Genomic DNA, 47697 nt, shown 5'->3' with positions numbered 1-47697 from the left:
GGTTACATTCCGAACCCGGAAGTTAAGCTTCTCTGCGCCGATGGTACTGCACTCGGGAGGGTGTGGGAGAGTAGGTCACCGCCGGACAATCTTTGGGGAGGGCCTCGACGTTTAGCGTCGGGGCCCTTCTGCATTTCCGGGTTGTGTGTCGGCCCAGGACATGGGTGCGGAAGTCCAGGCCATACGGGTTGTCGTGGAGCCAGTCGCTGATCGTCTACCACTGATTGGCCATGTGCCTGTCCCAACTGTCCAAGTCGGTCGTGACGCTGTCTCCAGCGGCTCGAAACCGCCCCTCAATGAGGGACAGGAGGCACGCCCAGCTGTGTGTACCGTTAGCGGGAAAGCGGCTCGCCCTTGCCGCAGGCGAGATGCGGATGGCGGGCTTGTCGCCGGTCAGCAGGCTCAGAATGCGGTGTCGGGCCTGGGCTGTTTCGTGGAAAAGCAGGGACATGCGGAGGGTCTTACGTCCCGTGTGTTCGTGGCCGAGCTGTTTACGTGCTTGAGCCGGGCTCGTGGACGTACTCCGGCTTGCTAGGCTGGAGGGAGGGGGCCACCCCCACGGGTGGCCTTCGTCGCGTAAGGCCCGAGGGCGGGCGGCGACCAGCCACGGTGGACCGTTGTTGTGAGTCCGCTGGGTGAGCCCAACGAAATGGACCAGAAGTGAACAGAGATAACGGATCGGACGGCGGACAGCGCGGGCGCGGCGACTATACGGACAGGCCCGGCGGGAGCGGCGGGAGCGGCGGATACGCCTCTCGCGGGCGAGACTCCGGCGGCGACCGTCCGTTCCGTTCCGATGACAGGGGACGCTCCTCCGACAGAGGGCGCTCCTACAGCCGAGAAGACCGCGAGCCGCGACGGGACGACGGCTACCGCGAAGAGCGAGGCCCCCGTCGTGAGGGCTCGGGTTACGGCTCCAGGCGGGAAGGTGGCTACGGCGATCGGGGTCCGCGCCGTGAGGGCGGTGGGTTCCGTGACGATCGCGGGCCGCGCCGCGAGGGCGGTGACCGCGGGCCACGCAGTGATGACCGCGGGCCACGCAGTGACGATCGCGGGCCACGCAGTGACGATCGCGGGCCACGTGGTGACGATCGCCGGACGTACCGGGATCGGGACGACCGTGGCTGGCGTCGTGAGGGCGGCGAGGAGCGGCGGACGTACCGCGATCGGGACGATCGCGGGCCGCGCCGTGAGGGCTCGGGCTACGGCCCCAGGCGGGAAGGTGGCTACGGCGATCGGGGTCCGCGCCGTGAGGGCGGTGGGTTCCGTGACGATCGCGGACCGCGCCGCGAGGGCGACGACCGCGGGCCGCGCCGTGAGGGCGACGACCGCGGGCCGCGCCGTGAGGGCGACGATCGGCGGACGTACCGGGATCGGGATGACCGTGGGCCGCGCCGCACCGGAGGCTACGGCCAGAGCAGTGGCGGTCGCGGGGATTACGGCGACCGACGCGAAGGCGGCTACGGTGATCGTGGTCCGCGCCGTGAGGGCGGTGGGTTCCGTGACGACCGGGGCCCGCGCCGCGAGGGCCGCGAGGGCGGCGGCGGGTACGCGCCGCGCCGTGAGGGCGGATATGGCGATCGCGGTCCTCGGAGCGAGGGCGGCGGGTTCCGTGACGACCGCGGGCCGCGCCGCGAAGGCGGTTACGGCGATCGCGGGCCGCGTCGCGAAGGCGGCTACGGTGATCGTGGTCCGCGTCGCGAGGGCGGTGGATTCCGTGACGATCGGGGTCCGCGTCGCGAAGGCGGCTACGGTGATCGTGGTCCGCGCCGTGAGGGCGGCGGGTTCCGTGACGATCGCGGGCCGCGCCGTGAGGGGCCCGGCTACGGGACCCGCCGCGAGGGCGGTTATCAGGATGACCGGGGTCCGCGGCGCGAGGGCGGATATGGCGATCGGGGTCCGCGCCGTGAGGGCGGCGGGTTCCGTGACGATCGGGGTCCGCGTCGCGAAGGTGGTTACGGTGATCGTGGTCCGCGTCGCGAGGGCGGCGGGTTCCGTGATGACCGGGGTCCGCGCCGTGAGGGTGGTGGCTTCCGCGACGATCGTGGGCCGCGCCGTGAAGGTGGCCGGGGCCCCAGGCCGTTCTCGCGGGACGACCGCGCCGGCGGCGAGGATCAAGGCGCCGGCACCCGCTCCAGGTACGGCCGGCCCGACCGCGAGTCCGGATCCGCGCAGCGCGAGCAGCTGCCCGAGATCGCACCGGACATCACCGCGGACGAGCTGGACAAGGAGGTCCTTGACGAGCTGCGTTCCCTGCCCAACGACCTCGCCGACCTCGTCGGCCGGCATCTGGTCGCCGCCGAGCGGGCGCTGGAGGACGACGATCCCGAGCGGGCGCACGAGCACACGAAAGTGGCGCGCCGGTTCGCGGCCCGCATCGGGGTGGTGCGGGAGGCGGCCGGGATCGTCGCGTACCGCGCGGGGCATTTCTCCGAGGCGCTGAGTGATCTGCGGGCCGCGCGGAGGTTGACGGGGTCGGAGGCGTACCTGCCGGTCATGGCTGACTGCGAGCGCGGGCTGGGCCGTCCCGAGCGGGCCATCGACCTGGTGCGCTCCCCCGAGGCCGAGCGTCTCGACCGGGCCGGGCGCATCGAGCTGACTATCGTCGAGTCGGGTGCCCGCCGGGACCTGGGCCAGCACGACGCGGCCGTGATCACCCTGCAGCGTCTGCCCGAGCTGCGTGACCCGCAGCCCAGGCCGTGGTCGGCGCGGCTGGCGTTCGCGTACGCCGACGCTCTGGCCGACGCCGGGCAGACGGAGGCGGCGACCGAGTGGTTCGGACGGGCCATGGCGTTCGACGAGAACGGCGAGACGGACGCGGCCGAGCGGTACGCCGAGCTGACCGGTGCCGTCATCGAGGACGTCGAGGAGGACGCCGACTACGAGGACGACTTCGACGACGCCGGCGTGGCGGAGAGCGGGGAGACGGCCGCCGTGGACGAGGAGCCGGACGAAGCCGCCGCCCTCGCCGAGGCGAAGGACCTGCTTGAGGAGGAGGAGTCCGAGCCCGCGGGCGCGCCGGACGACGAGGCCGACGTCCGGAACCAGGAGGACGATGAGCTTCCTGACGACGGCGAGCTTCCGGACGACGAGCTTCTGAACGGCGAGGAGCTTCCGGACGATGACGAGCTTCTGGACGATGACGAGCTTCCGGACGATGAGGAGCCCGCGCGGGCGTCCGAGCGTCCGGACGAAGGCCAGGAGCACGAGCTTCCGGACGGCCCGGAGCCGGATGACGAGGACAACGACGCCGAGGCGGGCTCTTCCCCCGCGGATCAGGACGCTCCTGGCGCCGCCTCCGCTCGAACGGAGACTCCGGGCATCACCCCGGCGTTCATCGAGCCCAACTTCGGGGACGTTCTGGACGAAGACCACGAACCCACTCGTAAGCAGCCGAAGTCGGATGACTGACGGCCTCAGCTGAGGGCTGAACCACGGCTCCGCCGTACCGCGACACTGCGGGTACGGCGGAGCCGTGCGTTTTGAGGGCTCAGTCGCCGACCTGTCCGGCCGGCTCCGGGCCGCCGAGCCCGGAGAGCAGCTCGCGCAGCAGATCGGCGAGCTGCGCGCGGCGTTCGGGCGTGAGATGGCCGACGAGACGGTCCTCGGTCGTGAGCAGATCGGCGACGACGCGGTCGAGCAGGGCGTTGCCGGCCCCGGTGAGGGTGACCGCGCGCGCGTGGTAGCCCGATCCGGCGGTGCTCCGTTCGACCAGGCCGGCTCTGACCGCCCGCTCCACCCGCTGGGTGATCGCGCCGCGCGTCACCATGCACGCCTCGGCCAGCTCGCCCGGGCTCATCCGGTACGGCGGGCCGGAACGCCGCAGCGTGGACAGCAGATCCAGCGTCGCGACGTCCACGCCGAGGCGGGTGAGGAGCCGGCGGCGCTCGTCACCGAAGACCTTGGCGGCCCACCAGATCCGGGTGATGATCCCGATCGACTCCACCGGGACGCCGGGCAGCTCCCGCCGCCAGGCGTCCTGGATGGCGTCGGCTCTGTCGCGTGGCTGGTCAGCGGCCACGTTCGGCGCCGCCGTTCACCTGGATGATCTGCGCGGTGACGTGGCCGCCGCCGGGGGAGGCGAGCCAGTGCGCGGTCTCGGCGATGTCGTGGGGCGTCCCGGCGCGGCCGGTGTGGGTCTGCGCGACGAGTGCGGCGTGGCGTTCGTCGTCCAGGGTGCCGCCGAAGAACTCGGTGTCCTCGATGAAGCCCGGGGCGATCACGTTGACCGTGATGCCGCGCGGGCCGAGGGCGGCGGCCAGATCGAACGCATAAGGGTGCAAAGCCGCCTTCATCGGACCGTAGGAGGTGCCGCCCGAGCCGCGCAGAGCCGCGATCGAGGTGATGAACACGACCCGCCCGGACGGGCCCAGCAGGTCGCGGAATGCCTCGGTCGGCAGCACCGATGTCAGGACGTTGGCCCGGAAATTGGCCGTCCAGCGCGCCGCGACGTCGCCACCGGGCCCGCCGTGGCCACCGGGGCCGCTCTGCCCCTCGGCGTTGCCGCCCGCGTTGTTGACCAGCACGTCGATCGTGCCGAAGCGCTCGGCCAGCTCGGTGCGTACGCGCTCGACCTGCTCCGGATCGCTCAGGTCGGCAGGCAGCGCGGTGACGCCGCCGATCTCCTTGGCCGTTCGCTCCAGCACGTCGGCGCGGCGGCCGATGATCACCACCTGATCCCCGTCGGACGCGAAGCGGGCGGCCACCGCCTTGCCGATGCCAGTGCCGCCGCCGGTGACCACGATCGTGCGAGACATATCCATCCTCCCATGACTTTAGGTCTAAAGTCAGCTTAGCAAGAGGAGGAGGGCGACGGTGACGCCGTGGTGCGCTCCGCGCGGTGGCCGGAGGTGGTAGGGCTGGTCGGACTCGCGGTGATGACAGGTCCGGACGGGCTCGGTGCGCGGGGCCGCGATGATGGGCAGGCCGGCGCAGGCGGGGCTTGCCGGACGGCCGGATCGTGCCGGCGACGGCTTCATGGCGCGTGGCGCCCGGTTCGCTTCCTGGCGCGTGGCGCGCGGTTCAGGCGTGGGTGAGTGCTCGGGTCGAGGCTTCGAGGATGTCGCCCAGAGCCGTGCGGGCCTGGGTGAGGCTGGCTATGCGGGAGTCCAGCTCGGCGTACTGGGCGCGGAGGTGGTCGAGAACGCAGGCCTGGAGCCGGGTGCCGTCGTCGGCGAAGCAGGGCATGAGCTCGCGGATGACCTTGGTGGGGAGCCCGGCGGCGAGCAGCGTGCGGATGCGGCCGACGGTGACGGGGGCCTCGGGATCGTAATGGCGGTGGCCGCCTTCGCTGCGGTGGGAGGTGAGCAACCCCTGGGCCTCGTAGTAGCGGAGGAGGCGTACGGGCACGCCCGTCCGGCGGGACAGCTCTCCGATCTTCATGTGACCCACCTCATAGTGCAACGGCTTGAATCTCCCACCGATGTCACATTCTAACGTTGATCGCATGACGACGACTTCTGACGCACCAGCTCCCGTTTCGCTCTACGGATTCCTGACCCCCAAGCCTGGACACGCCGACGAACTCAGGAAACTCCTGATGGACCTCGTCGAGCCGTCCCGGGGGCACGAGGGCAGCCTTCAGTACCACCTCCACGAGCAGGAGGACGGCCGGTTCTTTCTCTATGAGGTCTGGCGTTCGCAGGAGGACCTCGACCGGCACAACGCGACCCCGCTGCTGCGCGCCTTCATGGAGGCGGTGTTCGAGCACCTCGAAGGAGCGCCCGAGGCATACTCCGGCGTGATGAGGAGTCCCTATCCGCCGGCCACCGTGGCCTGACCGGGGTTGCGGCAGAACCGATCCGTACTCGCCGTGGCCGTACCCGCCGGCAGGCCGCCCGGGAATCGGAGCCCGGCTCCGGGCGGGACCTTCCGGTCATCCAGGTGCATACGGCCGGGACGGCGGCTCGCCGGGCGCGGCCACCGGCAAGGGGCCGATCCGCGCCCGCGACCCGTCGGGAATCCTCATGGCGAGACGCGGTCGAGCCAGTGGAGGATGCCGGCCACGTTGGAGGGGGCGCCGCTCAGCAGCTCGAACTGCTCGGCGGTCGCCTCGTCCGCCTTCAGCGCCGTGTAGCGCTCCTTGGTGCGGTCCCTGACCATGGCGACCGCGTGGTCCAGGTCCATGCCCTCGGAGTGGGCCTGGCGCGTCAGGTCGACCCAGACGCGAAGCTCCTCGGCGGAGCGGTCGAGGGTCTCCTCAACCGCTCCCACCGGGCCGTAGTGGCTGAAAAGCAGGCGTTGCGGACCGAGGGCCTTGAACAGGGCGATCGAGTCGAGGGCGGTGCGCAGGTCGAAATCCGGCGGAGGGGTGGCGGGACGCAGGTCGCCGGTCTGGGGAAGGTACACGCCCGCGGCGTCGCCGACGTACAGGTCGCCGGTGGCGGAGTCGACGAGGCCCACGTGGTGTTTCGCGTGTCCTGGCGAGTAGTGGCTGCTCAGCGTGCGTCCGTTGCCCAGGTCGATGGCGCCGGTGTCGCCCAGGGCGACGATGCGGTCGGCCTCGGTGGGGGACAGCTCGCCGAAGAGCGTGTCGAGCCGGTCGCCCCACACCATCCTGGCGCTCGCCATCAGCCGCGCGGGGTCGGCCAGGTGTCGCGCGCCCTTCTCGTGCACGACGACCTGCGCGGACGGGAAGAACCTGGCGATGTCACCCACTCCGCCGGCGTGGTCGAGGTGGATGTGGGTCACGACGACGGTGGCCAGGTCCTCCGGCCCGACACCCAGGGACGCGAGCGCGTCGCGGACCACCGGGGCGGAGGTCGAGGTACCGGTCTCCACCAGGCACGGCCGGTCGCTCAGGATCAGATAGCCGGCCGTGATGCCCGAGTACCCCGCCATTCTCGTGTCGATCTCATAGACGTCGCCGCCCAGCGCGGTGATGTTGTCCACAGGCACTCCCGAACGTCCTCCGTTATCCCCAGAACGGCGCTCGGCCGCTCGGAGCTTCTCCTCATCGTAAAGAGTGATCTCGGCAAAGCACCGACAGGAGGACGAGGAATGGACCGGAACGAGGTCTTGCTGGTGGGGCGGCTCTCGGCGGCGCCCGAGGATCACACCATGCCGAGCGGTGACACCGCGACGAAGTGGCGCATCATCGTACGGCGCCGCCGGCGGCAGCGGCGCGGCGGCGGCACGCTGACGGACAGCGTCCCGTGCGTCACCTTCAACCCCGACACGGCGGCCGTGGTCCGCGCTCTCAAGCCGCGCGACTACCTGGAGGTGACGGGCTCCTTCCGGTGCCGCGTCTTCGGGCCGGCGGGGGGCAAGCTCTGGAAGTACGAGGTGGAAGTGGTGACGGCCAAGCCTGTCGAGGCGGTCGCGGCCGTGGAGGGTCCTTCGGATGAGGGCGACCTCGACGGGAAGCAGTCCGCGACGGCTCCGCCGTCGGCGCCGAGACGGGTGTTGCAACTGGCTCGGGCAAGCTGATCGCTCCCTTCGCTGAGGGTTCCTCGCTGGGCGTCGTCTTCGTCCGGACGTCACCGCTGAGCCGGTGGATGAGAGGTCTGGATGGACGGATGTGACGATCTCCCGGCGGGCGGACCGTTCGGAGGAGGGGGTGACGGGCGGCGGTGCCGGGGTGTCGGCGGGTGGTCTCGCCTATCCCGGTGCCGTCCGCCCCGCTGGGCGGTGGCAGGGGCCGGCTCTTGTGGCGTGACGCTTGCGGGGCGAAGCGTCAGCACACCTGAGCTCATCTGGCAGGAGGCAGGAGGCAGGAGGCAGGAGGCAGGCTCGCGGGAGGCGGGCTCGCGGGTGCGCCGCTTTCGGCTTGGGGCGTCGGCGGTGAGGGGTCCACCTGGGGCTGACCCGCCGGTGCATCCCCGTGGAACGTCTGCTCGGCTTTGCCGCGGCGCCCGTGCCGTCTGTACGTGCCCCGGCCCCGGCCTGTCCGGGGAACGAGGAGGGAGGGCCGGCTCAGTTGATGGCGAACGTGCGAAGGATCAGGCCCGTGCGGGGCTTGGGGCCGAAGGAGGTGGATTTGCGGGGGACGCGTTCGCCTCCAGCGGCGACGGCCAGGACGTCTTCGGTCGCCAGCGGCTTGAGGATCACGGCGGTGCCGCCGGTGCGGGTCGCGAGCTCGGCGGCGGCATGGACGTCGTGATGCACGATGCGGACGGCCTGCTCGTCGTCGCGCATGCCCCACACCCTGGGCAGGAGGAACTCGCTGAGGATGGAGGTGTTGAGGGAGTTCCAGCGGTCGGAGTGATCGGCGGGCATGGCGCGGGCCAGCTGGACGGGGTCGGGCTCGGTGAGCAGGTGTGCGCTGGTCTCGTCGGCCAGGAGGAAGGCCGGATCCTGGGCACGCTCGAAGGCCGCCAAGCCCTCTGCCAGAGTGCCGAATTCCTGGGCCCGCCAGGAGCCACGGGCCTTGGCGGCCGCCTCCGTCAGCGGCAGGCCGGGGATGACACGGTGGATGGCCTTGAGGTCGGGCGGGTACGCGGTGGAGTCCACCAGCAGGGCCAGGCCGAAGTCCCACGGGGCCACCAGAGTCGTGGAGGAGCGGTGGTACGGCACAGGGGATCGCGGGATCGGGCCCGGGTCTTGGGCGGTGATGAGGCTGTCGGGGGCTCGGGCGGGTTCCGGAGGGGGAGCAGGGGTGGAGGCGGGAGCGGGAGGGGAGGTGGGAGCGGGAGCGGGAGGGGAGGTGGGAGCGGGAGCGGGAGGGGAGGTGGGAGCGGGGATGGATGCGGGGGAGGGCTCGGTCGAGGGACGGGTGAGGCGTTCCTGGCGCTGGAGGACGCGGTAGGTCGCGTATCGGTGGTGGCCGTCGGCGATCAGGGCCTGCCGGTCCCGGAGGTCGGCGTTGACGGCGGCGATCTCGGAGGCGTCGGTGATCGCCCAGAGGCGGTGCGTGAGGCCGTCCTCGGTACGGGCCGACACCAGAGGGGGGCGTTCGGCGGCCACCTCGTCCACCAGGCGTGTCGCCGCGCTGCCGGCGCCGTCGTAGAGGAGGAAGATCGGCTCCAGGTTCGCCTGGGTGGTGCTCATGAGGGCCAGGCGGTCGGCGATGGGGCCCGGCATGACGTCCTCGTGCGGCAGGATGACGCGCTGCCCCGGGTCGGCCAGGGCGACGTCGCCGATCAGGCCGCGTTGCAAGATGTGTGGGCCGCGCTGCTCGTACACGTACAGGGCCGGGAGGTCGTCCGGCACCAGGATGCCCGCCTGGAGCCAGGCGCGCAGGGTGTCGCGGGCCTCCGCGTAGCGGGTCTCCGGCGGAGTCTCGCCGGCGGAGAGGCCAGGGGCAGTGCCGGGGCGGGAGGTGCGGGGAAGGATGAGACGGACGACGTTGTTCGGATGAAGTCGGAGGAGGGCGTCGACGTCCGCGTCGGAGATCAGATCGTAGGGCGGGGAGGTCACCTTGGCGGGATCTTCGACGGCGAACCGTACGCCTCGGAAGGGCCGTAGCACCAGTCCATCGGGCACTGGCAGTTCAGGAGTCCCCATACCGGGCATGCTCCCATAGATGGTTACGCCTTCCGGAAATCGCCCCTCGGTTCGCAAAACCGCGCCCCTTCCACGGCAGGGCAGGGTGAGTTCGTCGGCCGGCGATGAAGGGAGTCTCACCGGTGGTTGGAGAAGGAAACGGCCATGATGAGACCTCGGGCGCTCCCCGGGGCAGTGTTTACGACTGGTACCAGCGTGGGGTGAAGTTGTTGAAGGACGGCAGTCCGGCGGCCGCGGCCGCGTTGCTGGAACGGGCCGCCGAGGTGGAGCCCGAGTCGCGGAGCATCCGCGAGGCGCTGGCGCGGGCGCAGTTCAATTCGCGGCAGTACGCGGAGGCGGCAGCCAGTTTCCGGCAGATCGTCGAGGCCAATCCCGCCGAAGATTACGCGTATTTCGGGCTCGGTCTGGCGTTGTGGCGCACCGGCGACATCGAAGGGGCGCAGGAACCGCTGGCCATAGCGGTCGCCATGCGCCCCGACGAGAGGCATTACGTGTCAGCGTTGAAGAGCGTGCGCGCCACTCTGCGGGCCCGCCGGGAGATGTAGGAGGGCTTCACGCGTCGTGGCGGACGGCGTTGGCGTGGATGGCGGCCTGGAGGTAGCCGGCCAGGCCAGGGGCGACGCGGTCGATCGAGGCCGTGAACCGCGGGTCGGTGACGTACAGGTCGCCGAGACCGCGGTGGATCTCGAACGTGCACGTGTAGCACCAGCGGGTGAGGTGCGCCCGGTGCTCCTCGGCCAGGTCCATGGCCTGCTCGCCGTCCGCGGGGGCGCCCGCGCGCATCACGGCCGCCAGGCGGGCGGAGATGTCGGCCGCCTCCGCCAGGAAACGCCGCCAGTCCTGTTTCGACAGCGAGGACATGCGGCGCCGCGACTCCTCCCAGGCGGGGGAGGCGCCCCAACGGCGTTCCGCCTCGGCGGTGTGCTCCTCGGGATCGAAATCGCCGAACAGCTCGGCGTGTTCTGTCTCGGGGAGGGCCGCCTCGAAACCGGGCTTCAGGGACATGATCGCTCCTTCCGGGTCATCGGTACGGAGGCGACGCTAAAGTCTCACGCGGCGTGAGAGTCAAACGGGAAGAGGCGCTGTGCTGATCGACGGGTACGACACCCTGCTGCTCGACCTGGATGGCGTGGTCTACCTGGGCCCCCAGGCGGTACCGGGCGCGCCCGCCGCGCTGGAGCAGGCGCGAGGGCGGGGCGTCCGGCTGGCGTACGTCACCAACAACGCCTCGCGGACGCCCGCCGCCATCGCCGCCCACCTGCGCGAGCTGGGCGCGCCGGCCACGGCCGAGGACGTCGTGACGTCCGCGCAGGCGGCGGCGCGGCTCATCGCGGAGCGGGTGCCGCCGGGGTCGGCGGTGCTCGTGGTGGGCGGGTCCGGGCTGCGGATGGCGGTACGGGATCAGGGGTTGCGGCCGGTCTCGACCGCTTTCGAGGCGCCGGTCGCGGTGGTGCAGGGGATCGCGCCGGGGCTGTCGTACGGGCTGCTGTCGGAAGGAGCGCTGGCGGTGCGGCAGGGGGCGTGGTTCGTGGCGTCGAACAGGGACGGCACCATGCCCACCGGGCGCGGGGAGCTGCCGGGCAACGGGGCCATGGCACGGGTCATCGCGGCCGCGACGGGGGTCGAGCCGGTGTACGCGGGCAAGCCGGACCCTCCGCTGCACCGGGAGTCGATGATCAGGACGGGGGCGCGGCGGCCGCTCGTGGTCGGGGATCGGCTGGACACCGACATCGAAGGGGCGTCCAACGCCGGGGTGGAATCCCTGCTGGTCCTGACCGGGGTGGCCACGGCCGCCGACGTGCTGACGGCGGAGCCGCGGCACCGGCCGACGTACGTGGCCGAAGACCTGGGGGCGCTGCTGCTGGCCTACCCCGAGGTGCGGGACGGCGCGTGCGGCGGGTGGCGGGCCCGATGGCGGGACGGGACGCTGCACCTGGAAGGGGAGGGCAGCAGGATCGACGGGCTGCGGGCGGCCTGCGACGCGGCGTGGGCGAGGGCCGGGGAGGGACAGGTCGAGGAGGACGCGGTCAAACCGGCCCTGGAGCGGATCGCCGGCTGAGATCGGATCGCCGGCTGAGATCGGATCGCCGGCTGCGATCGGATCGCCGGTTGAGGTCGGATCGCCCGTTGTGATCGGATCGCCGGCTGAGCCGGTCCAGGCGGCTGGTGACGGTGCCGGGCGCGCGGGTCCGGGCAGCCGGAGGGCGCCGGTTGAGCGGGGCCTGGGAGGGGCCGGATTCGGGTGAGCGGCCGTGGTTGGGAGAAGGGCGGCCCGAGAGAAGCACGGGAGGGTGGCACGGGAGGGTGGCTGTGAGCCGCTGGGGAGCGGCTCCGCCTTCGACTGCTGAGGATCGACTCTTCGGCAGGTGGGGCATTCTCGGGTAATGAGGGCTCTGCGGCGGTGAGGACTTCGGGTGGTGAGGGCCCTGCGGGTGGTGAGGCGGCTGTGTTTCGTCCGCTCGTCGCCTGACGGCCGTCACAGGGCCTCGGAGGGCGGCGATCCGCCCCGAGCTCAGAGCAGCAGCCCCGGGCTCAGAGCAGCCGCCGCAGGCGCAGCAGGTCGCCGAAGCTGGCGTCGATCTTCACGCGGCCCCCGAGCAGCGCCCGAGCCAGGTCCAGCTCCCCGTCCACCAGCGCGACCAGATCGTCGCTGACGACCGTGAGCTTGACGTCGGCGGGCTTGCCGTCCGCCGGCGGCTGCTCCGTGAACGGGTCGAGCCCCCCGTGGTGCAGCCGCCCGTAGAAGGTGGCGTCGAGGTCGGAGATCCGGCAGCTGACCGTGCGTTCGACCACGTGCTTGGCACGGTCCTGCTCGTCGATCTCGTCGAACTGGGCGACGAGCTTGGCCAGTGCCGTCCGGCACTCCTCGACGCTTGCCATGATGGGCATCCTTTCCTCTCTTGGGCGGCCCTATGCGGACCGTAGCGTTCCACATGACTAGCACCCCCGTATGACCTTCAACGCGTGACACGCCTGCCAAGGTCCCGGGTGCTCGCGGGAGGCGTTACGGTCGAGTCATGAGTGAGCTGCCGCAGGAGACCGGCGACGCCCGGGTCGACGCCGTGGTGGCCGGCCTGGGCCGGCTGGGCGAGCTGCCCGTGGGCGCGCACCCGCAGGTCTTCGAAGAGGCGTTTTCCACGCTGGAGGCCACCCTGGACGCGGTGGACGAACCGGCCCACGCCGGGCCCGCCCACGCCGGGCTCGCGGGCGGTGGGGAGCGGGGGCCGGGATCGCCGGCGCGGGGAGAGCGGTGAGCCGGCGGATCCGTCTCGACAGCGAGCTGGTACGCCGCGGCCTGGCCAGGTCGCGCGAGCAGGCGGCCCAGCTCATCGGCGCCGGCCGGGTCACCGTCGGCGGCCAGACCGCCAGCAAGCCCGCCACCCAGGTCGACACCGCCTCCGCCATCGTCGTGGCGGCCTCTCCGGAGGGCCCCGACTACGTCTCGCGCGGGGCGCACAAGCTGCTGGGCGCGTTGCGGGCGTTCCCGGAGCTGGTGGTGGAGGGGCGCAGGTGTCTCGACGCGGGCGCCTCCACGGGCGGGTTCACCGACGTGCTGCTGCGCCGCGGCGCGGCCCACGTGCTGGCCGTGGACGTCGGCTACGGCCAGCTCGCCTGGTCGCTGCGCACCGACGAGCGGGTGACGGTCATGGAGCGGGTCAACGTCCGCGACCTGACCCCCGAGATGGTGGGGGAGCCGCCCACGCTGGTCGTGGGCGACCTGTCGTTCATCTCGCTGCGGCTGGTGCTGCCCGCGCTGGCCGCCGTCGCCGCGCCGCGGGCCGATTTCGTGATGCTGGTCAAACCGCAGTTCGAGGTGGGTAAGGACCTCGTGGGGGCGGGCGGCGTCGTCCGCGATCCCGAGCTGCGCGCGCGGGCCGTGCGCGACGCCGCCGCCAAGGCCCTGGAGCTGGGGCTGACCGTGCGCGGCGTGACCGCCAGCCCCCTGCCCGGGCCGTCGGGCAATGTGGAATATCTGCTCTGGATGGGCAAGGGGGAGGGCGAGCCGCCGGTCGCCGACCTCGAAGCCGAGATCCAGCGTGCCGTCGCGGAAGGGCCGCAATGAAACGGACCGTGCTGGTCGCCGTACACACCGGACGCTACGCCGCCGTCGAGAGCGCGCGCCTGGTCATCAACCGGCTGGTGGACGCGGGTATCGCCGTGCGGGTGCTGGAGTCCGAGCACGCCGACCTCGGCTGCCGCGGGGTCGAGGCCGTGCCGGGCGACGATCCGGGCGCCGCCAAGGACGCCGAGGTCATGATGGTGCTCGGCGGCGACGGGTCGCTGCTGCGCGCCGCCGAGCTGGCCAGGCCGGCCGGCACGCCGCTGCTGGGGGTCAACCTCGGGCACGTCGGCTTCCTCGCCGAGGCCGAGGTCGACGACCTGGCCGTGGCGGTCGACAGCGTCGTGGCCGGGCGTTACGACGTCGAGGAGCGCATGACGATCGATGTTCTCGCTCGGCAGAACGGCCGGATCCTGGCCGACACGTGGGCGCTCAACGAGGCCACCGTCGAGAAGCAGGAGCGCATGCTGGAGGTGATCGCCGAGATCGACGGGCGGCCGCTGTCGCGGTGGGGCTGCGACGGCGTGATCTGCGCCACGCCGACCGGCTCGACCGCCTATGCTTTCTCCGCGGGCGGGCCGGTCGTGTGGCCCGAGGTCGAGGCGCTGCTCATGGTGCCCATCAGCGCCCACGCCCTGTTCGCCAGGCCGCTGGTGGTCTCGCCGCGCTCCACGCTGGCCGTGGAGATCCTGCCGGAGACGCCCGGCGGGGTGTTGTGGTGCGACGGGCGGCGCCGCTTCGAGCTGCCGTCCGGCACGCGGGTGGAGGTGCGCAGGGGCGCCGAGCCCGTACGCCTGGCGCGGCTGCACGGCGTGGAGGACACCGGCGCGCCGTTCACCGACAGGCTGGTCGCCAAGTTCGAGCTACCCGTTCAGGGCTGGCGCGGAAGGGTGCGACCCTGAGTGAATGGAAGCAGGAGCGCGTAGGATCGCGTGGGCACACGCGTTCGGGGAACGGGCCGTGTGATCGGCAGGCACAGCAGTGACGGGAGTGGGCAGTGCGACCAAGGGTCGAGGAGGTCCGCATCCAGGGGCTCGGCGTCATCGACGAGGCCGTCCTAGAACTCAGCCCGGGCTTCAACGTGGTGACCGGCGAGACGGGCGCGGGCAAGACGATGGTCGTGACCGGGCTCGGGCTGCTGTTCGGCGGCCGGGCCGACCCCTCGCGGATCCGGCCGGGGGCCGACCGGGCGAGCGTGGAGGGCACGCTCGTCATCGAGCCGGGCGGGCGCGTGGCCCAGCAGGTCGAGGACATCGGCGGCGAGGTCGAGGACGGCCAGCTGATCATCTCGCGCACCGTCTCGGCGGAGGGCCGCTCCAGGGCCTGGCTGGGCGGGCGCACCGTGCCCGTCGGCACCCTGACCTACCTGGCCGACGACCTGGTGGCCGTGCACGGGCAGATGGACCAGCAGCGGCTGCTCCAGCCCGCCAGGCAGCGCGCCGCCCTCGACAGGTACGCCGGTGACGAGCTGGTCAAGCCGCTGCGGGCGTACACGCAGGCTTACAAGAGGCACAAGCAGATCGCCGCGCAGCTGGGGGAGCTGACCACCAGGGCCAGGGAGCGGACCCAGGAGGCCGACATGCTCCGCTTCGGCCTGCAGGAGATCGAGAAGGTCGATCCCAAGCCTGGCGAGGACGCCGAGCTGCGCGAGGAGGAGGAGCGGCTCTCGCACGCCGACGCCCTGCGCAGCGCCGCCACCACCGCGCACACCGCGCTGCTCGGCGACCCCATGGAGGCCGCCGGCGGCCCGCACGACGTGATCTCCCTGCTCGGCGAGGCCCGCGCGGCCATGGAGTCGGTGCGCGACTTCGACGCCCAGCTCGCCGGCGTCGCCGACCGGCTCGCCGAGGCCGGATATCTGATCTCCGACGTGGCCACCGACCTCGCCTCCTACGCCGAGTCGATCGAGGCCGACCCGGCCCGGCTGGGGGTCGTGCAGGAACGGCGCTCGGTGCTGTCCGGGCTGATCCGCAAGTACGGCGAGGAGTCCGCCGACAGCGCGGGCGTCCTGGCCTGGGCACGGCGCGCCGCCGCCCGCCTGACCGAGCTGGAGGGCGACGACGAGCGCATCGACGAGCTGACCCGCGAGTACGACGAGCTGACCGACAAGCTCACCGACCTCGCGGCCGAGCTCACCAGGGTGCGCGAGGCCGCCGCCGGGCGGTTCGGCGAGGCCGTCACCGCGGAGCTGACCGCGCTCGCCATGCCGCACGCCCAGGTCGTGGTGCAGCTCACGCGCAGCGCCGAGTTCGGCCCCGAGGGCGTGGACGAGGTCGAGCTGCGCATGGCCGCCCATCCGGCCGCGCCGCCGCTGCCGCTCACCAAGGGCGCCTCCGGCGGCGAGCTGAGCCGGGTGATGCTCGCCATCGAGGTGGTCTTCGCAGGCGCCGACCCGGTGCCGACGTTCGTCTTCGACGAGGTGGACGCAGGCGTCGGCGGCAAGGCGGCGGTCGAGATCGGGCGCCGGCTGGCCCGGCTGGCCCGTACCGCCCAGGTGATCGTCGTCACACACCTGCCGCAGGTGGCCGCCTTCGCCGACCAGCACCTGGTGGTGGAGAAGTCCAGCGACGGCAGTGTGGTGCGCAGCGGCGTCACCACGCTCGACCACGAGGGCCGGGTGCGCGAGCTGTCGCGCATGCTGGCCGGTCTGGAGGACTCCGAGCTCGGCCGGGCGCACGCCGAGGAGCTGCTGGGGCTCGCCGCTGCCGACAGGTGATTACGGGTGACATAGCGGACACGCCGCGTCATGCGTGGTCGGAGTGCCGTCCGGCTCTGGCAGGATGGTCTTGATGAAGGTTCCGGGGAGCAGATTGCCGGGCCTCCGCGGCAGGAAGGTCGGTGACCTTCCCGGCATCACGGCAGTGGCGAGGATCGACCGGCGCACCAAGAGGCTCACCAAACGCCTCGGGCCGGGAGAAATTGCGATTATCGACCATGTCGACGTGGACCGGGTCAGCGCGGAGGCACTGGTCGCATGCGGTGCCGCGGCCGTGGTCAACGTCGCCGCCGGCATCAGCGGCCGCTATCCCAACCTGGGCCCGCAGATCCTGATCGAGGCCGGCGTGCCGTTCGTCGACAGCGCCAGCCCCGAGCTGTTCGAGCGCGTCAAGGACGGCGACGTCATCCGGCTCTGCGACGGCGTCGTCTATCTGGACGAGGACGTCGTCGGCAAGGGCGAGCCGCAGACCCTGGAGGCGGTCGAGGCCGCCATGGCCGAGGCGCGGGCCGGGCTGGCCGTGCAGATCGAGGCGTTCGCGGTCAACACGATGGAGTACGTCCGGGGCGAGGGCAAGCTGCTCATCGACGGCGTCGGCGTGCCCGAGATCCGCACGAACATGGAGGGCAGGCACGTCCTCATCGTGGTGCGCGGCTACCACTACAAGGAGGACATCGCCACCCTCCGGCCCTACATCCGCGAGTACCGGCCCGTCCTCGTCGGCGTGGACGGCGGCGCCGACGCGCTGCTGGAGGCGGGCTACCTGCCCGACGTGATCGTCGGCGACTTCGACTCCGTCTCCACCAAGGCGCTGACCTGCGGCGCCGAGCTCGTCGTGCACGCCTACCGCGACGGCCGCGCCCCCGGCCTGGAGCGCGTCCACCAGCTCGGCCGCGAAGCGGTGATCTTCCCCGCCACCGGCACCAGCGAGGACATCGCGATGCTCCTGGCCGACGACAAGGGCGCCGAGCTGATCGTCGCCGTCGGCACCCACGGCACGCTGGAGGAGTTCCTCGACAAGGGGCGCTCCGGCATGGCCAGCACCTTCCTCACCCGGCTGATCATCGGCAGCAAGCTCATCGACGCCAAGGGCGTCAGCAGGCTCTACCGAAGCCGCATCTCCACCTCCCAGCTGCTGCTCCTCGTGCTCACGGCGCTGATCACGATGGGAGTCGCGCTGAGCTTCTCGCCGCTCGGCAAGACCTGGCTGAACGGCCTGCAAGACGTCTGGAACGCGTTCATCTTCTGGCTGGTCGGACTCTTCTCGTGATCGATTTCCGCTATCACCTCGTCTCCATCGTCGCGATCTTCCTGGCGCTGGCGGTGGGCATCGTGCTGGGCACCACGCTGCTCCAGGACCCGGCCCTCGACCTGGCCAAGAGGACCAGCGACGAGCTGACCAGCGCCAACAACGGCCTGCGCGCCGACCTCGACGCCCTGCGCGGCCGCGAGGCCGGCAACGACGCGTTCATCACCGCCCGCACCCCGCAGCTGGTGGCCGGCGAGCTGACCGGGCAGCGCGTGCTGCTCATCGAGGCGCCCGGCTCCAGCACCAGCGTGCGCGAGGCCGCCCAGCAGGTGCTCGAACAGGCGGGCGCGAAGGTCAGCGGGCGGCTCCTGCTGACCGAGAAGTTCTTCGACCCCGCGGGCAAGGGCGTCCTCGACGGGCTGGTCGACCAGCTCAAACCGGCCACCATGATCTTCCCCCCCACCGCCACCAGCTACGACCGGGCCGCCACGCTGCTCGCCGCCGCCCTCGTCACCAACGATCCCGCCCAGGCCGCCACGCCCAACACCGCCACCGCCGGCGTGCTCGACGCGTTCGAGACCGGCGGGCTGCTCAGCGTCGAGGACGACCCGGAGAAGCGGGCCACGCTCGCCGTCATGTTCGCGCCGGAGAAGCCGTACGAAGGGGAGACCGCCGAGTCCCAGGCCGGGGCGCTGGTCTCGGTCGCCGACGGGTTCGACGCGGCGGGCAAGGGCACCGTGATCGCCGGAGCCGCCGCCGACACCGCCGTGCCCGGCGACGCCATCACCGCGGTACGCGACGAGAGCGAGATCTCCAGGCGCGTGTCCACCGTCGATACCGCCGATATGCCGATGGGCCGCGTCGTGATCGTCTACTCTCTGACGGAGCAACTGGCCGGGCACGCCGGCCAGTACGGTATCGGCAAGGACGCCTCCGGCGGAGCCCTGCCCGCGATGACCACCGCCACCCCGACCCCGTCCGCCCAGTCCGGGAGCTGACATGGCCCGAGGCCTGCTCTACGCCTTCGCCGGCGCCGCCATCGGCGCCGCGGCGGCCCGCGCCGCCTACACCGCGTTCACCCGCAACCGCCGGCCCGACGACCTGACCGGCCGCTGGACCCGCAAGAACCACCGCGGCGAGCCCATCACCCTCCTGGAGGGCCCGGCGTTCGTGGCGGGGGCGGGCGCCGCGGCGGCGCTCACGCCCGGGCTGCCCGGCCGGCTGCGCCTGGCCGCCCTCGTCGCGGGCGGCGGCAGCGGCGCGCTCGGCGCCTACGACGACCTGTACGGCACCACCGCCTCCAAGGGCTTCAAGGGCCACCTGACCGCGCTGGCCCGCGGCGAGGTCACCAGCGGCGCGGTGAAGATCCTCGGCATCGGCGCCACCGGGCTCGCCGCCGCCGCGCTGGCCGGTGGCGGCCCGCTCGACGTCGCGGTCAACGGCGCGGCCATCGCCGGCGCCGCCAACCTCGCCAACCTCTTCGACCTGCGGCCCGGCCGCGCCATCAAGGTCGGCCTGCTGACCGGCGGGCCGCTGCTGGTCGCCGCGCTCCTGGGCGCCTCGCCCGCCGCCGCGGGGCTGGCCGCCGTCCCGCTCGGGGCCGCCGCCGCGCTGCTGCCCGACGACCTCGGCGAGCGCGCCATGCTCGGCGACGCCGGCGCCAACGCGCTGGGCGCGCTGCTCGGCCTGGCCGCGGTCACCCGGCTCGGCCGGCCCGGCCGCTACGTCCTGCTCGGCACCGTCGCGGCGCTCACCGCGGCCTCCGAGAAGGTCAGCTTCACCAAGGTCATCGCCGGCAACCCGGTGCTCAACCGCCTCGACATGCTCGGCCGCCGGCCCGTCGGGACGGCCTGACCCCGGCGGCCGCAACTGTCGGTGCGACCTGCCAGGATGATGTCCGCGCGGGAAGCCCGCGCCGGCGAGCGGGGAGGTCGGGTGGGTGTCGTGACGGCGCGGGGCGTGGCCGGCGGGGCCGTGCTCATCGGGGCCATCACCGTGCTCGCGCGCGTGGCGGGCTTCGCCAAGCAGTACGCCTTCGCGCAGACGGTGGGCACCAACTGCCTGGCCTCGGCCTACATGACGGCCAACCAGATCCCCAACATCGTCTTCGAGGTGGTCGTCGGCGGGGCGCTGGCCGGGATGGTCGTGCCCGTGCTGGCCGGCGGGGGCGGCGAGGGCGATCGGGAGCGGGCCGGGCGGATCGGCTCGGCGCTGCTGACGTGGGTGGTCGTGGTGCTGGTGCCGCTGGCGGTGCTCACCGCGGTGTTCGCCGGGCCGGTCGTCGGGCTGTTCTTCGGGCCGGCCATCGAGGGCTGCCCCGACGCCGGGGCGGTCACGGCCGTGGCGGCGCGCATGCTCGTCGTGTTCGCACCGCAGATCCCGCTGTACGGCGTCGCGGTCGTGCTCTACGGAGTGCTGCAGGCGCACTCCCGCTTCGCGGGGCCGGCGGTGGCGCCGCTGGTGTCGAGCATCGTGGTCATCGTGGCCTACCTGCTGTTCGTCCCGCTCAGCGGCGGAGACAGCGACCCGGCGACGGTTCCTGGGCCGGCCGAGCTGGCGTTGTCGGTGGGCACCAGCCTGGGGGTGCTGTCGCTGGTGCTCGCCGTGCTCGGGCCGGTCGCGCGGCTGGGGCTGCGGTGGCGGCCCGTGCTGCGCTTCCCCGACGGAGTGGCGGGCCAGGTGCGCAGGCTCGCGCTGGCGGGCGTCGCGGCGCTGCTGGCCCAGCAGGCGGCCATGATCGTGGCGCTGCTGCTGGCCAACAACGAGGTCGGCACCGGGGCCATCGCCGTCTACAACTACGCGTGGGCGATCTACCTGGTGCCGTACGCGGTGCTCGCCGTGCCCATCGCCACCAGCGCCTTTCCCCGGCTGTCCGCGCAGGCGGGGGAGCCGGAGGCGTTCGCGGGGCTGGCGGCGCGCACCACGCGGGCCGTGGTGCTGGTGTCCGGGCTGGCGGCCGGGGTGCTGGCGGCGGCCTCGGGGCCGGGGGCGGTGGTGTTCCTCGGGATGAAGAGCGACGTGCCGGCGGCCGAGCTGGCGCGGGCGGTGGCCCTGTTCGCGCCCGGGCTGGTGGGTTACGGGCTCATCGCGCAGCTCAGCCGGGTGCTGTACGCGGCGGGGCGCGGGCGGGCGGCGGCCGGGGGGACCGTCGCGGGGTGGGCCGTGACGATGGTCGCGCAGGTCGTGTTCGTGGTGGTGCTGCCCGAGGGGTGGAGGATCGGCGGGATGGCGCTGGGCATGAGCGTCGGCATGAGCGCGGGCGGGGCGCTGCTGCTGGCGGCCGTGGTGCGGGCGCGGGGGAGCAGGGCCGCGGCCGGGCTGGGGCGGGCCCTGGGCGCGGCGGCCGGGGGCGGGGTGCTCGGATACCTCGCCGGGGACGCCGTGGCGGGATGGCTCGGGGCGCACGGTGTGTGGGCGAACGCGGGCGCGGCGGTGCTGGCCGGGGCCGTGGCGCTGGGGGCAGGCGGTGTGGTCGTGGGCGTGGTGGACCGGGCGGACGCGAGAGCGGTGGCCGGGCTGCTGCGGCGGGGCCGGGGTTGAGGGAGGAGTGGGCGTGCGGGTGGCGTATGTACTGGGCACCACGTCCGGTGGCACGGGGCGGCATGTGCGGATGCTGGTGGAAGGGCTGGTGCGGCGGGGGCACCAGGTCGTCGTGGCCGGGCCGCCCAGCGTCGAGGAGCAGTTCGCGTTCGGCGCGGCGGGGGCGCGGTTCGTGGAGGTCGCCGTGTCGGACCGGCCCCACCCCGCCCGTGACCTGCGCGCGGTGCTGGCCGTCCGGCGGGTGACGCGGGAGGCCGACGTCGTGCACGCCCACGGTCTGCGCGCCGGGGCGCTGGCGGGGCTCGGGACGCGGGGGCGGCTGCTGGTGGTGACGCTGCACAACGCGCTGACCGCCGGGGGGTTCGTCGGGTTCGTGTACGGGGTGCTGGAGCGGATCGTGGCGCGGCGGGCCGACCGGGTGCTGGTGGTGTCGTCCGATCTCGGCGAGCGCATGACCCGGCTGGGGGCGCGGGACGTGCGGGCGGCCGTGGTGCCCGCGCCGTCGCTGCGGCCGGCCGGGCGGCCCGCCCGGGAGGTCGCGGACGAACTGGGCGCGGGAGAGCGGCCGATCCTGCTGACGATCGCGCGGCTGGCCCAGCAGAAGGGCCTGGAAACCCTCCTCGACGTCGCCGCCGGCCCCTGGCACGAGGGCCCGGGGGAGGGACACGGCCAGGACGGGGGCCCATGGGGAGCCGCCGGGCTACGGGAAGCAGCCGGGCCACAGGAAGTCGCCGGGGCGCGGGGAGCCGCCGGGTCGCGGAGGCGGCCGTTGTTCGTGATCGCCGGTGAGGGGCCGCTGCGGGGGGAGCTGGAGCGGCGGATCGCGGCGGAGGGGCTGCCGGTCAAGCTGCTGGGAAACCGGGACGACGTGCCCGACCTGCTCGGCGCGGCCACCGCCGTGGTGACGGCGGCCCGATGGGAAGGGCAACCGCTCAGCATCAGGGAGGCACTCATGGCCGGAAAGCCGGTGATTGCCACCGCTGTAGGGGGAATCCCAGAGATTGTGGGAGACGCCGGGATTCTCGTGCCCTACGGGGACGTCCACGCGCTGCGCGAAGCCGTACGGACGTTGCTGGACGAGCCCGGGACTGCGGAAAGGCTCGCGGCCGCGGCCGTGAGACGGGGACGCGAGATGCCGGACGGCGACGACGCCGTGGAGAGCGTCCTGGGCGTTTACGGAACAGCAAGATCCACGGGATGATTAGGTGGGGTTAAGGCGTTCTCGTATACTGCCTGGGTTAGGGAGGGGAGTATCCCTTCGCGACAGCCTCGTCATCACGGTGCAGCCCCGATCCATGGGGCCCCCGGGGCTGCCGGTCCGCGGTTTCGGCGGGCGGGAGAGACCTCCGGCAATGAGTCCTGCATGCCGGAGGGTAAAGAGACGTGATGGTACCCGCATGGGCCTGGATCGCCGTGATCGGCGGGCTGCTCCTCGTACTCGCCATCGACCTGTGGATCGTGGACCGGGGAGAAGCGCGAGAGTTCTCCATGCGGCAGGCGGGGTACTGGGTGACGTTCTATGTCATCCTCGCCATCGCGTTCGGGGTGCTGCTGTGGACCATGTTCGGCGGGGACAAGGCGGGAGAGTTCTTCGCCGGATATATCACTGAATACAGTTTGAGCGTCGACAACCTGTTCGTCTTCTTCATCATCATGAGCAGGTTCGCGGTGCCACGGGCTTACCAGCACAAGGTGCTGCTCGTCGGCATCCTGCTCGCGCTCGTCATGCGCGGCATCTTCATCGCGCTCGGCGCGGCGGCGCTGGAGCGGTTCAGCTGGTTGTTCTACGTGTTCGGCGCCTTCCTCGTCTACACGGCGGTCAACATCGTCCGCCAGCACGTCAAGGGCGAGGAAGAGGAGTTCAACGAGAACATCCTGCTGCGGTGGGTGCGCAAGGCCTTCCCCACCACCGAGGGCTACGCCGGCTCGAAGATCACGGTCAAGATCGACGGCCGGCGCATGGTCACCCCCATGCTCATCGTGATGATCGCCATCGGCACCACCGATCTGCTGTTCGCGCTCGACTCGATTCCCGCCATCTTCGGGCTCACCCAGGACCCCTTCATCGTCTTCTCGGCCAACGCGTTCGCCCTGATGGGACTGCGTCAGCTCTACTTCCTCCTGGGTGGTCTGCTGCAGCGGCTGGTCTACATCAGCTACGGTTTGGCGTTCATTCTCGGGTTCATCGGGGTTAAGCTGGTATTGGAGGCGTTGCACGCCAGCCATGTCTCCTGGGCGCCCGAAATTCCCATCTGGGTCTCGCTCACGGTCATCGGCGTGACCATGGTCATCACCACCGCGGCGAGCCTGATCAAAGCCCGCATCGACGCGCGCAAGGGCGAGGAACCGCATCCTGAGCAGGTCTAGCGGAATGGGCTTCGAGGCGCTTTGCTTTGTGTAGTCGCGCCGTGTAATAGTTGCGAGTTCTGTAACATCATGGCAAAGCGCCCAGTTCAGTCACCACCAAAGGTTGTACGTGTCAGACGATTCTGCTAAGCCGAGCCGTGTCCGGCTCGCACGCGGGGTCTCCCCGTGGCTTCTTCCTACGGCGGCCGCGGCGGCCGCCACCGCGCTGCTGACGCGCAAGAGCCGGCGATGGGCGTTCGCGGCGGTGCCGCTGAGCGCGCTCACCGGGGGGATGCTCTGGTTCTTCCGCGACCCCGACCGGGTTCCCGGCGACGGCCGCGTCCTGTCGCCCGCCGACGGCGTGGTGCAGAGCATCGATCCGTGGCCCGACGGCCGTACCCGGGTAGCGATCTTCATGAGCCCGCTGAACGTTCACGTCAACCGGGCCCCTCTTGCGGGAAATGTCGCCTCCGTGCAGCATGTGGCAGGTGGGTTCCTGCCGGCGTTCAACAAGGACAGCGACCAGAACGAACGCGTGGTGTGGCATTTCGAGACCACGCTGGGCGACATCGAGATGGTGCAGATCGCGGGCGCGGTCGCGCGCAGGATCGTGCCGTACCTGAGCGTCGGCGCCAAGGTCGCCCAGGGCGAGCGGATCGGGCTCATCCGGTTCGGCTCCCGGGTCGACATCTACCTTCCGGAAGGGATTTCGCCCGCGGTGTCCGTGGGGGAGAAGACGGTTGCGGGGGTGACCAGAATTGACCGCGGCTGACGCCGGCAGTTGGCAGGCGGAAGAGGAAGAACCACGGGGCCCGGTCGGCAAAGCCTTCCGCCTCTCCGCGGCCGACTCCCTCTCGCTCGGTAACGCGATCTGCGGCTTCCTCGCGGTGTGCGTGCTCGCGTACTCCGCCATCCAGCAGCTCCAGGTCGCGGGCGGGCGCTTCACGCCCGATCCGAGCTACTTCGCCACCGCGATCGTGCTGCTGCTCATCGGCGCGACGTGCGACCTGTTCGATGGCCTGGTGGCGCGGCGCTTCCGCGCCTCGGCCATGGGCGCCGAGCTCGACAACCTGGCCGACGTCATCAGCTTCGGCTTCGCGCCCGCGTTCATGGTGGTGATCTGGGGCGGGTTCACCTCGCAGGTGCCCTTCACCGCGGTGCTCGTGGCGGCGGCGTCCGTGCTGGTCGCCGGGGTCGTGCGGCTGGCCAGGTTCGCCTGCGTCAAGACCAAGAGCGGCGACTTCATGGGGCTGCCCATCCCGATGGGCGCCATGACCGTGATAGCGATCGTGCTGCTGTTCCAGCCGAGCATCTGGACCCTGGTCGGCATCCTCGGCGTGGCGTGGCTGATGGTCAGCCGGATCGAGTACCCGAAGCCGAAGGGTCAGCTCGCGGCGGTCGTGCTCGGCTGGATCATGGTCAACGTGGCCTTCCTCACCTTCTGGGTGGCCTGGCCCGAGGGCGGTGACCTGCCGATCAAGATCGGCGCGACCATGCAGATCGCCCTGGTGGCGGCGATCCCGCTGCGGATGCTGTTCTACAAGAGGGAACAGCGCCGCGAAGCCGAGCGAATCCACAACTGACGGGATTTTTCGGCATACTTCGGCTTTGATGGAGCCATGTCGGCTACGCCGCGCGAGCACACGCGCACGTACTACCTCGGCAAGCTGGCCACGGAGCTGGAGCGGCGCGGGCTGACGGTGATACTCCGGCCGTACCCGCCCGCGCTGCGCATCAGCGACCCCGACACCGCCATGCTGGCGGAGACGGTGGACTGCGTGCCCCTGCCGGAGGGCTGGTTCTACCGGTGGTCCTGGGGAGAGCTCGTCGGCGTCACGGACGACCCGGCGTCCGCCGCCGACCGGATCATGCGCGTCCTGGCCTGCGGCTGACCCGATCCGTCGGTCGCACGCCGGCGGCTCCGGGGGCGTCCCTCGCGGGGCGGGCGGCCGGCCCGGGCTCCGTGACCCTCCGGCCGCGCCCCGCGGGAAGCGCCGCTACCAGCCCCTGGCCTTCCACTCCTGCAGGGAGGGGCGCTCGGCGCCGAGGGTGGTGTCCTTGCCGTGGCCGGGATAGACCCAGGTGCCGTCGGGAAGGCGGTCGAAGACGCGTTCCACCACGTCGTTGTAGAGCTGGGTGAAGCGCTCGGGGTCCTTCCAGGTGTTGCCCACGCCGCCGGGGAACAGGGAGTCGCCGGTGAACAGATGGGTGCCCGCCTCGCCGCCGTCGTAGAGCAGGGCGATGGAGCCGGGCGTGTGGCCGCGCAGGTGGATGACCTCCAGCGAGCAGCGGCCGAGCGTGATCGTGTCGCCGTGCTCGACCGTGCGGTCGGCCGGCAGCGGAAGGGCGGGCGCGTCGAGCGGGTGGGCGACCACCTGGGCGCCGGTGACCTTGGCCACCTGCTCCAGCGCCTGCCAGTGGTCGCCGTGCTGGTGGGTCGTGACGATCGCGCCGACCGGCCGGTCGGAGATCAGGGCGAGCAGGCGGTCGGGCTCGGCGGCGGCGTCGATGAGCAGGCCCTCGCCGGTCTCCGTGCAGCGCAGCAGGTAGGCGTTGTTGTCGAACGGGCCGACGGCGAGTTTGCAGATGGACAGCGCCGGCAGCTCGCGTACGTCGGCGGGGCCGCCGACCTGGACGTCACCTGTGTAGGTCATGGGTAGTCCTTCGGGGGTGTCGTGGGCAGATCAGCAGGGGCCGGCATCGTCAGCCACGGCGGCGGCGCGGGAAGGCCTGCCCCCGCGGGGCCTGGCATGAACGGCTGCCCCACGGGCACCAGACTAACGCCCTCGCCTCTGGATCTCCCGGTCAGCCAGGCCAGCATGTCGGCGGGGGCGCCCACCACGGCCGGGCCCCGTCCCAGGCCGGGGCGCAGCTCCAGGATCTCCCTCCCGCGCGCGCGGCGCCGCAGCCCGATCTCGCCGATCGGGCTGCGGCCGTGCGGCCAGCAGCGCAGGCAGTCGTGCAGCTCCCGGTCGACGAACGTCTCCGGCCAGTCGGCGGGGCCGTATCCGGCGTCGAGGTCCACGTGGTGCAGGCCGACCTCGCGCAACCGGCGGACCAGGACGTACCAGGCCGGGTGGGGCGGCGGGCGCATGCCCTCCACCTGGGCGGACCACGCCTGTTCGGGCAGGTCGCGGACGGCGGCGGCGAAGCGCTCGGCGCTGTCGCGCAGCTCGGCCAGGAGGTGGGCGGCGGGACGGGACGCGGCCGCCTCGATCGCCGCCGACCTGGCCTGCGCGGAGGGGTACTGCGGGGTGCGGACGCCGGTCCTGGCCCAGGCCAGGAGGTTGACGTGGGAGTCGGCGTTCTGCGCGAGGTGGGCCAGCACGTGGCCCCTGGTCCAGCCGGGCAGCAGGGACGGGGCGGCCACGTCGGCGTCGGTGAGGGCTGCGGCCGTGGCCAGCAGCCGGTCGGTGGCGGCGGCCAGTTCCGCCCGCAACGCGGGTAAAACGGTCATATCTTGATATTTCATCACCTAGGGTGTGAGGGGCGGGTGAAGGGCATAAATTCGCAGGTCGGAGCGTTGAGTGCGGAAGGCCTCCTGCCGACCCGGCGGATGGCCGTAACCTGTGAGGGACGGATTTTCGGGGACCGCGCAGCGGGCCGCCGAAATTGTCGGAGCCCCCGTCTACCATCCCCCGTGGACCTATCCGCCTTTCAAGTACCGGGATCGCCGTGGCAGACCGCCTGATCGTGCGTGGTGCACGAGAACACAACCTCAAGGACGTCTCGCTGGACCTGCCGCGAGACTCGCTGATCGTCTTCACCGGCCTGTCCGGCTCGGGCAAGTCGAGCCTGGCTTTCGACACGATCTTCGCTGAGGGCCAGCGGCGCTACGTCGAGTCGCTGTCGGCGTACGCCCGCCAGTTCCTCGGGCAGATGGACAAGCCCGACGTCGACTTCATCGAGGGCCTGTCGCCCGCGGTGTCGATCGACCAGAAGTCCACCAGCAAGAACCCCCGCTCGACCGTCGGCACCATCACCGAGGTCTACGACTACCTGCGCCTGCTGTGGGCCCGCATCGGCAAGCCGCACTGCCCCGTGTGCCGCCGCCCGATCGCCCGCCAGACGCCGCAGCAGATCGTCGACCGCGTGATGGACCTCGACGAGGGCACCCGCTTCCAGGTGCTCGCCCCCGTCGTACGCGGCCGCAAGGGCGAGTACGCCGAGCTGTTCCGCGAGCTGCAGACCAAGGGCTTCGCCCGGGCCAGGGTCGACGGCACGGTCGTGCGGCTGGAGGAGCCGCCGACGCTGAAGAAGTACGAGAAGCACGACATCGAGGTCATCGTCGACCGCCTGTCGGTCAAGGAGTCGGCGCGCCGCCGGCTCAACGACTCGGTCGAGACCGCGCTGCAGCTGTCCGGCGGCACGATCACTCTGGACTTCGTCGACCTGCCCGAGGGCGACCCGGGCCGCGAGCGGTTCTACTCCGAGCACCTCTACTGCCCCTACGACGACCTGTCGTTCGACGAGCTGGAGCCGCGCTCGTTCTCCTTCAACTCCCCGTTCGGCGCCTGCCCCGAGTGCACCGGCCTCGGCACGAGGATGGAGGTCGACCCCGACCTGATCGTGCCCGACCCCGAGCGCACGCTGCGCGACGGCGCGCTGCACCCGTGGTCCGGCGGCCACACCAGCGAGTACTTCGTGCGGATGATCGAGGCGCTGGGCAACGCCATGGGCTTCGGCCTCGACACCCCGTGGGACCAGCTGCCGAAGAAGGCGCAGAAGGCCCTGCTGTACGGCTACGACGAGCAGATCAACGTCCGCTACAGCAACCGCTACGGCCGCCAGCGCTCCTACTACACCGACTACACCGGCGTCATCACCTGGGTGCAGAAGCGGCACGCCGAGGCGGAGAGCGACTCGAGCCGCGAGCGGTTCGAGGGCTACATGCGCGAGATCCCGTGCCCGGCCTGCAAGGGCGCCAGGCTCAAGCCGGTGACCCTGGCCGTGACCGTGGCCGGCAAGTCGATCGCCGACGTCGCCGCCATGTCGATCGGCGAGTGCGCCGCCTTCCTGGGCGAGCTCAAGCTGTCCGACCGCGACATGCACATCGCCGAGCGGGTGGTCAAGGAGATCAACGCCCGCCTCGGGTTCCTGCTCGACGTGGGCCTCGACTACCTCACGATGGACCGCGCCGCGGCCACCCTGGCCGGCGGCGAGGCGCAGCGCATCCGGCTCGCCACGCAGATCGGCTCCGGCCTGGTCGGCGTCCTGTACGTGCTGGACGAGCCCTCCATCGGCCTGCACCAGCGCGACAACCTGCGCCTGCTCGACACCCTGGTCAGGCTGCGCGACATGGGCAACACGCTGATCGTGGTCGAGCACGACGAGGACACCATCGCGGCCGCCGACTGGGTGGTCGACATCGGCCCCGGCGCGGGCGAGCACGGTGGCCAGGTCGTCGTGTCCGGCACCGTCCAAGACCTGCTGAGCAGCGAGGAGTCGCTGACCGGCCAATACCTGTCGGGCCGGCGGAGCATCTCCGTCCCGGCCACCCGCCGCAAGCGCGACAAGAAGCGGCAGATCACCGTCAAGGGCGCCCGCGAGCACAACCTCAAGGGCGTCGACATCGACTTCCCGCTCGGCGTGTTCACCGCCGTCACCGGCGTGTCGGGCTCCGGCAAGTCGACGCTGGTCAACGACATCCTCTACAACGCGCTGGCCAAGGAGCTCAACGGCGCGCGCACGGTGCCCGGCCGGCACTCCCGCATCAACGGCATGGACCTCGTGGACAAGGTCGTCCACGTCGACCAGTCGCCGATCGGCCGCACCCCGCGCTCCAACCCGGCCACCTACACCGGCGTCTTCGACCACGTCCGCAAGCTGTTCGCGGCCACGACCGAGGCCAAGGTGCGCGGCTACCAGCCCGGGCGCTTCAGCTTCAACGTCAAGGGCGGGCGCTGCGAGGCGTGCGCGGGCGACGGCACCATCAAGATCGAGATGAACTTCCTGCCGGACGTCTACGTCCCCTGCGAGGTCTGCCACGGCGCCCGCTACAACCGGGAGACGCTGGAGGTCCACTACAAGGGCAGGACGATCGCCGAGGTCCTCGACATGCCGATCGAGGAGGCGCTGGAGTTCTTCGACGCGATCCCCGCGATCAGGCGCCACCTGCAGACCCTCAACGACGTGGGCCTCGGTTACGTCCGGCTCGGCCAGCCGGCCACCACGCTGTCCGGCGGCGAGGCGCAGCGCGTCAAGCTCGCCTCCGAGCTGCAGCGACGGCAGACCGGCCGGACGATCTACGTCCTGGACGAGCCCACCACCGGCCTGCACTTCGAGGACATCCGCAGGCTGCTGGGCGTGCTCGGACGGCTGGTCGACGGCGGCAACACCGTCATCGTCATCGAGCACAACCTCGACGTCATCAAGACGGCCGACTGGATCATCGACATGGGCCCCGAAGGCGGCTCGCGCGGCGGCACGCTGGTCGCCACCGGCACCCCCGAAGAGGTCGCGCTGGTCGAGGAGAGCCACACCGGGCGGTTCCTGCGCAAGATCCTGTCCGTCTGAGCACCCGTTCATCAAGGGCCGTCCGGTCCCGCGCGCGAGCGCGTACCCGATCGCGGGACCGGCGGGGTACGGCCCTACAGTTGTGGCACGGGTAACGGCCTGACCTGCAGGGGGTCAGCGGCGACGCGAAGGGTCGAGTCGATCATGACGAGTACGGAGCGGGGCGGAGCCATGCCTGGCGGCGGGCCCGGTCAAGGAGCCGGGCACGGGATCGGGCACGGGGCCGGGCACGGGGTCGGGCGGCGCGAGGCGCTGAGGGTGGCCGGGGTGGCCGGGGTCGCGGTGTGCGGACTGGCGCTGGCAGGCTGCGGCACGGGCGGCGCCCAGGCGCGGCCCAACCTCAAGGGGAAGGTCATCGCCAACACCGCCGACGTGCCGGTCGGCGGCGGCAAGCTCATCAACGACCTCAAGGTCGTGGTGACCCAGCCCTCCCAGGGCGTCTTCAAGGCCTTCAGCGCGGCCTGCACCCACAAGGGCTGCACCGTCGGCACGCCCAAGGACAACGTCATCAGGTGCGCCTGCCACGGCAGCGAGTTCGCCGCCGACAACGGCGCCGCCACCAAGGGGCCGGCCACCGCGCCGCTCACCGCCATCCAGGTCAAGGTCGAGGGCGACGGCATCGTGGTCGCCTGAAACGCGTACCCGGGCGGGTAATTCTACGTGGTCACCGGGATCGGGCCCAGGCACTCTGAACCGGCGCGAGGGCGCGAGCCGTACCTGTAGGAGAACCAACCTGGGAGGACGCACCATGACGGATACGACGCGCCGGATGATGATGCTCGGTGCCGGAGGCGCCGGGCTCACGGCGTTCCTGACGGCGTGCGCGAGCTATGGCACGCCGACGACCGACGCGAACGCGGCGCCCGCGGACGAGCCGGCCGATGAGGAGACGTCGGCGGCGCCCAAGAAGAAGTCCTCGGCCAAGGGCAAGGCGCTGGCCGACGCTTCCGACATCGAGGTGGGCGGCGGCAAGGTCTTCGCGGCGCAGAAGGTCGTGGTCACGCAGCCGACCGAGGGCGACTTCAAGGCGTTCACGGCGGTCTGCACCCATGCGGGGTGCACGGTGGCCACCGTCCAGAACAAGACGATCAACTGCCCGTGCCACGGCAGCAAGTTCAGCATCGAGGACGGCTCGGTGGCCGACGGGCCCGCGCCCGAGCCGCTCAAGGAGAAGAAGATCACGGTGGACGGCGGCAAGATCCGCCTCGCCTAGCGGTCGCCTTGGTGAGTGGTCAGGGGGCCGTCTCTCATGCTCGTTTCATGAATTTCTCACCTGACTGCGGTTGGGTGATCGCATGGGAGATGACCTTCGTAGCCGACGGGCAGTGATAGCGGGCGTCGGCGCAGGTGGCCTCACGCTGGCCCTCGCGGCCTGTGGCGGTGGCACCGACACGTCGACCGGCGGCACCACGGCCGAGCCGGCGGCACCTCAGTCCAGCGCCGGCGAGTCCAGCGCGCCGCAGGCCGGCGGCGCCCTGGCCAAGACGGCCGACATCCCCGTGGGGGGCGGCACGGTCTTCAAGGATCAGAAGATCGTGGTCGTGCAGCCCACGCAGGGGGAGTTCAAGGCGTTCAGCGCGGTCTGCACGCACAAGGGATGCCTGGTCGGCAGCGTCGACGGCGGCACCATCGTGTGTCCGTGCCACAACAGCAAGTTCAACATCACCGACGGGGCGGTGGCGGGCGGCCCCGCCCAGAAGCCGCTGCCGGAGCAGGCGATCAAGGTGGACGGCGACCAGATCACGCTGGCCTGACCGCCGGGCGGAACGACGGACACGGGCCCGCTCCGGCGCGGAGGCGGGCCCGCGTCCGCGCGTCCCCCGCCGGTCGGCGCGGGCCGAGTCTGTCGGTGCGGGCCGTTAGGCTTCACCCGTGGCGAGATCTGCGGGAAGTCCTCTGAGTTTCCGGCCGAAGCCGGGTTCGATCCCCGAGTCCCCGGGGGTCTACCGGTTCAGGGACGCGCACGGCCGGGTGATCTACGTCGGCAAGGCCAAGAACCTGCGGCAGCGGCTCAACTCGTACTTCGCCGACTTCTCCGCGCTGCACCCGCGCACCCAGTCGATGCTGACCACCGCCGCCGACGTCGACTGGACCGTCGTCGGCACCGAGGTCGAGGCGCTGCAGCTCGAATACTCCTGGATCAAGGAGTACGACCCCCGCTTCAACGTCAAGTACCGCGACGACAAGTCCTACCCCTACCTCGCGGTCACCATGGGCGAGGACTTCCCGCGCGTGCAGGTCATGCGCGGCGCCAAGCGCAAGGGCACGCGCTACTTCGGCCCCTACTCGCACGCCTGGGCCATCCGGGAGACCGTCGACCTGCTGCTGCGCGTCTTCCCTGTACGCACGTGCAGCGCCGGGGTGTTCAAGCGGGCCGGCCAGATCGGCCGCCCCTGCCTGCTCGGCTACATCGACAAGTGCTCGGCGCCGTGCGTCGGCCGGGTCACCCCGCAGGAGCACCACGCGCTGGCGGAGGACTTCTGCGACTTCATGGCCGGCAACACCAGCCGCTTCATCAAGCGGCTGGAGAAGGAGATGCGCGAGGCCGCCGCCGAGCAGGAGTACGAGCGCGCCGCCCGGCTCAGGGACGACGTCCAGGCCCTGCAGCGGGCGCTGGAGAAGCAGGCGGTCGTGCTCGGCGAGGGCACCGACGCCGACGTCATCGCCCTGGCCGAGGATCCCCTGGAGGCCGCGGTCATGGTCTTCTACGTGCGCGGCGGGCGCATCCGCGGCCAGCGCGGATGGGTGATCGACAAGGTCGAGGAGAGCGCGCCGGGCGAGCTGGTGGAGCAGTTCCTGCTGCAGATGTACGCGGAGGCGAGCGCCGAGTCGATGCCCCGCGAAGTGCTCGTCCCCGCCCTGCCGCCCGACAACGAGGCGGTCGCCGAGCTGCTGAGCGAGCAGCGCCGGGCCCGGGTCGAGGTCCGCGTGCCGCAGCGCGGCGACAAGCGCACGCTCATGGAGACCGTCGAGCGCAACGCCAAGGAGGCGCTGGCCCAGCACAAGATCCGCCGCGCCGGCGACCTGACCACGCGCAGCAAGGCGCTTCAGGAGATCGCCGACGCGCTCGACCTCGACCAGGCGCCGCTGCGCATCGAGTGCTACGACGTCTCCCACCTGCAGGGCGAGAACGTGGTGGCGTCCATGGTGGTCTTCGAGGACGGGCTGGCGCGCAAGAGCGAATACCGGCGCTTCGCCGTCAGGACCAAGGAGGGCGACGTCGCCTCGATCCACGAGGTGATCCTCCGCCGCTTCCGCCGCTACCTCCAGGAACGCTCCGACACCGGCGAGCTGGTCCCCGAGGAGCGCGAGGCCGAGGACGACTCCGGCGCCCACGGCCCCATCGACCCCGAGACGGGCCGGCCGCGCAAGTTCGCCTACCCGCCCAACCTGGTCGTGGTCGACGGCGCCGGGCCCCAGGCGGCCGCCGCCCAGCGGGCGCTCGACGAGCTCGGCATCGACGACGTGGCGGTGTGCGGGCTGGCCAAGCGGCTGGAGGAGGTGTGGCTGCCGGGTGACGACCAGCCGGTGATCATGCCCCGGTCGAGCGAGGGGCTCTACCTGCTGCAACGCGTCCGGGATGAGGCACACCGGTTCGCCATCACCTATCACCGGACGAAGCGGTCGAAGTCGGTGAAGGAGAGCGCGCTCGACAGCGTTCCCGGGCTGGGGCCGGCGCGGAGGCAGGCGCTGCTCAAGCACTTCGGGTCGGTGAAGAAGCTGCGCGAGGCGAGCGTGTCCGAGATCTGCCAGGTGCCGGGCATCGGGCGGGGCACCGCCGAGGTCATCGTGGCGACCCTGCAGGGCACGCCCCTCCTGGACTCGGCGCCCCAGGATTCGGCGCTCCAGGATTCGCCGCTCCAGGATTCGGGGTCCCAGGGTTCGCCGCTTGAGGGTCCGATGCCTGAGAGTCCGAGGTCGCTGTCACGGGGCCCGAGGTCGCAGGACTCCGCGCCGGGGGACGCGGCTGCGGGGGATGCGGCTGTGGGGGATGCGGTGCCGGGGCATGTGATACCGGGCGATGAGGGGCCGGAAGGCGGGATCTCCGGTGGGGCGGCCCCGGCCGGGATGAATCCGGCCGGGAGGGCGCCGGCCGGCCCTGCGGCCGAGGGGGCGGCGGCAGACGCCGGAGCCACGGAGGAGGCCGGAGCGTGAAAGGGCGACGGCGGACCGCCGCGCCGGGCGGGGTTGTGTCGGGCCGAGTCGCGCCGGACGCAGTTGTGTCGGGCCGAGTCGCGCCGGGTGGAGTTGTGTCGGGCCGAGTCGCGCCGGGTGGAGTTGTGCCGGATGGAGTCGCGCCGGGTGGAGTTGTGTCGGGTGGAGTTGTGTCGGGCGGGGTGGTGTTGGCTGGGGTTGTATCGGCGGTGGTCGGGGTTGTGTCGCGCGGCGCGGACGCTGCCGTCCGCTATGGTGGATGGCGTGTCGCGATGACCGGGCCGGGCGTGCCGGACGGCCGCTGTGCGGGGAGCGCCCGGATCGCTGGGCCGGCGGGCAGCGCCGGCCGGGAAGGGCGTTGACATGGACAGCCGTGAGGGCAGTGCCGGTGACCGGGCTGACGGGCGGAAAGAGGAGATGAACACCGGGCCGGCGTTCGTCATCGTGACCGGCATGTCCGGGGCGGGCCGCAGCACCGCGGCCAAGGCCCTGGAGGATCTGGGCTGGTTCGTCATCGACAACCTGCCGCCCGGGCTGCTGTTCGCGATGGCCGAGGAGGCGGGCAAGGTCAAGCTGGCCGCCGACAAGGTGGCGGCCGTGGTGGACGTACGCAGCCTGGCCTTCACCACCGACCTCAATGCCGCCATCGAGGAGCTGGAGGGCCGCGGGGTCCGGGTGCGTGTGGTGTTCCTGGAGGCCAGCGACGAGGAGCTGGTGCGCCGGTTCGAGAACGTCCGCAGGCCCCACCCGTTGCAGGGCGAGGGGCGGCTGGTCGACGGCATCACCCGCGAGCGGGGCATCCTGCGCGAGGTGCGGGCCAACGCCGACCTGGTGATCGACACCTCCGCGCACAACGTCCACGATCTGCGTAACAAGATCGTCGCGTACTTCGGCGGGGAGGACCGGCCGGGGCTGCGGCTCAACGTGGTGTCCTTCGGCTTCAAGTACGGGCTGCCGGTGGACGCCGACCTCGTCGTGGACTGCCGGTTCCTGCCCAACCCGCACTGGGTGCCCGAGCTGCGGCCCATGAACGGGCTGGACGCGCCCGTCAGCGACTACGTGCTGGGGCAGCCGGGAGCCAAGGAGTTCCTCGACGCGTACGAGGAGGTCCTGCAGGTGGTCGCCGCCGGGTACGCGCGCGAGGGCAAGAGCTACGCCACGCTCGCCGTGGGCTGCACGGGCGGCAAGCACCGCAGCGTGGCCATGGCCGAACAGGTCGCCGCCCGCCTGCGCGACCGCGGGGTGGAGGTACAAGTGAGCCACCGGGATGTGGGGCGGGAGTGACCGATGACGGCTTCGCGGCGACGGCCCCACCGGCTCCGGCGGACGCGCGAACGGATACTGCCGCCGTCCGGAGGGACCCGGCGGGATCGGCGGGCGCCCCTGGCGGCCTGACGGGCGAGCGGACAGAGCGGGCGGAGGGTGATGTCCTCGGCCGTTCGCCCGGGGACGGCGGTGGGCCTCCGGTGGTGGCGCTCGGGGGTGGGCACGGGCTGTTCGCGTCCCTGTCCGCCTTACGGATGGTCACCGACCGATTGACCGCGGTGGTGACCGTCGCCGACGACGGCGGCTCCAGCGGGCGGCTGCGTCGTGAGCTGGGCGTGCTGCCGCCCGGCGACCTGCGCATGGCCCTGGCGGCGCTCTGCGGCGACGACGAGTGGGGCAGCACCTGGAGCGAGGTGGTGCAGCACCGCTTCCGCAGCGAGGGCGAGCTGCACGGGCACGCCGTCGGCAACCTGCTGATCGTGGCGCTGTGGGAGCTGCTGGGCGACCCGGTGGCCGGGCTCGACTGGGTCGGGCGGCTGCTGGGCGCGCACGGCCGGGTGCTGCCGATGGCCTCGGTACCGCTCGACATCGTGGCCGAGGTGGAGCTCGACGGCGTCCGCTCGACCGTGCGCGGCCAGGTGGCGTGCGCGCTGACGCCCGGCCGCGTCCAGGCCATCTCCCTGGTGCCCGAGGACCCGCCCGCCCGGCCCGAGGCCGTGACGGCGGTGCTGGAGGCCGACTGGGTGGTGTTCGGGCCGGGGTCGTGGTTCACCAGCGTGCTGCCGCACCTCAAGGTGCCCGAGCTGGCCAGGGCCCTGCACAGCACCCGGGCCAGGCGGCTGGTCACGCTCAACCTGGCCCCGCAGGCCGGCGAGACCGACGACTTCTCCCCCCAGCAGCATCTGGAGGTGCTCCGGCAGCACGCGCCGGACCTGTCGATCGACGTCGTCCTCGCCGACACCGGCGTGGTCGATGACCCCGACGCCCTGGAGAAGGCCGCCGCCGCGCTCGGCGCGCGGCTGGTCATGGCGGACGTGGCGGCCGGTGACGGCTCGCCCAGGCACGACCCACGACGTCTTGCCTCCGTCCTGGACGAGATTTTCCTCCAGAAGCGTTGATCCTGGTCGGCGTGGCGCGAAGGTGCGAGAGACTGGCGTAGCCGGTCTGAATGGGGGAGAGGACTAACGCTTATGGCGATGACAGGTGTGGTGAAAGACGAACTGAGCCGCCTGCCGGTGCTGAAGCCGTGCTGCCGCAAGGCCGAGGTCTCCACGCTGCTGCGGTTCGCCAGCGGCCTGCACCTGGTGGGCGGACGGATCGTGATCGAGGCGGAGCTCGACACCAACGCCACCGCGCGGCGCCTGATCAAGGACATCGGCGAGGTGTTCGGCCACAAGGCGGAGGTGCTCGTGCTCGCCCCCGCCGGCCTGCGCAAGGGCTCGCGCTACGTGGTGCGGGTCTATCGCGACGGGGAGGCGCTGGCCCGCCAGACGGGCCTGATCGACAACCACGGCCGTCCGGTGCGCGGCCTGCCGCGCCAGGTGGTGGCGGGGGCCGCGTGCGACGCCGAGGCGGCCTGGCGGGGCGCGTTCCTGGCGCACGGCTCGCTCACCGAGCCCGGACGGTCGATGTCGCTGGAGGTCACCTGCCCGGGGCCGGAGGCGGCGCTCGCGCTGGTGGGCTCGGCCCGGCGGCTGAAGATCCACGCCAAGGCGCGCGAGGTGCGCGGCGTGGACCGGGTCGTGGTGCGCGACGGCGACGCCATCAGCGCGCTGCTGACCCGCCTCGGGGCGCACGACAGCGTGCTGGCCTGGGAGGAGCGGCGGATGCGCCGCGAGGTACGGGCCACCGCCAACCGGCTGGCCAACTTCGACGACGCCAACCTGCGGCGTTCCGCCCGGGCCGCGGTGGCGGCGGGGGCGCGGGTGCAGCGGGCGCTGGAGATCCTCGGGGACGAGGCGCCGGACCACCTCGTGGTGGCCGGGCGGCTGCGGGTGGAGCACAAGCAGGCGTCCCTGGAGGAGCTGGGGCAGATCGCCGATCCGCCGCTGACCAAGGACGCGATCGCGGGGCGTATCCGGCGGCTGCTGGCCATGGCCGACAAGCGGGCGTCCGATCTGGGGATCCCCAACACCGAGGCCAACCTCACCGTCGACATGCTGGCCCCTTAGGGCGTTTCGTCCCTTCAGCGGGGATCGCCGGGTGGGATGCGCGGGCCGGTGCCCGTCATACGGTGGGACGGACCTGGTGGGCCCGTGCGCGCGTGCCGGCGTCCACGGCCGGCGGCGTGCCCTGTCGCTCGGTCGGTTGCTTCGCGACATCCGGCTGTTCGGCATCGCTCGGTCGGTTGCTTCGCCGCATCCGGCTGTTGGTATCGCTCGGTCGGTTGCTTCGCGGCATGCGGCTGTTCGGCGTTGGGCCACAGGGTCCTGAGCCGGGGAGGGCCGGGATCGCGGCCGGCCGGGACCGGGGAGGCCGCCGCGGACGAGGGGAGACGCGGGTCCCCTCGGTGCGATGGGGTGCGGGTCAGCCGCGGGCCGGCTTGCGGGGGGTGAAGAGGTCGGTGGTGGGCTGGTCCGGTGTGGGCTGGGCGGGCTCGAAGGGGGCGCGGTACTCCGGCTCCCGCCCGTCGGGCTCCTCGCCGTCGCCGGCGGGGCGGCGGTCGGCGCGGCGCAGGCGCAGCACGCGCAGGGTGACCAGCAGGAGCGCGGCCAGGGCGGCCACGCCGATGTACGTCCAGACCGGCCACGACTCCGACAGCCGTGCGCCGTAGCGGCCGAGCCCGCCGGACAGGCCGCCGAGGAAGTTGGCCAGGGTGACGTCGGCCACGCCGAGCGGCACGCCCGGGCGGCGGGCCAGCGCGCCCTCCATCACGGAGGAGCCGACGATCTGCCCGGCCATCACCGCGCCCCCGGCGTACAGCGCGGCCACGACGGGCAGCACCGCGCCGCGCGGCCGCGCCGCGCCGACGGCCAGGGCGATCACCACGGCGATCACCAGGGACAGGCCCGCCGACAGCGGGTGGCCGTTGCCGAACGTCCTGACGGCGGCGGGCAGGTGGTTCTGGAACAGCACGGCCGCCCCCAGCCCGGCCGCGCAGACGAGCGCCGCCACCAGACCTGCGACCAGCCCGATGAGCGGTTTGGACCGGTTGTGTGACATCTCAGCCCCCAGAGAATGCACGAATTTACTCCGATGAGTCGGGCACTTTACTCGAACACCACAAATTGCGCTTACGGAACGGGCATGCGCAGGGCGGGGGCCGCAGTGGTCTAAACCAATTTGGGTCCGATAAGGTTCGTGGTTGAGGTTTCAGCCGCCATCTGTTCGAGGAGATCGCGTGAGCATCCGCGTAGGCGTCAACGGCTTCGGCCGCATCGGCCGCAACTTCTGGCGCGCTGTCGCCGCCAGCGGCAAGGACATCGAGATCGTCGCGGTCAACGACCTGACCGACAACGCGACGCTCGCTCACCTTCTGAAGTACGACAGCATCCTGGGCCGCCTGCCCTACGAGGTGAAGGCCAGCAGCGACGAGATCACGGTAGACGGCAAGGCGATCAAGGTCTTCGAGGAGCGCGACCCGGCCAAGCTGCCCTGGGGCGACCTCGGCGTGGACGTCGTGCTGGAGTCCACCGGCCTGTTCACCGACGCCGCCAAGGCCAAGGTGCACGCCGACAACGGCGCGAAGAAGGTCATCATCTCCGCCCCGGCGAAGAACGAGGACGTCACGGTCGTCATGGGCGTCAACGACTCCTCCTACGACCCCGCCAAGCACACGATCATCTCCAACGCGTCCTGCACCACCAACTGCCTGGCGCCCATGGCCAAGGTCATCCACGACTCCTTCACCATCGAGAAGGGTCTGATGACCACCATCCACGCCTACACGCAGGACCAGAACCTGCAGGACGGCCCGCACAAGGACCTGCGCCGCGCCCGCGCCGCCGCCCTCAACGTGGTGCCCACCTCCACCGGCGCCGCCAAGGCCATCGGCCTGGTCCTGCCGGAGCTGAAGGGCAAGCTCGACGGCTTCGCGATGCGCGTGCCGATCCCCACCGGCTCGGCCACCGACCTCACCGTCGACGTCAGCCGCGAGGTCTCGGTGGAGGAGGTCAACGCCGCGGTCAAGGCCGCCGCCGAGGGCCCGCTCAAGGGCATCATCAGCTACACCGAGGACCCGATCGTCTCCTCCGACATCGTCACCGACCCGGCCTCCTGCATCTTCGACGCCGGCCTCACCAAGGTCATCGGCAACCAGGTCAAGGTCGTCGGCTGGTACGACAACGAGTGGGGCTACTCCAACCGCCTCGCCGACCTGATCGAGCTGGTCGGCCGCGGCCTCTGACGTTCCGGAGGCACCCCGCGGGGCCGGGGGGCCGAGGCCACGACGAGGCCGTGACGAGGCCATGACCACGTGCCGGGGCGCGCGCCGGGCGCGCCCCGGGAGAACAGGAGCAGGAGCATGCGCACGCTCGACGATCTCGACGTGAAGGGGCGGCGCGTGCTGGTGCGCGCCGACCTCAACGTCCCCCTCGACGGGGAGACGATCACCGACGACGGCCGCATCCGCGCGTCGGTGCCGACGATCAAGGCACTGGTGGAGCAGGGCGCCAGGGTCGTCGTCTGCGCCCATCTGGGCAGGCCCAAGGGCCAGGTCAACCCGAAGTACTCGCTGCGGCCGGTGGCGGCCCGCCTGGGCGAGCTGCTGGGCCAGGACGTCGCCTTCGCCACCGACGTGGTGGGCGACAGCGCCCGCGCGACCGTCGAGGCGCTCCAGGACGGCCAGGTCGCCCTGCTGGAGAACTTGCGCTACGAGCCGGGCGAGGAGTCCAAGGACGACGCCGCGCGTGGCGCGTTCGCCGAGAAGCTGGCCGGCCTGGCCGAGCTCTACGTCGGCGACGGGTTCGGCGCGGTGCACCGCAAGCACGCCAGCGTCTACGACGTGCCCAGGATCCTGCCGCACGCGGCGGGCGGGCTGGTCGTCGCCGAGGTCGAGGTGCTGAAGAAGCTGACCGAGGAGCCCGAGCGCCCCTACGTGGTGGTGCTGGGCGGCGCCAAGGTCTCCGACAAGCTGGGCGTCATCGCCAACCTGCTGACCAAGGTCGACCGGCTGCTGATCGGCGGCGGCATGGCCTACACCTTCCTCAAGGCGCAGGGCCACGAGGTGGGCGGGTCGCTGCTGCAGGAGGACCAGCTCGACCAGGTGCGCGGCTTCCTCGACCAGGCCGCCGAGCGCGGCGTGGAGCTCGTGCTGCCGGTCGACGTGCTGGCCGCCACCGAGTTCGCCGCCGACGCCGAGCACGAGGCCGTGGAGGCCACCGCGATCCCGGCCGACCGCGAGGGGCTCGACATCGGGCCGAGGACCCGCGAGCTGTTCGCCGCCAAGCTGGCCGACGCCAGGACGGTCTTCTGGAACGGCCCGATGGGCGTGTTCGAGTTCGACGCGTTCTCCGGCGGCACCAGGGCCGTGGCCGAGGCGCTCATCGCCTCCGACGCCTTCACCGTGGTCGGCGGCGGCGACTCCGCGGCCGCCGTGCGCAAGCTCGGCCTGCCCGAGGACGGTTTCTCGCACATCTCCACCGGTGGCGGGGCCAGCCTCGAATACCTTGAGGGCAAGACCCTTCCCGGACTCGCCGCTCTGGAGGCGTAGGTGTCGCAGCGCAAGCCGCTCATCGCCGGCAACTGGAAGATGAACCTCAACCACCTGGAGGCCATCGCACTGGTCCAGAAGCTGGCCTTCGCTCTCAACGACAAGGACTTCGACAAGGTCGAGGTCGCCGTCCTGCCGCCCTTCACCGACCTGCGCAGCGTCCAGACGCTCGTGGACGGCGACAAGCTCAGGATCGTCTACGGCGCCCAGGACCTGTCCCCGTACGACGGCGGCGCCTACACCGGCGAGGTGTCGGGCCCGATGCTGGCCAAGCTGAGCTGCACGTACGTGGTCGTCGGCCACTCCGAGCGGCGGCAGTACCACGGCGAGGACGACGACCTGGTCAACGCCAAGGTCCAGGCGGCCTACCGGCACTCGCTGACGCCGATCCTGTGCGTGGGCGAGGGGCTGCCGGTGCGTCAAGAGGGCGGCCACATCGCGCACAGTCTCGGCCAGCTCGACGGGGCCCTGCGCAAGATCTCGGCCGAGCAGGCAAAATCGATAGTGGTGGCCTACGAGCCGGTGTGGGCGATCGGCACCGGCGAGGTGGCCACCCCCGAGGACGCCCAGGAGGTCTGCGGGGCGCTGCGGGTCAGACTCGCGGAGCTCTACGACGCCGATGTGGCCTCGTCGGTCCGTATCCTTTACGGTGGCTCGGTCAAGTCAGGCAACATCGCGGGGATCATGGCGCAACCGGACGTGGACGGCGCCCTCGTGGGAGGCGCCAGCATCGACGCCGGAGAGTTCGCCAAGATCTGCCGATTCTCCGAATTGCCTGGCTAACTGAGTCGTTCGGGGGGTGCGACTTGACAGCAGGTCGTACCCTCAGAAGGCAAGTTTGAATCGTCACGCGTAACAGAGCACTGAAGGAACAGGCATACCGTGATACTCGGAATCTCCATCGCCCTCATCCTGGCGAGCCTTCTCATGATCCTGCTCGTCCTGCTCCACAAGGGCAAGGGTGGTGGCCTGTCTGACATGTTCGGCGGCGGTTTCTCGTCGAACTTCGGTGGTTCCTCTGTGGTGGAGCGCAACCTCGATCGGCTGACCGTCATCACGGGCGCGATCTGGTTCATCTGCATCATCGCTCTCGGCCTGCTCATGCGGCCCTGAGCAACAAGTAAACGCGTGACAGTGATTCTCCCCCCGTGTTCGCGCGCGGGGCGATCGAGCGAGGAGTTCATCCGTGGGTAGTGGCAACGCGATCCGTGGCAGCCGAGTCGGCGCCGGCCCTATGGGGGAGGCCGAGCGCGGCGAGGCAGCTCCGAGAGTGCGGGTCTCGTTCTGGTGCGCCAACATGCACGAGACGCGCCCCAGTTTCGCCAGTGACGCGGCGGTTCCTGAGCTGTGGGACTGCCCTCGTTGCGGCCTCCCTGCCGGACAGGACGAGTCGAACCCCCCTGCCCCGCCGAGGAACGAGCCGTACAAGACGCACCTCGCGTACGTGAAGGAGCGCAGGAGCGACAAGGACGGCAAGGCGATCCTGGAGGAAGCACTGGAGCGCCTGCGCGCCAACAAGTCCCCCTGGTAGGCACGGCGTCAGGACCCCCGCTCCGGCGGGGGTCCTTCGCATCTCAGGGCGTGCGGCGCTACTCGTGGACGGCCTGCCCGTCCACGAACGTCATCCGCGCCCGGGTCGTCCAGATCTCCTCGGGCGGCAGCGCGAACGGGTCGCGGTCCAGCACCACCAGGTCGGCCGGGCGGCCCGGCTCGATCGCGCCCGCGGGGGAGCGGTTGATCCAGGCCGACCCGGAGGTGTAGGCGGCCATCGCCGTCGCCAGGTCGATCCGCTGCCCGGGCAGGAACGGGGTCCGCGCCGTGGGGTAGCCGGCGTGCACCGAGCCGCCGGGCTCGGTGCGGTTCACCGCCACGTGCATGCCCTGGAGGGGGTCGGCGCTGGAGACCGGCCAGTCGCTGCCCGCGCAGAAGCGGGTGCCGTGGTCGAGCAGGTCCTTAAAGGGGTACTGCCACGACGAGCGGGGCTCGCCCAGGTAGGGCAGGGTCAGCTCGTCCATCTGGGCGTGGTGGGTGGCCCACAGCGGCTGGATGTTGGCCGTGACGCCGAGCGCGGCGAAGCGCGGCACGTCGGACGGCTCGATGATCTGCAGGTGGGCGATGTGGTGGCGGTTGGCCGGGTCGGTGCCCTCGAAGCTGTCCAGGGCCTCGCGCACGGCGCGCTCGCCGATGGCGTGGAAGTGCACCTGGAAGCCGAGGCGGTCCAGCTCGGCGACGTACTCCTTGAGCTTCGCGGGCTCCACGTACGACAGGCCCGTGCCGCCGCACAGGCAGTACGGCTCCAGCGTCGCGGCGGTGAAGTTCTCCGTGATGCCGTCCTGCATGATCTTGACCGTGCCGGCCCGGAACCGGTCCAGGCCCTCCGCCGAGGCGCGCCGCGCGACCAGGTCCTCGATCTGCTCCGCGCCGCGGGTCCTGTCCCACCACAGGGCGCCCGTCACGCGGGCCCTGAGGCGTCCCTGGCGGGCCGCGGACAGGTAGGTGGGCAGTTGGTCGTCGGAGCCGGCGTACGAGCCCACGATGGCGTCCTGCCAGCCCGTGATGCCCAGCGAGAACAGGTGGCGCTGCGCGTCCTCCAGCGCCGCCGCCAGGTCCTGCGGGGTGGGGCGGGGGGTGAGCAGGCCGACGAGGTCCATCGCGCCCTCGTGCAGGACGCCGGACGGGGTGCCGTCGGGGTCGCGCTCGATGCGGCCGTCGGCCGGGTCGGGGGTGTCGCGGGTGATGCCGGCGCGCTCCAGGGCGCGGGTGCTGACCCAGGCGGCGTGGTGGTCGCGCTGGATCAGGTAGACCGGGCGGTCGAGGTGGTCGAGCAGGGAGCGGTGGGGGAGGCCGCCGGGGAAGGCGGACATGTCCCAGCCGCCGCCGTCGATCCACTCCTTGTCCGGGTTCCCGGCGGCGTAGGCGTTGATCTCGGCGAGGTAGGCGTCCTGGCCGTAGACCTCGGACAGGTCGCACTTCGCGCGCTCCAGGCCCGCCTGGACCGGATGCATGTGGGCGTCGGTGAACCCCGGCGTCAGCAGGCCGCCGTCCAGGTCGACCGTCTCGTGGGACGGCGCCCGGCGGGCCAGCTCCCCCTCCGGGCCCACGGCGGCGATCACCCCGCCGTCCACCAGCACGGCCGCCTCCCGGACGCCGTCCGGCGTGAAGACGCGGCCGCCGCGGAAGAGGATGGTCATCTGATCTCCTTGTCGTGTGCTGCGGATGCCCGGTCTCCCCGGGTGCCCGGGTTCCTGCCGGGTGCCCGGTTCCGTCCCGGACGCTCAGTGCCCGGTGATGAGGTCGGCGAAGCGGGCCAGGGCCGAGGTGCGGCGCATCGTGCGCTCGCGGTGGTCGGCCACCCGGTACAGGCGGTACATGGCGTGCACGCCCAGCCAGCGCAGCGGCTCCGGCTCCCACGCGCGCACCTCGCGGCCCACCCACGGCAGCGACGTCAGCTCCGTCTCCTCGCCGAGGACGAGGTCGCGCAGCGTGCGGCCGGCCAGGTTCGTCGTGGTGACGCCGTGGCCGGTGTAGCCGCCCGCCCAGCCCAGGCCGGTGGACGGGTCCACGTGGACGGTGGAGCACCAGTCGCGCGGCACCCCCAGCACGCCGGACCAGGCGTGGGCGACCGACGAGGAGCGGGCGGCAGGGAAGAACTCGGTCAGCAGGCTCCACAGCGCCTCGACCGTCCACTCGTGGGTGTGGCCGCGGGCGTCGATGCGGGAGCCGTACAGGTAGGGGCGGCCCCGGCCGCCGAAGGCGATGCGGTCGTCGGCGGTGCGCTGGGCGTACATGTAGTAGTGGGCCATGTCGCCGAGCAGCTCGGCGCCGCTCCAGCCGACCTCGTCCCAGAACGACGGGGGCAGGGGTTCGGTGACGATCATGGAGCTGTTCATCGGCAGCCACTGGCGGCGCAGGCCGCGCAGGCGCGCGGTGAAGCCCTCCGTGGCGCGGATGACGTGGCCGGCGGTCACGGTGCCGTACGGGGTGACCGCGCGGTGCGGGACGATCTCGGTGACCGGCGTGCGCTCGAAGACGCTCACGCCGAGGTCGCGGACGACCCTGGCCAGGCCCTGGGCCAGTTTGGCGGGCTGGATGCGGGCGCAGTGCGGGCTCCAGGATCCCGCCAGCGCGCCGGCGACCCGCAGGTGGTCGTCCGGGTTCACCAGGCGCAGGTCCTCCTCGCCGATGCCCCAGGGGCGGGCGGACTCGACCGTCTCGCGCAGGCGGGCGGCCTGGGCGGGGGTGCGGGCCACGTTCAGCACGCCGCCCTTGACCAGGTCGCAGTCGATGCCCTCCTTGTCGCAGACGGCGATGACCTCGTCGATGGAGTGGTACATCTCGCGTTGCAGGCGGCGCGCGCCCTCGCCGTAGCGCTCGTGCGAGCCGGCCAGGTCGCCGGTCAGCCAGCCGCCGTTGCGGCCGGAGGCGCCGAAGCCGGCGAACTCCTGCTCCAGGACGACGACGCGGAGGGACGGGCGGGCGCGCTTGAGGTAGTACGCGGTCCACAGGCCCGTGTAGCCGGCGCCGACGATGGCCACGTCGGCGTCCAGGTCGCCGTCGAGCCGGGGGCCGGGGGTGGGCAGGCCCAGAGACCGGTACCAGAAGGACACGTCGCCGTTCACGAACTCGGACGACAAAGGAACACGCACGCTCATGCCCCCGTATCCTGCTATATCCGGACACTGCGCCGCATCTCACGACGAAATTCGTGATCGATCCTCTACGGGGCGTCGCCGCTCGGCTGCGCGGACGTCAACACCTGGCAATATCCGGATATATAGGATCATTCCGCGATGAAACACGTCGTTAGCGGGGGTGTAACAGCCGGCAGGCATGCTGAAGGCATGGGATTCCTGCGCATCCGCACCACGGTGGACGAGCGGCCCGGGCGGCTGGCCTCCCTCGCCTCGGCCCTGGCCGACAGGGGCGGCAACATCCTCGGCCTGAGCGTCCAGTCCGACACCGACGGCACCGTAGACGAGTTCGTCGCCGACATCCCGGCCGGCCCGGAGACCGTGCGAGCGGCCCTGGAGTCGGCCGGGGGCCGCCAGGTCAGGGTGGTGCCCGCCACCGCCCACGAGCTGACCGACGAGCCCACCCGCGCGCTCCTGCTGGCCTCCCGGCTGCGGGCGACGCCGTGGCGGCTGCCCGAGCTGCTGGCCGAGCTGCTGCGCGCCGACGACGCCCGGTGGATCTATGGTGAAGTCGTGAGTGATCTTCCCGACCCGACCCTGCTCGTCGTGCCCGTCGCCGCCAGGCGGGCGGTCCGGCTGCGCCGCGCCGAGCTGCCGTTCACGCTGACCGAGGCGGCCAGGGCCGCCGCCTTCGCCCGGCTCGCCCAGCCGGCCACGGACCCGGGGGGCACCGAGCGCGCGGTCAAGCTCGGCGACGGCACCGAGGTCACGGTCCGCCCGCTCACCTCCATCTACCGCGAGGCCGTCCGCGACCTGCACGACAGGTGCTCGCCGGAGTCGCGCAGGTTCCGCTACTTCACCTCGATGCCCGCGCTGCCGGCCCGCGTGTTCGACCGGCTGTGCGACAGGAGCAAAGGGTACTCGCTGGTGGCCGGGCACGACGGGCAGGTGGTGGCGATGGCCAACCTCATGTTCACCCCCGACCCCGGCACCGCCGAGATGGCCTTCCTCGTCGAGGACCGCTGGCAGGGGCGCGGTCTGGGCAAGGTCCTGGCCAGGATGCTGGTGCGCGCGGCCCGCGATCTCGGGTACGCCGAGGTCAGGGCCACCATGTTGTCCGACAACGTACGGATGTGCGGCCTGCTGGTCTCACTGGGCGCCGCGCCCGGCTACACCGAGGACCCCGGCGTGATGGAGGCCCGGCTGCCGGTCGGCGCCCTGAGCACGGTGTGACGGCGGGTGTGAGGGCGGGTGTGACGGCCCGGGGAGGGGGCTAGCCGACGCCCTTCTCGTCGTCCCTGGAGTCCTCGGCGATCGGCTCCCCGGTGGGCGGCTCCCCGGTGGGCGGCTCCTCGGCGCCGGGCGGGTGGATGCCCAGGTGGCGCTCGATGCGCTCCAGGCTCTCCTGGATCTGGACGAGCCGCTCGTTGAGGGTGCCGGCTCCGGCGAAGATCATCTCCGGGGGGCGCTCCCTGGGGCCCCGGCCGACGCGTTCGAGCAGGTGCTGGCGTAGGTCGGGCAGGTTCGCGCCGGCGTACACGAGCGCCTGGGCGGCCAGCCCCTCGCCCTCCCTGATCACCCCGAGCAGGATGTGCTCGGTGCCGATGTAGTTGTGGCGCAGTTGCAGCGCCTCGCGCAGCGACAGCTCCAGGACCTTCTTCGCGCGGGGCGTGAACGGGATGTGCCCGCTCGGCGGCTTGCCGTCGTGCCCCGTCTCGCGCTCGACGAAGGCCCGTACGTGGTCCAGCTCCACCCCGCAGCCGCCCAGGACCAGGGCGGCCAGGCCCTCGCCCTCCGCGAGGAGGCCGAGCAGGATGTGTTCGGTGCCGATGTAGCCGTGGCTCATCATCCGCGCCTCCTCCTGCGCGAGGACGACGACCCTGCGTGCTCGGTCGGTGAATCGTTCGAACACCGGAAGCCTCCGTTCGGCTGGGGCTGCCTCCACTATGCGCTAGAAACGCCGCAATGTGGGGTATTTGTCCCCTGTGGATCTTGACAGGGTGGCCGACCGCCTCTACGGACTCACGCCGCCGGAGTTCACCGCCGCGCGGGCGGCCGAGGCCCGCGCGGCCAGGGACGCGGGTGACGTACGCCTCTCGCGGGAGATCGCGAAGCTGCGCAGGC

General features: G+C 71.8%; 45 protein-coding genes, 1 rRNA gene and 2 pseudogenes (1 of these 48 only partly in view). 34 read left to right on the top strand and 14 right to left on the bottom strand.

All coding sequences use genetic code 11. The annotated features are described in order from the left end of the window. Positions 1-87: ribosomal RNA gene (gene rrf, locus AB0H75_RS25950) — 5S ribosomal RNA — on the top strand; the annotation flags it as partial. A gap of 444 nt (positions 88-531) precedes the next feature. Here rrf and AB0H75_RS25945 read toward each other — a convergent pair. Continuing rightward, complete coding sequence (locus tag AB0H75_RS25945; RefSeq protein WP_367800269.1) at positions 532-2340, bottom strand: hypothetical protein; 1809 nt, start codon at positions 2338-2340, stop codon at positions 532-534. Between the two features lie 12 nt (positions 2341-2352). On the opposite strand from AB0H75_RS25945, the gene AB0H75_RS25940 reads away from it, so the two are divergent. Beyond that, a complete protein-coding gene (locus AB0H75_RS25940; protein WP_367800268.1) occupies positions 2353-3411 on the top strand; it encodes a hypothetical protein in 1059 nt (352 codons plus the stop codon). 79 nt (positions 3412-3490) lie between these two features. On the opposite strand, the gene AB0H75_RS25935 is transcribed toward AB0H75_RS25940, so the two are convergent. The 3 genes from AB0H75_RS25935 to AB0H75_RS25925 all read right to left on the bottom strand — a co-directional run bounded on the left by AB0H75_RS25935 (position 3491) and on the right by AB0H75_RS25925 (position 5382). Beyond that, positions 3491-4021: a MarR family winged helix-turn-helix transcriptional regulator gene (locus AB0H75_RS25935; RefSeq protein WP_367800266.1), complete on the bottom strand. Its 531-nt coding sequence runs from the start codon at positions 4019-4021 to the stop codon at positions 3491-3493. Further along, positions 4011-4757: an SDR family NAD(P)-dependent oxidoreductase gene (locus tag AB0H75_RS25930; protein ID WP_367800265.1), complete on the bottom strand. Its 747-nt coding sequence runs from the start codon at positions 4755-4757 to the stop codon at positions 4011-4013. Before AB0H75_RS25930 ends, AB0H75_RS25935 begins: the two co-directional genes overlap by 11 nt. A gap of 265 nt (positions 4758-5022) precedes the next feature. Continuing rightward, complete coding sequence (locus tag AB0H75_RS25925; protein ID WP_367800263.1) at positions 5023-5382, bottom strand: MerR family transcriptional regulator; 360 nt, start codon at positions 5380-5382, stop codon at positions 5023-5025. A gap of 40 nt (positions 5383-5422) precedes the next feature. Between AB0H75_RS25925 and AB0H75_RS25920 the strand changes: the two genes are divergently transcribed. Further along, on the top strand, positions 5423-5779 hold the full coding sequence (locus tag AB0H75_RS25920) for a putative quinol monooxygenase (protein ID WP_367800292.1): 357 nt from the start codon (positions 5423-5425) through the stop codon (positions 5777-5779). Between the two features lie 185 nt (positions 5780-5964). Here the strand turns inward: AB0H75_RS25920 and AB0H75_RS25915 are convergent, their stop codons facing one another. Further along, positions 5965-6891, bottom strand: a complete 927-nt coding sequence (locus tag AB0H75_RS25915; protein ID WP_367800261.1) for an MBL fold metallo-hydrolase — start codon at positions 6889-6891, stop codon at positions 5965-5967. Between the two features lie 108 nt (positions 6892-6999). Between AB0H75_RS25915 and AB0H75_RS25910 the strand changes: the two genes are divergently transcribed. Next, positions 7000-7428 (top strand): single-stranded DNA-binding protein, encoded by a 429-nt coding sequence (locus AB0H75_RS25910; protein WP_367800259.1) that lies wholly within the window; start codon positions 7000-7002, stop codon positions 7426-7428. A gap of 486 nt (positions 7429-7914) precedes the next feature. On the opposite strand, the gene AB0H75_RS25905 is transcribed toward AB0H75_RS25910, so the two are convergent. After that, a complete protein-coding gene (locus AB0H75_RS25905) occupies positions 7915-9444 on the bottom strand; it encodes a DUF1015 family protein (protein ID WP_367800257.1) in 1530 nt (509 codons plus the stop codon). A gap of 104 nt (positions 9445-9548) precedes the next feature. On the opposite strand from AB0H75_RS25905, the gene AB0H75_RS25900 reads away from it, so the two are divergent. Beyond that, positions 9549-9989: a tetratricopeptide repeat protein gene (locus AB0H75_RS25900; protein WP_367800255.1), complete on the top strand. Its 441-nt coding sequence runs from the start codon at positions 9549-9551 to the stop codon at positions 9987-9989. Positions 9990-9996: 7 nt separating this feature from the next. Here AB0H75_RS25900 and AB0H75_RS25895 read toward each other — a convergent pair whose 3' ends face one another. Beyond that, complete coding sequence (locus tag AB0H75_RS25895) at positions 9997-10449, bottom strand: TipAS antibiotic-recognition domain-containing protein (protein WP_367800253.1); 453 nt, start codon at positions 10447-10449, stop codon at positions 9997-9999. Positions 10450-10528: 79 nt separating this feature from the next. Here AB0H75_RS25895 and AB0H75_RS25890 point away from each other — a divergent pair, with 79 nt between their 5' ends. Further along, complete coding sequence (locus AB0H75_RS25890; RefSeq protein ID WP_367800251.1) at positions 10529-11503, top strand: HAD-IIA family hydrolase; 975 nt, start codon at positions 10529-10531, stop codon at positions 11501-11503. Between the two features lie 473 nt (positions 11504-11976). Here the strand turns inward: AB0H75_RS25890 and AB0H75_RS25885 are convergent, their stop codons facing one another. Beyond that, positions 11977-12324 carry an SCP2 sterol-binding domain-containing protein gene (locus AB0H75_RS25885; RefSeq protein WP_367800249.1) on the bottom strand — a complete coding sequence of 116 codons (348 nt, stop codon included), beginning with the start codon at positions 12322-12324 and terminating at the stop codon, positions 11977-11979. A 137-nt stretch (positions 12325-12461) separates the two neighbouring features. Here AB0H75_RS25885 and AB0H75_RS25880 point away from each other — a divergent pair, with 137 nt between their 5' ends. The 13 genes from AB0H75_RS25880 (at position 12462) to AB0H75_RS25820 (ending at position 25247) form a co-directional block, all read left to right on the top strand. Next, complete coding sequence (locus AB0H75_RS25880) at positions 12462-12698, top strand: hypothetical protein (protein WP_367800247.1); 237 nt, start codon at positions 12462-12464, stop codon at positions 12696-12698. Further along, positions 12695-13507: a TlyA family RNA methyltransferase gene (locus tag AB0H75_RS25875; protein WP_367800245.1), complete on the top strand. Its 813-nt coding sequence runs from the start codon at positions 12695-12697 to the stop codon at positions 13505-13507. Before AB0H75_RS25880 ends, AB0H75_RS25875 begins: the two co-directional genes overlap by 4 nt. Continuing rightward, positions 13504-14406 carry an NAD kinase gene (locus AB0H75_RS25870; protein ID WP_367800243.1) on the top strand — a complete coding sequence of 301 codons (903 nt, stop codon included), beginning with the start codon at positions 13504-13506 and terminating at the stop codon, positions 14404-14406. The genes AB0H75_RS25875 and AB0H75_RS25870 overlap by 4 nt, the downstream gene beginning before the upstream one ends. Positions 14407-14501: 95 nt before the next feature. Beyond that, positions 14502-16220, top strand: a complete 1719-nt coding sequence (gene recN / locus AB0H75_RS25865; RefSeq protein WP_367800241.1) for a DNA repair protein RecN — start codon at positions 14502-14504, stop codon at positions 16218-16220. 73 nt (positions 16221-16293) lie between these two features. Then, complete coding sequence (gene steA / locus AB0H75_RS25860; RefSeq protein ID WP_367800239.1) at positions 16294-17490, top strand: putative cytokinetic ring protein SteA; 1197 nt, start codon at positions 16294-16296, stop codon at positions 17488-17490. Continuing rightward, positions 17487-18467: a copper transporter gene (locus AB0H75_RS25855; RefSeq protein ID WP_367800237.1), complete on the top strand. Its 981-nt coding sequence runs from the start codon at positions 17487-17489 to the stop codon at positions 18465-18467. Before steA ends, AB0H75_RS25855 begins: the two co-directional genes overlap by 4 nt. 1 nt (position 18468) lies before the next feature. Continuing rightward, entirely contained in the window at positions 18469-19323 is an 855-nt protein-coding gene (locus AB0H75_RS25850) for a hypothetical protein (protein WP_367800235.1), read from the top strand. A gap of 81 nt (positions 19324-19404) precedes the next feature. Further along, entirely contained in the window at positions 19405-21009 is a 1605-nt protein-coding gene (gene murJ / locus AB0H75_RS25845; RefSeq protein ID WP_367800233.1) for a murein biosynthesis integral membrane protein MurJ, read from the top strand. Positions 21010-21028: 19 nt separating this feature from the next. Then, positions 21029-22210 carry a glycosyltransferase gene (locus AB0H75_RS25840; protein WP_367800231.1) on the top strand — a complete coding sequence of 394 codons (1182 nt, stop codon included), beginning with the start codon at positions 21029-21031 and terminating at the stop codon, positions 22208-22210. 185 nt (positions 22211-22395) lie between these two features. Further along, complete coding sequence (locus AB0H75_RS25835) at positions 22396-23376, top strand: TerC family protein (protein ID WP_367800229.1); 981 nt, start codon at positions 22396-22398, stop codon at positions 23374-23376. Between the two features lie 109 nt (positions 23377-23485). Next, positions 23486-24127: a phosphatidylserine decarboxylase gene (locus AB0H75_RS25830; RefSeq protein WP_367800290.1), complete on the top strand. Its 642-nt coding sequence runs from the start codon at positions 23486-23488 to the stop codon at positions 24125-24127. Continuing rightward, positions 24114-24938 (top strand): CDP-diacylglycerol--serine O-phosphatidyltransferase, encoded by an 825-nt coding sequence (pssA, locus tag AB0H75_RS25825; RefSeq protein ID WP_367800227.1) that lies wholly within the window; start codon positions 24114-24116, stop codon positions 24936-24938. Before AB0H75_RS25830 ends, pssA begins: the two co-directional genes overlap by 14 nt. Positions 24939-24974: 36 nt before the next feature. Continuing rightward, positions 24975-25247 carry a hypothetical protein gene (locus tag AB0H75_RS25820; protein ID WP_367800225.1) on the top strand — a complete coding sequence of 91 codons (273 nt, stop codon included), beginning with the start codon at positions 24975-24977 and terminating at the stop codon, positions 25245-25247. A gap of 105 nt (positions 25248-25352) precedes the next feature. Here AB0H75_RS25820 and AB0H75_RS25815 read toward each other — a convergent pair whose 3' ends face one another. Both AB0H75_RS25815 and AB0H75_RS25810 read right to left on the bottom strand, forming a co-directional pair. Beyond that, entirely contained in the window at positions 25353-26009 is a 657-nt protein-coding gene (locus tag AB0H75_RS25815; protein ID WP_367800223.1) for an MBL fold metallo-hydrolase, read from the bottom strand. Continuing rightward, the gene (locus AB0H75_RS25810; protein WP_367800221.1) at positions 26006-26812 is read right to left on the bottom strand and encodes a maleylpyruvate isomerase family mycothiol-dependent enzyme; all 807 of its coding nucleotides are present in this window, start codon (positions 26810-26812) and stop codon (positions 26006-26008) included. Before AB0H75_RS25810 ends, AB0H75_RS25815 begins: the two co-directional genes overlap by 4 nt. Positions 26813-27030: 218 nt before the next feature. Between AB0H75_RS25810 and uvrA the strand changes: the two genes are divergently transcribed. The 8 genes and pseudogenes from uvrA (at position 27031) to whiA (ending at position 37463) form a co-directional block, all read left to right on the top strand. Continuing rightward, positions 27031-29871: an excinuclease ABC subunit UvrA gene (uvrA, locus tag AB0H75_RS25805; RefSeq protein WP_367800219.1), complete on the top strand. Its 2841-nt coding sequence runs from the start codon at positions 27031-27033 to the stop codon at positions 29869-29871. Positions 29872-30015: 144 nt separating this feature from the next. Then, positions 30016-30504 carry a Rieske (2Fe-2S) protein gene (locus AB0H75_RS25800; protein ID WP_367800217.1) on the top strand — a complete coding sequence of 163 codons (489 nt, stop codon included), beginning with the start codon at positions 30016-30018 and terminating at the stop codon, positions 30502-30504. 115 nt (positions 30505-30619) lie between these two features. Further along, on the top strand, positions 30620-31084 hold the full coding sequence (locus AB0H75_RS25795; protein ID WP_367800215.1) for a Rieske (2Fe-2S) protein: 465 nt from the start codon (positions 30620-30622) through the stop codon (positions 31082-31084). Between the two features lie 112 nt (positions 31085-31196). Further along, entirely contained in the window at positions 31197-31625 is a 429-nt protein-coding gene (locus tag AB0H75_RS25790; RefSeq protein WP_367800213.1) for a Rieske (2Fe-2S) protein, read from the top strand. Between the two features lie 142 nt (positions 31626-31767). Further along, a pseudogene (gene uvrC, locus AB0H75_RS25785) lies at positions 31768-33678 on the top strand (excinuclease ABC subunit UvrC); the annotation flags it as partial. Positions 33679-34443: 765 nt separating this feature from the next. After that, positions 34444-35310, top strand: a complete 867-nt coding sequence (gene rapZ, locus AB0H75_RS25780; RefSeq protein ID WP_367800211.1) for an RNase adapter RapZ — start codon at positions 34444-34446, stop codon at positions 35308-35310. A 182-nt stretch (positions 35311-35492) separates the two neighbouring features. Continuing rightward, positions 35493-36410 carry a uridine diphosphate-N-acetylglucosamine-binding protein YvcK gene (gene yvcK / locus AB0H75_RS25775; protein ID WP_367800209.1) on the top strand — a complete coding sequence of 306 codons (918 nt, stop codon included), beginning with the start codon at positions 35493-35495 and terminating at the stop codon, positions 36408-36410. Between the two features lie 72 nt (positions 36411-36482). After that, complete coding sequence (gene whiA / locus AB0H75_RS25770) at positions 36483-37463, top strand: DNA-binding protein WhiA (protein WP_138670245.1); 981 nt, start codon at positions 36483-36485, stop codon at positions 37461-37463. 355 nt (positions 37464-37818) lie between these two features. On the opposite strand, the gene AB0H75_RS25765 is transcribed toward whiA, so the two are convergent. Beyond that, the gene (locus tag AB0H75_RS25765; RefSeq protein WP_367800207.1) at positions 37819-38454 is read right to left on the bottom strand and encodes a hypothetical protein; all 636 of its coding nucleotides are present in this window, start codon (positions 38452-38454) and stop codon (positions 37819-37821) included. 178 nt (positions 38455-38632) lie between these two features. On the opposite strand from AB0H75_RS25765, the gene gap reads away from it, so the two are divergent. The 5 genes from gap (at position 38633) to AB0H75_RS25740 (ending at position 42473) form a co-directional block, all read left to right on the top strand. Beyond that, positions 38633-39637: a type I glyceraldehyde-3-phosphate dehydrogenase gene (gap, locus tag AB0H75_RS25760; protein ID WP_367800205.1), complete on the top strand. Its 1005-nt coding sequence runs from the start codon at positions 38633-38635 to the stop codon at positions 39635-39637. Positions 39638-39754: 117 nt separating this feature from the next. Then, positions 39755-40942, top strand: coding sequence for a phosphoglycerate kinase (gene pgk / locus AB0H75_RS25755; protein WP_367800203.1), 1188 nt, complete (start codon positions 39755-39757; stop codon positions 40940-40942). Continuing rightward, a complete protein-coding gene (gene tpiA, locus AB0H75_RS25750) occupies positions 40943-41725 on the top strand; it encodes a triose-phosphate isomerase (protein ID WP_367800201.1) in 783 nt (260 codons plus the stop codon). 99 nt (positions 41726-41824) lie between these two features. Then, positions 41825-42055 (top strand): preprotein translocase subunit SecG, encoded by a 231-nt coding sequence (gene secG, locus AB0H75_RS25745; RefSeq protein ID WP_367800200.1) that lies wholly within the window; start codon positions 41825-41827, stop codon positions 42053-42055. A gap of 73 nt (positions 42056-42128) precedes the next feature. After that, a complete protein-coding gene (locus AB0H75_RS25740; protein ID WP_084685755.1) occupies positions 42129-42473 on the top strand; it encodes an RNA polymerase-binding protein RbpA in 345 nt (114 codons plus the stop codon). Positions 42474-42531: 58 nt separating this feature from the next. On the opposite strand, the gene AB0H75_RS25735 is transcribed toward AB0H75_RS25740, so the two are convergent. Both AB0H75_RS25735 and AB0H75_RS25730 read right to left on the bottom strand, forming a co-directional pair. After that, positions 42532-44133 carry an amidohydrolase gene (locus AB0H75_RS25735; protein WP_367800198.1) on the bottom strand — a complete coding sequence of 534 codons (1602 nt, stop codon included), beginning with the start codon at positions 44131-44133 and terminating at the stop codon, positions 42532-42534. Positions 44134-44217: 84 nt separating this feature from the next. Beyond that, a complete protein-coding gene (locus AB0H75_RS25730; protein WP_367800196.1) occupies positions 44218-45594 on the bottom strand; it encodes an NAD(P)/FAD-dependent oxidoreductase in 1377 nt (458 codons plus the stop codon). 189 nt (positions 45595-45783) lie between these two features. Between AB0H75_RS25730 and AB0H75_RS25725 the strand changes: the two genes are divergently transcribed. Next, on the top strand, positions 45784-46806 hold the full coding sequence (locus AB0H75_RS25725) for a GNAT family N-acetyltransferase (protein ID WP_367800195.1): 1023 nt from the start codon (positions 45784-45786) through the stop codon (positions 46804-46806). Between the two features lie 259 nt (positions 46807-47065). On the opposite strand, the pseudogene AB0H75_RS25720 reads toward AB0H75_RS25725, so the two are convergent. Further along, a pseudogene (locus AB0H75_RS25720) lies at positions 47066-47485 on the bottom strand (Clp protease N-terminal domain-containing protein); the annotation flags it as partial. A gap of 73 nt (positions 47486-47558) precedes the next feature. Here AB0H75_RS25720 and AB0H75_RS25715 point away from each other — a divergent pair. Continuing rightward, positions 47559-47697: the beginning of a hypothetical protein gene (locus AB0H75_RS25715; RefSeq protein WP_367800193.1), read on the top strand. The gene runs 698 nt beyond the window's last position; only the first 139 of its 837 coding nucleotides appear in the window; its start codon is at positions 47559-47561; the stop codon falls past the right edge of the window.

The organism is Nonomuraea sp. NPDC050783 (assembly GCF_040802095.1).
GTDB lineage: Bacteria > Actinomycetota > Actinomycetes > Streptosporangiales > Streptosporangiaceae > Nonomuraea.
The sequence above is the reverse complement of the archived record's forward strand: the minus strand, read 5'-3'. Positions and strand labels throughout refer to the sequence as shown.

Coding starts and splice junctions, on each gene's coding strand:
- AB0H75_RS25735 (WP_367800198.1), bottom strand. CDS start 44,133: ATGACCATCCTCTTCCGCGGCGGCCGCGTCTTCACGCCGGACGGCGTC.
- AB0H75_RS25815 (WP_367800223.1), bottom strand. CDS start 26,009: ATGACCTACACAGGTGACGTCCAGGTCGGCGGCCCCGCCGACGTACGC.
- rapZ (WP_367800211.1), top strand. CDS start 34,444: ATGAACACCGGGCCGGCGTTCGTCATCGTGACCGGCATGTCCGGGGCG.
- AB0H75_RS25765 (WP_367800207.1), bottom strand. CDS start 38,454: ATGTCACACAACCGGTCCAAACCGCTCATCGGGCTGGTCGCAGGTCTG.
- AB0H75_RS25895 (WP_367800253.1), bottom strand. CDS start 10,449: ATGTCCCTGAAGCCCGGTTTCGAGGCGGCCCTCCCCGAGACAGAACAC.
- AB0H75_RS25910 (WP_367800259.1), top strand. CDS start 7,000: ATGGACCGGAACGAGGTCTTGCTGGTGGGGCGGCTCTCGGCGGCGCCC.
- whiA (WP_138670245.1), top strand. CDS start 36,483: ATGGCGATGACAGGTGTGGTGAAAGACGAACTGAGCCGCCTGCCGGTG.
- steA (WP_367800239.1), top strand. CDS start 16,294: ATGAAGGTTCCGGGGAGCAGATTGCCGGGCCTCCGCGGCAGGAAGGTC.
- AB0H75_RS25885 (WP_367800249.1), bottom strand. CDS start 12,324: ATGGCAAGCGTCGAGGAGTGCCGGACGGCACTGGCCAAGCTCGTCGCC.
- AB0H75_RS25925 (WP_367800263.1), bottom strand. CDS start 5,382: ATGAAGATCGGAGAGCTGTCCCGCCGGACGGGCGTGCCCGTACGCCTC.
- AB0H75_RS25905 (WP_367800257.1), bottom strand. CDS start 9,444: ATGGGGACTCCTGAACTGCCAGTGCCCGATGGACTGGTGCTACGGCCC.
- AB0H75_RS25850 (WP_367800235.1), top strand. CDS start 18,469: ATGGCCCGAGGCCTGCTCTACGCCTTCGCCGGCGCCGCCATCGGCGCC.
- AB0H75_RS25835 (WP_367800229.1), top strand. CDS start 22,396: ATGGTACCCGCATGGGCCTGGATCGCCGTGATCGGCGGGCTGCTCCTC.
- AB0H75_RS25800 (WP_367800217.1), top strand. CDS start 30,016: ATGACGAGTACGGAGCGGGGCGGAGCCATGCCTGGCGGCGGGCCCGGT.
- AB0H75_RS25870 (WP_367800243.1), top strand. CDS start 13,504: ATGAAACGGACCGTGCTGGTCGCCGTACACACCGGACGCTACGCCGCC.
- AB0H75_RS25900 (WP_367800255.1), top strand. CDS start 9,549: ATGAAGGGAGTCTCACCGGTGGTTGGAGAAGGAAACGGCCATGATGAG.
- AB0H75_RS25820 (WP_367800225.1), top strand. CDS start 24,975: ATGTCGGCTACGCCGCGCGAGCACACGCGCACGTACTACCTCGGCAAG.
- pgk (WP_367800203.1), top strand. CDS start 39,755: ATGCGCACGCTCGACGATCTCGACGTGAAGGGGCGGCGCGTGCTGGTG.
- AB0H75_RS25810 (WP_367800221.1), bottom strand. CDS start 26,812: ATGACCGTTTTACCCGCGTTGCGGGCGGAACTGGCCGCCGCCACCGAC.
- AB0H75_RS25725 (WP_367800195.1), top strand. CDS start 45,784: ATGGGATTCCTGCGCATCCGCACCACGGTGGACGAGCGGCCCGGGCGG.
- AB0H75_RS25730 (WP_367800196.1), bottom strand. CDS start 45,594: ATGAGCGTGCGTGTTCCTTTGTCGTCCGAGTTCGTGAACGGCGACGTG.
- AB0H75_RS25795 (WP_367800215.1), top strand. CDS start 30,620: ATGACGGATACGACGCGCCGGATGATGATGCTCGGTGCCGGAGGCGCC.
- AB0H75_RS25880 (WP_367800247.1), top strand. CDS start 12,462: ATGAGTGAGCTGCCGCAGGAGACCGGCGACGCCCGGGTCGACGCCGTG.
- AB0H75_RS25930 (WP_367800265.1), bottom strand. CDS start 4,757: ATGTCTCGCACGATCGTGGTCACCGGCGGCGGCACTGGCATCGGCAAG.
- AB0H75_RS25920 (WP_367800292.1), top strand. CDS start 5,423: ATGTCACATTCTAACGTTGATCGCATGACGACGACTTCTGACGCACCA.